The 57,671-nt window shown below is 38.7% G+C and carries 55 protein-coding genes (1 of these 55 running past the window's edge); 52 read left to right on the plus strand and 3 right to left on the minus strand.

Going from position 1 to position 57,671, the window contains the following annotated elements; genetic code table 11:
* Nucleotides 1–277: 277 nt before the first annotated feature.
* The 18 genes from DW963_RS07905 to DW963_RS07985 all read left to right on the plus strand — a co-directional run bounded on the left by DW963_RS07905 (nt 278) and on the right by DW963_RS07985 (nt 16,157).
* On the plus strand, nt 278–1,765 hold the full coding sequence (locus tag DW963_RS07905) for a hypothetical protein (protein ID WP_117914882.1): 1,488 nt from the start codon (nt 278–280) through the stop codon (nt 1,763–1,765).
* 22 nt (nt 1,766–1,787) lie between these two features.
* Nucleotides 1,788–1,910 (plus strand): hypothetical protein, encoded by a 123-nt coding sequence (locus DW963_RS13660; RefSeq protein WP_286169193.1) that lies wholly within the window; start codon nt 1,788–1,790, stop codon nt 1,908–1,910.
* 72 nt (nt 1,911–1,982) lie between these two features.
* Entirely contained in the window at nt 1,983–2,846 is an 864-nt protein-coding gene (locus tag DW963_RS07910; RefSeq protein ID WP_117914884.1) for a leucine-rich repeat domain-containing protein, read from the plus strand.
* Nucleotides 2,847–2,848: 2 nt separating this feature from the next.
* Entirely contained in the window at nt 2,849–3,574 is a 726-nt protein-coding gene (locus DW963_RS07915) for a hypothetical protein (RefSeq protein ID WP_117914886.1), read from the plus strand.
* Nucleotides 3,575–3,576: 2 nt separating this feature from the next.
* Entirely contained in the window at nt 3,577–3,843 is a 267-nt protein-coding gene (locus tag DW963_RS07920) for a PqqD family protein (RefSeq protein ID WP_117914888.1), read from the plus strand.
* Entirely contained in the window at nt 3,833–4,300 is a 468-nt protein-coding gene (locus DW963_RS07925) for a hypothetical protein (protein WP_158568664.1), read from the plus strand. Before DW963_RS07920 ends, DW963_RS07925 begins: the two co-directional genes overlap by 11 nt.
* Complete coding sequence (locus DW963_RS07930) at nt 4,273–5,973, plus strand: ABC transporter ATP-binding protein (protein WP_117914892.1); 1,701 nt, start codon at nt 4,273–4,275, stop codon at nt 5,971–5,973. Before DW963_RS07925 ends, DW963_RS07930 begins: the two co-directional genes overlap by 28 nt.
* Nucleotides 5,966–7,072: a nucleotidyltransferase domain-containing protein gene (locus DW963_RS07935; protein ID WP_158568666.1), complete on the plus strand. Its 1,107-nt coding sequence runs from the start codon at nt 5,966–5,968 to the stop codon at nt 7,070–7,072. Before DW963_RS07930 ends, DW963_RS07935 begins: the two co-directional genes overlap by 8 nt.
* 15 nt (nt 7,073–7,087) lie before the next feature.
* Nucleotides 7,088–8,047: a 3-hydroxyacyl-CoA dehydrogenase gene (locus tag DW963_RS07940; RefSeq protein WP_117914896.1), complete on the plus strand. Its 960-nt coding sequence runs from the start codon at nt 7,088–7,090 to the stop codon at nt 8,045–8,047.
* 38 nt (nt 8,048–8,085) lie between these two features.
* Entirely contained in the window at nt 8,086–8,712 is a 627-nt protein-coding gene (locus DW963_RS07945) for a methylated-DNA--[protein]-cysteine S-methyltransferase (protein ID WP_117914898.1), read from the plus strand.
* Nucleotides 8,713–9,277: 565 nt separating this feature from the next.
* Nucleotides 9,278–9,469, plus strand: coding sequence for a hypothetical protein (locus DW963_RS07950; RefSeq protein ID WP_117914900.1), 192 nt, complete (start codon nt 9,278–9,280; stop codon nt 9,467–9,469).
* Complete coding sequence (locus DW963_RS07955) at nt 9,462–10,550, plus strand: N-acetylmuramoyl-L-alanine amidase family protein (RefSeq protein WP_117914902.1); 1,089 nt, start codon at nt 9,462–9,464, stop codon at nt 10,548–10,550. The genes DW963_RS07950 and DW963_RS07955 overlap by 8 nt, the downstream gene beginning before the upstream one ends.
* A gap of 330 nt (nt 10,551–10,880) precedes the next feature.
* A complete protein-coding gene (locus tag DW963_RS07960; RefSeq protein ID WP_117914904.1) occupies nt 10,881–11,645 on the plus strand; it encodes an ATP-binding protein in 765 nt (254 codons plus the stop codon).
* Between the two features lie 12 nt (nt 11,646–11,657).
* Entirely contained in the window at nt 11,658–12,851 is a 1,194-nt protein-coding gene (locus DW963_RS07965; protein WP_117914906.1) for a 2-hydroxyacyl-CoA dehydratase family protein, read from the plus strand.
* A gap of 2 nt (nt 12,852–12,853) precedes the next feature.
* Nucleotides 12,854–14,392 (plus strand): 2-hydroxyacyl-CoA dehydratase family protein, encoded by a 1,539-nt coding sequence (locus DW963_RS07970; protein ID WP_117914908.1) that lies wholly within the window; start codon nt 12,854–12,856, stop codon nt 14,390–14,392.
* Between the two features lie 41 nt (nt 14,393–14,433).
* Nucleotides 14,434–15,228 carry an acyl-CoA dehydratase activase gene (locus DW963_RS07975; RefSeq protein WP_117915043.1) on the plus strand — a complete coding sequence of 265 codons (795 nt, stop codon included), beginning with the start codon at nt 14,434–14,436 and terminating at the stop codon, nt 15,226–15,228.
* A complete protein-coding gene (locus DW963_RS07980) occupies nt 15,225–15,422 on the plus strand; it encodes a hypothetical protein (protein ID WP_117914910.1) in 198 nt (65 codons plus the stop codon). Before DW963_RS07975 ends, DW963_RS07980 begins: the two co-directional genes overlap by 4 nt.
* Nucleotides 15,423–15,443: 21 nt before the next feature.
* Nucleotides 15,444–16,157: a carbon monoxide dehydrogenase gene (locus DW963_RS07985; RefSeq protein ID WP_117914912.1), complete on the plus strand. Its 714-nt coding sequence runs from the start codon at nt 15,444–15,446 to the stop codon at nt 16,155–16,157.
* Between the two features lie 69 nt (nt 16,158–16,226).
* Here DW963_RS07985 and DW963_RS07990 read toward each other — a convergent pair whose 3' ends face one another.
* Complete coding sequence (locus DW963_RS07990) at nt 16,227–17,708, minus strand: AAA family ATPase (protein WP_117914914.1); 1,482 nt, start codon at nt 17,706–17,708, stop codon at nt 16,227–16,229.
* An 89-nt stretch (nt 17,709–17,797) separates the two neighbouring features.
* Nucleotides 17,798–18,793: a choloylglycine hydrolase gene (gene bsh / locus DW963_RS07995; RefSeq protein WP_117914916.1), complete on the minus strand. Its 996-nt coding sequence runs from the start codon at nt 18,791–18,793 to the stop codon at nt 17,798–17,800.
* A 223-nt stretch (nt 18,794–19,016) separates the two neighbouring features.
* Here bsh and DW963_RS08000 point away from each other — a divergent pair, with 223 nt between their 5' ends.
* From DW963_RS08000 to DW963_RS08090, 19 genes are all read left to right on the plus strand, one after another.
* The gene (locus DW963_RS08000) at nt 19,017–20,465 is read left to right on the plus strand and encodes an APC family permease (RefSeq protein WP_117914918.1); all 1,449 of its coding nucleotides are present in this window, start codon (nt 19,017–19,019) and stop codon (nt 20,463–20,465) included.
* On the plus strand, nt 20,466–20,864 hold the full coding sequence (locus DW963_RS08005; protein WP_055287732.1) for a Rid family hydrolase: 399 nt from the start codon (nt 20,466–20,468) through the stop codon (nt 20,862–20,864). It abuts the gene before it with no gap.
* A gap of 13 nt (nt 20,865–20,877) precedes the next feature.
* Nucleotides 20,878–22,011, plus strand: a complete 1,134-nt coding sequence (locus DW963_RS08010) for a tyramine oxidase subunit B (protein WP_117914920.1) — start codon at nt 20,878–20,880, stop codon at nt 22,009–22,011.
* Nucleotides 22,012–22,183: 172 nt separating this feature from the next.
* Nucleotides 22,184–24,100, plus strand: a complete 1,917-nt coding sequence (locus DW963_RS08015) for an ABC transporter substrate-binding protein (protein WP_158568668.1) — start codon at nt 22,184–22,186, stop codon at nt 24,098–24,100.
* 26 nt (nt 24,101–24,126) lie between these two features.
* Nucleotides 24,127–24,375, plus strand: coding sequence for a hypothetical protein (locus tag DW963_RS08020; RefSeq protein ID WP_147344580.1), 249 nt, complete (start codon nt 24,127–24,129; stop codon nt 24,373–24,375).
* A gap of 83 nt (nt 24,376–24,458) precedes the next feature.
* Nucleotides 24,459–26,657, plus strand: a complete 2,199-nt coding sequence (locus tag DW963_RS08025) for an ATP-binding protein (RefSeq protein ID WP_117914926.1) — start codon at nt 24,459–24,461, stop codon at nt 26,655–26,657.
* Between the two features lie 91 nt (nt 26,658–26,748).
* Entirely contained in the window at nt 26,749–28,539 is a 1,791-nt protein-coding gene (locus tag DW963_RS08030; protein WP_117914928.1) for a Na/Pi cotransporter family protein, read from the plus strand.
* A 16-nt stretch (nt 28,540–28,555) separates the two neighbouring features.
* Nucleotides 28,556–29,224 (plus strand): response regulator transcription factor, encoded by a 669-nt coding sequence (locus DW963_RS08035; protein ID WP_117914930.1) that lies wholly within the window; start codon nt 28,556–28,558, stop codon nt 29,222–29,224.
* Between the two features lie 35 nt (nt 29,225–29,259).
* Complete coding sequence (locus DW963_RS08040; RefSeq protein ID WP_117914932.1) at nt 29,260–30,576, plus strand: sensor histidine kinase; 1,317 nt, start codon at nt 29,260–29,262, stop codon at nt 30,574–30,576.
* A gap of 219 nt (nt 30,577–30,795) precedes the next feature.
* Complete coding sequence (locus DW963_RS08045) at nt 30,796–31,215, plus strand: hypothetical protein (protein ID WP_286169199.1); 420 nt, start codon at nt 30,796–30,798, stop codon at nt 31,213–31,215.
* A 16-nt stretch (nt 31,216–31,231) separates the two neighbouring features.
* Nucleotides 31,232–32,275: a hypothetical protein gene (locus DW963_RS08050; protein WP_117914934.1), complete on the plus strand. Its 1,044-nt coding sequence runs from the start codon at nt 31,232–31,234 to the stop codon at nt 32,273–32,275.
* A gap of 64 nt (nt 32,276–32,339) precedes the next feature.
* On the plus strand, nt 32,340–33,209 hold the full coding sequence (gene cdaA, locus DW963_RS08055; protein WP_243004296.1) for a diadenylate cyclase CdaA: 870 nt from the start codon (nt 32,340–32,342) through the stop codon (nt 33,207–33,209).
* On the plus strand, nt 33,190–34,479 hold the full coding sequence (locus DW963_RS08060) for a CdaR family protein (protein WP_117914936.1): 1,290 nt from the start codon (nt 33,190–33,192) through the stop codon (nt 34,477–34,479). Before cdaA ends, DW963_RS08060 begins: the two co-directional genes overlap by 20 nt.
* Nucleotides 34,480–34,491: 12 nt before the next feature.
* Complete coding sequence (locus tag DW963_RS08065; protein ID WP_117914937.1) at nt 34,492–34,755, plus strand: HPr family phosphocarrier protein; 264 nt, start codon at nt 34,492–34,494, stop codon at nt 34,753–34,755.
* A 26-nt stretch (nt 34,756–34,781) separates the two neighbouring features.
* Nucleotides 34,782–36,509 (plus strand): phospho-sugar mutase, encoded by a 1,728-nt coding sequence (locus tag DW963_RS08070; protein WP_117914939.1) that lies wholly within the window; start codon nt 34,782–34,784, stop codon nt 36,507–36,509.
* A gap of 142 nt (nt 36,510–36,651) precedes the next feature.
* Nucleotides 36,652–38,022 carry a S1C family serine protease gene (locus tag DW963_RS08075; RefSeq protein WP_286169202.1) on the plus strand — a complete coding sequence of 457 codons (1,371 nt, stop codon included), beginning with the start codon at nt 36,652–36,654 and terminating at the stop codon, nt 38,020–38,022.
* Nucleotides 38,023–38,066: 44 nt separating this feature from the next.
* On the plus strand, nt 38,067–39,452 hold the full coding sequence (gene clpX / locus DW963_RS08080; RefSeq protein WP_334294280.1) for an ATP-dependent Clp protease ATP-binding subunit ClpX: 1,386 nt from the start codon (nt 38,067–38,069) through the stop codon (nt 39,450–39,452).
* Nucleotides 39,453–39,530: 78 nt separating this feature from the next.
* Entirely contained in the window at nt 39,531–41,246 is a 1,716-nt protein-coding gene (locus DW963_RS08085; protein ID WP_117914945.1) for a S8 family peptidase, read from the plus strand.
* Between the two features lie 64 nt (nt 41,247–41,310).
* Complete coding sequence (locus DW963_RS08090) at nt 41,311–42,117, plus strand: Cof-type HAD-IIB family hydrolase (protein ID WP_117914948.1); 807 nt, start codon at nt 41,311–41,313, stop codon at nt 42,115–42,117.
* 61 nt (nt 42,118–42,178) lie between these two features.
* Here DW963_RS08090 and DW963_RS08095 read toward each other — a convergent pair whose 3' ends face one another.
* Nucleotides 42,179–43,789 carry an LCP family protein gene (locus DW963_RS08095; RefSeq protein ID WP_117914950.1) on the minus strand — a complete coding sequence of 537 codons (1,611 nt, stop codon included), beginning with the start codon at nt 43,787–43,789 and terminating at the stop codon, nt 42,179–42,181.
* A gap of 277 nt (nt 43,790–44,066) precedes the next feature.
* Here DW963_RS08095 and gdhA point away from each other — a divergent pair, with 277 nt between their 5' ends.
* The 15 genes from gdhA to DW963_RS08165 form a co-directional block, all read left to right on the plus strand.
* Nucleotides 44,067–45,425: an NADP-specific glutamate dehydrogenase gene (gdhA, locus tag DW963_RS08100; RefSeq protein WP_012739843.1), complete on the plus strand. Its 1,359-nt coding sequence runs from the start codon at nt 44,067–44,069 to the stop codon at nt 45,423–45,425.
* Nucleotides 45,426–45,574: 149 nt separating this feature from the next.
* On the plus strand, nt 45,575–46,150 hold the full coding sequence (locus DW963_RS08105) for a hypothetical protein (RefSeq protein WP_117914952.1): 576 nt from the start codon (nt 45,575–45,577) through the stop codon (nt 46,148–46,150).
* Nucleotides 46,151–46,198: 48 nt separating this feature from the next.
* Complete coding sequence (locus DW963_RS08110; RefSeq protein WP_117914954.1) at nt 46,199–48,916, plus strand: YfhO family protein; 2,718 nt, start codon at nt 46,199–46,201, stop codon at nt 48,914–48,916.
* 8 nt (nt 48,917–48,924) lie between these two features.
* The gene (locus DW963_RS08115) at nt 48,925–50,079 is read left to right on the plus strand and encodes a putative hexosyltransferase (RefSeq protein ID WP_117914956.1); all 1,155 of its coding nucleotides are present in this window, start codon (nt 48,925–48,927) and stop codon (nt 50,077–50,079) included.
* A gap of 93 nt (nt 50,080–50,172) precedes the next feature.
* Nucleotides 50,173–51,459: a bifunctional folylpolyglutamate synthase/dihydrofolate synthase gene (locus tag DW963_RS08120; RefSeq protein WP_117914958.1), complete on the plus strand. Its 1,287-nt coding sequence runs from the start codon at nt 50,173–50,175 to the stop codon at nt 51,457–51,459.
* The gene (locus DW963_RS13410) at nt 51,452–51,595 is read left to right on the plus strand and encodes a hypothetical protein (protein ID WP_195366706.1); all 144 of its coding nucleotides are present in this window, start codon (nt 51,452–51,454) and stop codon (nt 51,593–51,595) included. Before DW963_RS08120 ends, DW963_RS13410 begins: the two co-directional genes overlap by 8 nt.
* A 14-nt stretch (nt 51,596–51,609) precedes the next feature.
* Nucleotides 51,610–53,001, plus strand: coding sequence for a tetratricopeptide repeat protein (locus DW963_RS08125; RefSeq protein ID WP_117914960.1), 1,392 nt, complete (start codon nt 51,610–51,612; stop codon nt 52,999–53,001).
* Between the two features lie 102 nt (nt 53,002–53,103).
* Entirely contained in the window at nt 53,104–53,475 is a 372-nt protein-coding gene (locus DW963_RS08130) for an STAS domain-containing protein (protein ID WP_243004238.1), read from the plus strand.
* A 2-nt stretch (nt 53,476–53,477) separates the two neighbouring features.
* A complete protein-coding gene (gene spoIIAB, locus DW963_RS08135; protein WP_117914962.1) occupies nt 53,478–53,903 on the plus strand; it encodes an anti-sigma F factor in 426 nt (141 codons plus the stop codon).
* 18 nt (nt 53,904–53,921) lie between these two features.
* Nucleotides 53,922–54,653 carry a SigB/SigF/SigG family RNA polymerase sigma factor gene (locus DW963_RS08140; protein ID WP_117915051.1) on the plus strand — a complete coding sequence of 244 codons (732 nt, stop codon included), beginning with the start codon at nt 53,922–53,924 and terminating at the stop codon, nt 54,651–54,653.
* Between the two features lie 383 nt (nt 54,654–55,036).
* Nucleotides 55,037–55,639: a stage V sporulation protein AA gene (locus DW963_RS08145; protein WP_158568670.1), complete on the plus strand. Its 603-nt coding sequence runs from the start codon at nt 55,037–55,039 to the stop codon at nt 55,637–55,639.
* Entirely contained in the window at nt 55,636–56,043 is a 408-nt protein-coding gene (locus tag DW963_RS08150; RefSeq protein WP_012739831.1) for a stage V sporulation protein AB, read from the plus strand. Before DW963_RS08145 ends, DW963_RS08150 begins: the two co-directional genes overlap by 4 nt.
* Nucleotides 56,044–56,069: 26 nt before the next feature.
* Nucleotides 56,070–56,561: a SpoVA/SpoVAEb family sporulation membrane protein gene (locus tag DW963_RS08155; RefSeq protein WP_117914965.1), complete on the plus strand. Its 492-nt coding sequence runs from the start codon at nt 56,070–56,072 to the stop codon at nt 56,559–56,561.
* A gap of 75 nt (nt 56,562–56,636) precedes the next feature.
* On the plus strand, nt 56,637–57,425 hold the full coding sequence (locus tag DW963_RS08160; protein ID WP_117914967.1) for a class I SAM-dependent methyltransferase: 789 nt from the start codon (nt 56,637–56,639) through the stop codon (nt 57,423–57,425).
* A gap of 75 nt (nt 57,426–57,500) precedes the next feature.
* Nucleotides 57,501–57,671, plus strand: partial view of a stage V sporulation protein AD gene (locus DW963_RS08165; RefSeq protein WP_117914969.1) — the beginning only. Its footprint extends 843 nt past the window's final position; 171 of the gene's 1,014 nt are visible here — the first part of the coding sequence; it begins with the start codon at nt 57,501–57,503; the stop codon falls past the right edge of the window.

Raw genomic sequence — 57,671 nt, forward strand, 5'->3', positions numbered from 1 at the left:
ATGTATGTCATATAGCTTAAGACAATGCATGCTTAAGACCAATGCACCTGATAAAAGAACAGTTATGCAAAATAACGACAGGCAAAACACAGAAATGTACAATATGTGAAAACTGCACAAAAAAAAAAAAAACTTGTTCACTTGTTGCAAATTGCACAATAACCAATTGACTGTAAATGTTTAAAATAGTAATATATCCATGAGTGTTGAGGCACCGCAAAATGTAATGAAACTTCAACATTCTACTCAATGATAAAATAATTTTAGGAGGGAAATTATGAAAAAAAGAATATTCGCAGGAGCGCTTGCTCTTCTGATGATAATAGGTCTCCTGCCAGTAAGTAGTATGGTTAAGAAACCGATGGAGGTAAAGGCGGAACAGAAAGAATATAGCTTTAATCCAGAAAATGGAAAATCATATGTTTCAGAAAATAAAGTGGGAACAGATGGATTCTTTAAAATAGTTGGTTCGCCAGACCCAGTTAAAGTAGATAAAAGTAATTCTGGTTCTACCGATCCTGTTTATAAAATTGGTTCTAATAGTGTTGGAATTAAATTTACTATACCCAAAGAAGCTACAGCAGAGGTTAGCATAACATGGACGTCATCTAACGCAAAAGGTACAATAAGAATAATCAATAGCGAAACTAGCGAAGAAATCGCTGCCCAAACAGTTACTACTATCAAAACAATGCAAACGAATACGTTTAATGTTAATACAGCCGGTACATATGAGATATTAAGGAAGTCAAATACATTATATGTTTCCGAAATTAAAGTAAAAGTGACAACAGCAGCCACAACTCCTTCATATAAAGTATCTGTAGTTGATTCTGAAAGTACAGAGACTATATCTCCAAAAGATGTTAACGAAGGTGAAACGTTTGAATATACTGCAGTTGGAACAGGAGATGTATATTGGATAAATTCTAATGGAATTCTCGTTTCAACAACAGCTAAATTAAGTATTCCAGTATATTATTCAGATACATATACTGCTGTATATGGCAAAACAGGTAATAAAGTAACATATTACACACCATATGGTGGAGAATTAGCAACATATTATGCTGATGATAACTTTACAGTACCAGAAGTACCAACTCGTTATGGCTATAAGGCTACAGGTTGGGACAAAGATATTGATTCTGTAAAGGAAGCACTTAAAAGTGGAAATGTAGAAGTAAGACCTGTATATGACAATGATACAAGTCTTACATATAGCATAACAGTTGACACATCAGCTATTGATGGTGCAACTCCTAAGGCTGAAAATGTAGAAGTAAATAAAGAAGTTAAAGCATCCGTTACATCAGATGATTTTGCATATTGGTCAGATGAAAATGGTAATGTATTAAGCTATAATTCAACATATTATTTCCTTGCTAATAGAAATGTAACTGTTAAGGCTGTAAAGAAGAGTGACTCAGGTGTAGAGAAAACAGGAGTTGTAACATATATTGGTTATGAGTCTAAGACAATTATCTTCGAGTATACTGTACCAGATACATATACAATGAAATTTGCAGGTGTATTAGCATCTACTAATAAGGCTAATGTTGAGAGTGCAACTGTTGATAATCGTCCAGCCGGTGTATATAAACTTGGAGCAGATGAAGCAAAATGCAGTAGTTATAAGACTTTCAGATATACATTAAAGAATAATGGCACTGATACATGGTATGCTAGACCAGTGCTTACATATAGTGATGACAGTGGTGTAGAACATACAATAGTTGGAACAACAGTGTATGAAATGAATTAAAAAGTAGAGGAGTATTATTGAGATGAAAGAGAAATACGAAGATATGTTATGTGATATAGTTGTATTGGAAACAGCGGATGTTATTGTTACATCAGGTCGTGTTGGAACATACGATGATGTATTACCAAATGGTCCATCAGCATAATAATTAAGGGCGGGATTTTTTCCCGCCTTTCTTTTTACACACTACAATATTAAGAAAAGTGAGCAACGAACAATGAAGAAGATATTAAGAAGTATATTAGTATGTGCGGCTATGATTATTACATTTGGCTGGAATACTAATTGTGTTAAGGCGGAAGATAATATAGAGATATACAATGGTGTTAAGTACAGGGTTAATAATGAACAGAAATGGGCTTCTGTGTGTGGTTATTCAGGTGATGCAGAGGATTTGGAGATTCCATTCATGGTAGGAAGAGGAATTATTGTTTCACAGATAGATGATCATGCATTTGACGGATGCTCAAGTGTTAAGATTCTTACAATTCCGGATACTATTGTTAAAGTTGGAGATATGTCATTTATCGGTATGGATAATCTGCAGGCTGTTATATCTACAGCACGAGGAATTAATATTGTTGTAAGAGACAATGTAAAGATTGTGAAAGACAGAAACCAGCTTGATAATAGCGATAATAATAATGGCGATAGTAATAATGGCGGAAGCAGTGATAACAACAATAATTCATCTAATAATACATCATCTGATAGTGGACAGGGTAATTCAGGGGTGAATAATACACCAGATGGAACAGGTAATAACGGCAATGGTTCAATAGGAACAGGCGGTGCCATAATTAATTCAGATGAGAATGTTATAATAGATTCTTCTAATGGTACTGTAATCGAAGAAAATATTGATAAGAATGTAGCAGATGGAAGCACAGTTGTAGGAAGTAATGATAATTCCAAGTCTGATAATAAGGTGACTAAGTCAGAGGATAATGTAAAGAATAAGACTACTAAGTCAGCCAAGCGTTCACAGGCTCCTAAGATTATCGCATACATAGTATGCATAATAGCCATAATAGCGATTGCGGCAGGTGCATTTATATTAATTAAGAAGAGAAGAAGATAATTATGTTTACGATTCGGATAGCTGATACTTGTATTCAGATTAATGAAAGATACCAATATATAAAGCAATATTGCAGGAATTACATAGTTGATGATGTTACACCTGAGATGGTTATTGAAGTGAGTGATGAAGAGATTAATGCTGAACAGAGTGACGAGTATGTGTGCTCTCCGGATTATCTAGAGACGCTTGCTGTATATAGAAAGATATGTGAACGTCTTGTTGATAAAGGAATTATTCTTGTACATTCATCTGTGCTTATGATTAATGGTGAGGCTGTTATGTTCCTTGCTCCGAGTGGAACGGGAAAGTCAACTCACACAAGATTGTGGCGTCAGGTGTATGGAGACAGGGTGACAATGATTAATGATGACAAGCCGCTTGTCAGTGTAAGAACGGATGACAGTGGAGTGCATGTTAATGTATACGGAACACCATGGTGTGGCAAGCATGGAATTGAGAATAATATATCTGCGCCGGTTAAGGCATTATTCCTGCTTAAGAGAAATGAGACTAATGTAGCGAGAAAACTTACTATACATGAAGCATTTCCATATGTGTTCAATCAGACGTATCGTCCGGATAATGCGGAGCTTATGAGAAAGACACTTATATTATCAAGAACAATGGCTGAGAATGTCGGCTTGTTTGAACTTGGATGTAACATGCAGGAAGAAGCTGCACATGTAGCTTACAGGGTAGCATATGGAGAAGAAGGAGAGAATTGACCATGAAACTGAAATCAGGAATTGTTATGGAAAAGACTGGTGATGAGTATATTGTAGTTGCCACAGGAGAGGCAGCCAAGTCTTTTAATGGAATTATAAGAAATAATAAGACAGCTAATTTCGTATTTGAACAGTTGAAGGAAGATAAGACAGAGGAAGAACTGGTTGATGCACTTCTTGAGCGATATGATGTGAGCAGGGAAAAGGCACAGGCAGATGTTAAGGCTTTAGTTGCTAAAATAAGAGAGGCTGGACTTATTGATGGATAGGGAAAAGCTCAAACCACTGTTCAAAGACGGACATTATTATAGTGTTCCAAGAGGCGTGAGCATGTGGCCGTTGATTAAGACACCGGATTGCGTGGTTCACATTGTTCCAGTTGACAGGAAACTGAAAAGATATGATGTTGCGTTATATCACAGAGAAAGCACAGATCAGTATGTTCTTCACCGTATTCTTAAAGTAGAGGATGATTACTACATTTTTTATGGAGATAACTGCTGGCGTAAGGAGATTATTCCTAAGGATACGGTTGTCGGCATAGCTACTAAGTATTACCGCAAAGGTCGATGGATTGATGCTGATGATATACGTCTTAAGATATATGCACATATATGGTGCGATGCGCTACCGGTGCGTCGTGCAATTCTGAGATTGAGAGATGAAGCTAAGAAAGTATTAAGAAGAGTTAGAAAATTATGGACAAAGAACAGAAGCTCCAATTAAAGAAGATAGTTAAGAATCCAGCCATGAGCTGGATTTTTGGCGTGTCAGGGAAGTTAAAGCTGGGAGTGCTGCTTCTTGTGCTGCTTAATTCAGCAATATCAATAAGTGCGGTGGCATTTGCACTTGTGCTGAGGGAAGCAATCGACGGGGCAGTTTCTGGCAATAAGATGGTATTCCTCAAGTTCGTTATCATACTTGGACTTATTATGGTTGGGCAGATTGCCGCGAGAGGGGTAATAAGATTCTTAGATGAGTATGTACGTTCAGGCATGGAAAATGTTATTAAAACACGACTCTATGAAACTATTCTGTCAAGAAAATACAGTGCTATTACAGCGTATCACACAGGAGAACTGCTGAACAGAATTACTAATGATGCGGTTGTTGTGGCAGATGGGTTCGTGCAGATTATTCCAGGAATTATTGCAATGCTTGTTAAGCTGGCCGGCGCGGCGGCGGTGCTTTTCGTGCTGGATTACAGATTTTCTGTGATATTCTTTGCCGGAGGTGGACTTGTGCTTATATTCACAACACTGTTTCGCCGTGTTATGAAAAAGCTTCACAAGGATGTGCAGGCGGCTGATGGTGTGCTTCGTTCTTATCTGTCTGAGAATCTTGGAAGCCTTATGGTTCTTAAGACATTTGGCGCAGAAAGAAAAAGCATAGATACTTCTAAACAGTACATGGATAAGCACAGATTCATGCGTATGAAGAGAAATAAATTCTCTAATATATGTAATGTCGGTTTCGGACTTGTTATGAATGGCGGCTATATATTCGGTCTGTGCTGGTGCAGCTTCGGAATTCTGCATGGAAGTATTACTTACGGAACGCTGTCGGCAGTACTTCAGCTTGTTGACCAGTTGTGGGCGCCGCTTGCTAATATGACCGGTTATCTGCCAAAGTTCTATGGTATGCTCTCAAGTGCGGAGCGCTGCATGGAGCTTGAGACTCTTGAGGAAGAGCACGTTGAGAGCCAGTTTAGCAGGGATTATTGCAGAGAGCTTTATAAAGACATGACAGCGATTGAATGTAAGAATATTACTTTCAGATATGAGGACGACATTATTCTTGAAAATGCTGATATATCTATTGGCAAGGGTGAGCTCATAACGATTATGGGTAACTCGGGTGCTGGCAAGAGTACGCTTCTTAAGCTCCTTCTTGCTATATATGAGCCTGAAAAGGGGACACTTGAGATTAAGACTGAAAAGGAAAGTTATGCACTGACCGAAAAATACCGCAAGATGTTCGCATATGTGCCGCAGGGCAATTTCCTTATGTCCGGCAATGTTACGAGTGCTATAGCTTCTCTTGATGATACCAGTGCTGATGTTGATATGGACAAGGTGAAGGCAGTTGCGCATATTGCATGTGCAGACACATTTGTAGAAAAATTAGAGCATGGATATGACACGCTTATCGGTGAGCGTGGAATGGGTATCTCGGAGGGACAGGCACAGCGTCTTGCTATTGCGAGGGCTTTGTATACGGACGCTCCTGTGTTGCTGCTTGACGAGGCAACTTCGGCTCTTGATGAGCAGATTGAGAAGAAGGTGCTTAAGAATATAAGGGAACTTACGGATAAGACGGTTATTATTGTATCACACAGAAAAGCTGTGCTTGAGGTATGTGACCGCTGCGTGGTATTGGAGGATAAACATTTTGAATAATGGAGAGTATCTTATCGGGCTTCTTGCAAATGTTGTGGCTGGCAAGCCGGTGCCTGAGCCTGACGATAATATTGACCTGTTAAAGGTGTATGAGATTGCTGAAAAACACAGTGTGCAGACAACAGCTTATTATGGTATTAAGAAGCTGCAATGCGCGATTCCTTCTGAGATTTTAAGTAAATGGGAAGAAGCGCACCTGCGCGGGTTGTCTGTAAGCATACGTTTTAAGGCAGAGCTGAATAATGTGTGTGATGTATTCACTAAGGAGAAGCTTGTGCATATGCCGCTTAAGGGCAGCATAATTAAGAATATGTATCCATCGACTGATATGAGAAGCATGTCGGATATGGATATTCTTATTAAGCGTGAGGACGCGAAGAAGGTGCATGATATTCTTATCGGGATGGGATATACATGCGATATGTATGATATAAGCCATCAGGATGTGTATTTCAAAGACCCTATATATAATATTGAGATTCATACAAGTCTGTTTGATGATGGTGACGGGGTGACTTTCTACCGCGAATATGATAATATTCTGGATAGGACGGTTACTGTGGATAATGAGTACGCACGCCTGATGACGGATGAAGATTTCTATGTGTATAATGTTGCACATTTTGCAAAGCATTTTCAGCTCGGCGGCTCAGGAATCCGCTCGGTTATGGATATGTATATTATGAAGAAGTCGCTGACTGGTATGGATATGGGTTACGTTAATGCGGAATTTTCAAAGCTTGGACTTACTGAGTTCTATACTAAGGCATCGAAGCTGGTTGACTACTGGTTCGGAGATGGAGAACTTACCGCTGATGTTAAGGATATGGCGGATTATATTCTTTCAAGTGGAACTTATGGCAATCTGTATAATGCATATACGAATCAGCTTGAGAAAAAGGGCAGATTCAGAATGTTCATGTACAACGCATTTCCACCGCTTAATAAGATGCTGTATACATTTCCATTTCTGAAGAAAGTACCGTGGCTGCTGCCATTCTGCTGGATTGCAAGGTGGTTTTATGCGATATTTACTAAGCCGAAGAATGTTGTTACTAAGGTGAAGATGTTCGCGAGGGTTAGTAAGGATGTTGAATAAGAGAAAGGGGAACTTATGAAGTATTCTAATGTTGTTGTTGCCGGAGGCGGAGTGCTGGGGAGTCAGATTGCTTTTCAGGCAGCATATTGTGGGTTTAATGTAACTATATGGTTAAGAAGCGAGGGTTCTATCGGAAGAACCCAGCCTAAGATTGACCATCTAAAGCAGACTTATATTGATGCTATTGAGAAGATGGCAGAGGATAAGAATGCATGGTGCGCAGGACTTGCAGATGAAGATACATTTGACAAGGAAGAGTGCCTTAAGAAGGTTGAGAATGCATATGCTAATCTCAAGCTTGAACTTGATATGGCTAAGGCTGTTGCTGATGCAGACCTTGTGATTGAGTCTATGGCTGAGAATGAAAAGGATAAGATTGCTTTCTATGAAAAGCTTTCACCACTTCTTCCAGAAAAGACTGTGATTGTAACTAATTCATCGACACTTCTTCCATCAATGTTTGCAAAATATACTGGAAGACCAGACAAATATCTGTCATTACATTTTGCTAATTCTATATGGAAGAATAACACTGCTGAGGTTATGACACAGGCTCAGACTGATGAGAAGTATTTTAACGAAGTTATGCAGTTTGCTAACGATATACGAATGATTGGACTTCCTGTAAGAAAGGAAAAGAGCGGATATCTGCTTAATTCTATGCTGGTTCCGTTCCTTCTTAGCGGACTTGACCTGTATGCTGCAGGTGTGTCTGATCCTGAAAGCATTGACATTGCATGGACAAGAGGAACAGGAGCTCCTAAGGGACCTTTCCAGATATTTGATACAGTAGGACTTAATACTGCATACAATATTGTTCACCAGTATCAGAGTGTTCCGGGAATATTCTCACCGCTTCTTAAGAAGATGATGATGCCATATAATTTCAAGAAGATGGAGGCTATTCTCAAGAAGTATATTGATGAGGGAAAGCTTGGAATGTCTACAGGAGAAGGTTTCTACAAATATAATTAAGCTTATATTAACAAATGTTATGAAGGACTGGTAATAACATGACGACTAGGGAAGAAGCACTTGCATATGGACTTTCTTTTCCAGATACTTATCAGGAAGCACCTTTTCATGATGAGAACTGGCAGCTTGTAAGAGTTAAAGGATGTAAGAAAGTATTTTTATGGACATACGAGCGTAATGGATATATTAATCTTAATGTGAAGGTTTCACCTGAGTGGCGCGACCTATGGCGGAGTACATATTCATCGGTGATTGCGGGCTGGCATCAGAATAAAGAACACTGGAATACTATTATTCTTGATGGAACTATTCCTGATGAAGATATCAGACGCATGATTGCAGAAAGTTATGACCTTGTATCTGACAGTCCGACAAAGAGGATATACGAAGCTGTCAGGAAGATTCCGAGAGGACAGGTTGCAACTTATGGACAGATTGCGCAGCTTGCAGGTGATAAGAAGATGGCGCGCGCAGTTGGCAATGCTCTTCACAAGAATCCAGACCCGTCAGGAATTCCATGTTACAGGGTAGTCAATTCCAAAGGGGAACTTGCCGGTGAATTCGCATTTGGCGGAGCCGGAAAGCAGGCAGAGCTGCTTATGGCGGATGGAATAGAGGTTGTTAATGGCAGGGTTAATCTGGATAAGTATGGGATGAAGATATGATTAAAATAGTTTGGTATCTGTCATATATTGAAGATACCAAACTATTTTTATGTAGATTATTTAATTATCAGAACCCTGTCTGTATCACCGGTAAATACAGCAACACGGTCGTGCTTCTCTTTCTGTCCTGATATAAGTGTGGCGGAATGGACTTGGAAGTGGTGTGAGACACGGAGAAAGTCCAAACGGAGCGCTAAAGTGTGGCGGATTGGACCTTGAAGCGGAGTAGAGGCAGGCGGAAGTCCAAACGAAGTGTAAAAGTGTGGCGGATTGGACTTTGAAGTGGTCAGACAGTGGGAAAAAGTCCAAACGGAGTGAGGGAAAGTGGTGGATTGGACCTTGAAGCTGCGGGAAGGCAAGTAGAAGTCCAAAAGTGGTAAGGGAGTGAAGAAAATTGGACGTCTGGGTGATGGAGAGGCTTATGAAAGTCTAAACAGAGCAATGCTGGTAGCAACATACCGGCATTGCTTTTTAGTTTGTAGATTTAGTTTGTAAACCATAACTGTATAGCATATTTTACCCAAATGTTTTATAATAAAAATAATTATCAGAAACGGAGATTATTATGTGGAAGATAAAACAGATATTTGATGGGGATTATGGGTGTGAAGAGCTGGCAGAAGGTCAGTCACCTAAGGTTTCTGTTACACTTGTTAATGAGAGTGGACAGAAGAAGTATGTATATGTAGAAGATAAGTGGCTTGTAGACAGCGGGCTTGATGAAGGTTCTGTATGGCCGGAGGATATAGATGAGTAAAGTGACAAGAATCATATCAGTAAACATGATGTTAACTGTATTATCAGCCATTATACTGGTGGGGTGTGGCAACAGACATTCTGATAAAACAGGATTGAATAAATCGGACATTACAGAGTCTTTAAGCCAGACATTGGAATCAGAGAAAGATTCACAGATGAATTCCCGAAGTGAAGATAATACTGATACAGAGATAAAGGATGCAGAGATAACTGATGCAGAAGCAGAAGATTCTGGACAAGCAGACAGTGAAGATGGCAGTCAGGAAGAAACGAGCAATCCATATATAGCAGCAAGAGAGCCATATACAGGAGTTCCGGTATATGAAGATATGGAACACATTTATATGAATACAACATGGGAATATGCGGATCATTCGGCGATAAGCGATGGTTATGCTGTTCTATATAAAGCGGCAGGTGAGAGAAAGAATATTATAGTTGGCGTTAATGCAGGCCATGGGACAGCAGGTGGTTCGTCCGTGAGAACATTGTGCCATCCGGACGGTTCACCTAAGAGTACCGGTGGAAGTACGGCGGCGGGAGCAACAACAGCAACGGCTGTATCAGGAGGCATGACATTCTATGATGGAACATCAGAAAGTGAAGTTACATTTAGAATGGCGCAGATTCTAAGAGACAGGCTTCTTTCACAGGGGTATGATGTGCTGATGGTAAGGGACGATGCAGATGTACAGCTTGATAATGTAGCGAGGACTGTGATATGCAACAATGTTGCGGACTGCCATATATCGCTGCATTGGGATGGAGACGGACTTAGTTATGACAAAGGCTGTTTCTATATCGCGGTTCCGGATGCGATTAAAGATATGGAGCCGGTTGCCACACACTGGCAGCAGCACAATGCACTTGGAGCATCGCTTGTTAATGGGCTTGGTGATGTGGGTATGAAGATACATGGTTCAGGAAGTATGGCAATAGATCTTACGCAGACATCATATAGCACAATTCCATCTGTAGATATGGAGCTTGGAAATGCAAGCTCAGATCATAGTGATGAGACACTCGAAAATATAGCGGATGGTCTGATGGCGGGCATCAATGCGTATTACGGGTATTGAGAAACCACTAAAGGGATGAGCTGACGTGGCGGAATGGACGTTGAAGCGGCGGAAAGACAGGCCAAAGTCCAAAAGGGATTCGTAAGAACGGCAGATTGGACGTTAAAGCGGTGGGAAGGCAAGCCAAAGTCCAAAAGGGGTGAGCACAGAGCCGAGATTGGACGTTGAAGCGGCGGGAAGGCACGAGGAAGTCCAAAAAGAGCGAGCCAGAGCCGCGGATTGGACGTTAAAGCGGCGGGAAGACACGAAGAAGTCCAAAAAGAGCAAGTCAGGAAAAGTTAATATAACAAAACCACATAAAGAGAACAATAATGGATAAGGAGAACAATAATGGATAAGAAAACACAGATTATAGCAGTAGCAGGAAAAGGAGGGGTCGGTAAGACTTCTTTAGCGGGAGTTATTGTAAAGCTTCTTGTTGAGGCACACCCAGATAAGAAGATACTTGCGATTGACGCTGACCCGGCTGTAGGACTTTCTACAGTGCTTAATGTTGAAGTGGAAAAGACTATAGATGATATAAGAAAAGAAGTAATCAAGAATGTTGAAGACGGAGATACCAAGACTGCTGTGGAGTTACTTGGAGAAGCCAAGTATGAGATAATGGATGCAGTTGTTGAACAGGATGGATATGCATTTATTGCAATAGGAAGACCTGAGACAGCGGGCTGTTACTGCAAGATTAATTCATATCTTAAAGAAGTTATCACAATGCTTTCAGATAAGTTTGATTATGTTGTAATTGATGGAGAAGCAGGAATAGAGCAGATTAACAGAAGAGTTATGGAGAAGGTTACGCATCTGCTGCTTGTTACTGACGCAAGCAAGAAGGGATGCCAGGTTGTGCAGACAATCAAGAAAGTTGCAGATGAGCTTGTGATGTATGACAGAATCGGAGTTATCGCTAACAGAATACCGGATATGGAGGTTGCGAAGCTTATGGATATCGGCGACCTTGAACTGCTTTCAGTAATACAGAGCGATTCCAAGCTTGCGCAGGCAGATGTGCTTGGTGAAAACGTATTCAATCTTCCTGATGATGCAATTATTGTTGAGGGTGCAAAGAAAGCCCTTGTTAATATGGGAATATTGTAAGAGGAGGCAAATGTGAAGGATTTAGCTAATCTGTATTATTTTGAGAAGCTTTTGGAGGACGTGAATAACGACCTTGTAAGGCAGGCACAGGCTAAAGGTGATATTGCAATCGGTGCAGTCTGTTTTCAGATACCGGAGCCGCTTATTAATCTGCCGGGTAGCTTTTCGGTAAGGCTGCGTGCACCCCGTACAGGTTCTATTGAGATGGGTACATATTACATGAGCAGTATGCTATGCGAGGGATGTCGTGCGATATTAGAGAGAGCAATTGAGGGCGGATTTAACTTTCTTGACTGTATAATTGCGCCGGATGCATGTGCGCAGATGAACAGGTGCGTAGAGAATATTGAGAGACAGCACCTTATAGAGAAGGAAAAATTCTTTGTGGAATATTCAGATGTTCCGATGAAGAATGATGAGACCGCGTTAAGACATTTTGTTAAGCAGATGAAGCTGCATGTGCTTGAACCGCTTAATAATACATATGGAATAGACATATCAGATGATGCACTTAGAAAGTCAGTAGAATTGCAGAATAAGATAAGCCGGCTTATAAGAAGCATCGGTGATTACAGAAAAGAAGATAATCCAAGAATTACTGGGTATGAATTCGCTGTTCTGTGTCTTGCAACCTACTGCTGCCCGAAAGAGGCACTTATAGAAAAGCTCGAAGAAACACTTGAGGAGCTTAAGACACGTGAACCTGATAAAAAATGTAATTACAGGGCAAGGGTCGTAATGGTTGGTTCAGAGATTGATAACCCTGAGCTTATAAAGCTTGCTGAGGAGGCAGGTGCACTGGTTGTGGCTGACAGATTCTGTTTTGGTTCACTTCCGGGAAGAGATGAGATTATTCTTAACGATACAGAGGATGTTCTTACACAGATATGCAGACAGTATATGAAGTGGGGACAGTGTCCAAGATTCATGAATACAGAAAAGATTATTGAGAGACAGGAGTATGTTGACGCAATAGCTAAGGAGTATAAGGCGGATGGTCTTATATATCAGCAGATTAAATTCTGTGATTACTGGGGCTATGAGAGGGCTTCGGCATTCCATGTCATGAAAGAAAAATACGGCTATCCGGTTCTTTCAATTGACAGACCTTATGCTGTCGGAACTTCAGGACAGTTAAGAACGAGAATACAGGCATTTGTTGAGAGTCTTGAGATTAAGCGTATCAATGCAGGAAGGAAATTATAAATATGTCTAAGAATATAGGAAGCGAGCCGCTCGGCAGATTCTATACAGGAAAAAAGCCGAAGAGAAGAAGAGAATGGCGCGGATTGAAGGATACATGGTATGACTATGTAAGGTGGCTAGGATACTGGAAGACTTTAATCACATTTATAATAAAACCTAATAACATGAAGGGATTCTTCAGATACCGCTGGATGATTAATTATCTTGCACTGCCTGATTTTATGGACAGGCATACAGAGGGCATGAGAGGAACTCAGCTTAGAATGGCGCATCAGGCACTGGGACTTATCGTTACTGATATATGCGGGATGCTTGGACAGATATTTAAGGCAGACCCGGCTATCGGCAATGATAAGAAGCTAAACAGCAAGATTGTCCTTTTTGATGAAAATATGATGAGTACCCTGATGGGAGGTTTTCCTAACCTTACATGGCTATCAGTGGAAGTCCCTGCCGTGTATACAAGCTCAATGATGTCACAGGATGGAGTGAGCTATTATGTTGATGTTACACATCAGTATGGTGTTCCGTCAGATGTCTGTCCTATGCCGGCGGCTGAGCTTGGCGTTGCACTGGCTGATGATTTCCCACTTATAGGCTGTTGTGCGGTGCAGTGTAATACGACATGTGACGGAAGCCTTATGGGTAACGGGATTGAAGCAAGGTCATTTAAGATTCCTACATTTCAGCTTGCTGTGCCAATAAGACACAGACAGGAAAGTGTACAGGAGTATGCGGCAGAAGAGGTTGTCAATGCAATTCATTTCATAGAGGGACAGACTGGAGAGAAGTTCGACTGGGATGCATTCTTTAAGAGTATGAAGCGGTTTAATGCAGAGACAGAGGAATTCTTAGAGTGGATGGAGATTTCCAAGACAGATTATCCGCAGGTTATGGGCGTAACGCTTGCACTCTACAGATATGGTGTATATCAGGCTGCAGGTGGAAGAAATCAGGCATTCCTTGATATGGATAAAAAGCTTACAAAGATGGCACTTGATGCATATAAGAATAAAGAGATGGCGGCGAAGGAGTACCGCCACAGAGCCATGACATGGGGCGTTCAGGCTGCATATTATACGGCACTCCCAATCTGGCTTCTTAACTGCTGGGGTGTTGTAACTATTGCAGATATGTTAAGTATGGTGTCTACAGAGATGGTCAACACAGAGGATAAGCACCAGGCAATGTTAGACCTTGCATATCTGTATGAGAACATGATTATGAGAAACCGCTCTAACGGCGGTTATGAGACAGGCGTAGAGGCACTCTGGCGTTTCTGCGAAATGTTTAATATTGATATAGTAATCATGTATGTTCATATGGGCTGCAAATCAATGTCAGGATATCATGGTCTATTTGAAGAAGAAGCGAGAAAACATGGAATACATTTAATATGGGTAACGCACAATCTTATGTGTCCTGAGGATGGAACAAGAAGAGACATGAGAACGGAGATTAACAGATACATGAGAACTGTTTTCAGGGAAGAGCCGCTTGACCCGTCACTTGAGGATTTTGACGATTCTAAGAGCTGGTAAGAAGTGTGTATGCTGCATACGTGGCAGGAAAGGATAGCAGAATGAAATATTTCGGTGGTTGTGACGCAGGAAGTACATATACCAAATGCGTAATTATAGATGAGAATGGAAAAATCGCATCTGCGGTTACTAAGAGAAGCAGGATTAATCCTGTGCTTAGTGCGAAGGATGCGCTTGACGAGGCTGTAAGCCAGGTTGACGGTTTAAACAGCGCAGAGGAGCTTACATATCTGATTGGTACGGGTTACGGAAGAAATAAAGTACCGTTTGCAGATGAGAATATATCAGAGATAAGCTGTCATGCTATGGGAGTTCATGTGACTGACCCATCGGTTAAGGCGATTATTGATATCGGCGGTCAGGATGTTAAGGGAATTGCGATTGACACTGATGGAACTGTGCTTAATTTTGCGATGAATGACAAATGTGCAGCAGGAACGGGAAGATTTTTTGAATCAATGGCAAGAGCATTTGAGATGTCTTTAGATGAATTTTCTAATCTGTCTCTTACAGCGAAGAACGTGATTCCAATAACAGCACAGTGCGCGGTATTTGCAGAGAGTGAGGTTATTTCGTTAGTAGGTGAGGGTAAGCCTATGGAGGAGATAGCGGCAGGAATACAGTTATCGGTTGCTAAGAGATGCTTTGTCATGGCTAAGAAAGCAGGTGCGGCTGACAGCGTTACACTTACAGGTGGATGTGCCAAGAATGAAGGCTTGAAGAAAGCAATAGAAAAGGTGCTTAAGATTAATGTAGTTGACCTTCCGACAGACCCACAGCTTATGGGAGCATTAGGTGCTGCAGAATATGCAAGACAGAAGGGAAGTAACGTATGATAGTATTAAAAGTGCTGGCTATTATTGCAATCGTGCTCGTTGCATTGTTTCTTCTGACTCTTGTTATATATTTCTTTAATCTGGATATGAAATTTGCAGCAGCATTAATCAAGCCGCTTACTGCGTATTATAACTGGTCAAAGAACAGGCGTGAGACAAAGAAAAAGAAAGAACAGGATACACATAAAGAATAACAGGAAGGGCAGAAACAGCCGATGGATATATATGATGGTGACATAAGAAAGCTTATATCAATGCTTGAAAGCCATGGAGTAAAGAGACTTCCATCACAGAAAGAATGGGAGATGACTGAGAAGGAGAATCTTATCCTTAAAAGCGAGACGGCTTATGAGCTTGGCGGTGGAAGCAGTCAGGCAGTAAGTGCCATTGCATTTACACAGGATAAAGAGCTTGTGCCGGAGGATGCAGTGTATCTCGTTGGAGATGACCTGTGTAATATCAGGAATGATATCTCATATGCAAGAATTACTGTAATCAGGCTGGACAGTGAATATATTAAGAATCATGATGACAATGCGCTGTATGCTTCAATGAGAGCGACTGATTATGTAAGATACCATGCATTTCCTAAAGGATATATGATGAGAATATCAGCTGTCAGGGAAAGAGAACCAGTGAGAGTGAGTAAAGAAGCGGTTTCACATGGGATTAACTTTGCAGCAGTAGGGCTGGGACTTATCAATGCCTACAGGAAGCGCCCGGAGGTTGAGGCTGTAAGCATATATTTTGTTACTGGGCAGGATATTGATTACACATTTTTAAAAAGTGAAGCACACAGATGTGAACAGATAACAGATTCGCTGAATCACATATTTAACGGTCTTACAATGGATTGTTCAACTTGCTCAAGCAGGGAATTGTGCGATGAAATAGATGGACTCAGGGAGCTGCATAAGAAGCAGTTGTAGCTGGCTCTGTCGAAATATGACAAAAAGAAAAGCGGAGAGATTAAGAAGTCTCTCCGCTTTTATGATGTTTTATCTGAAAAGTGATTTAACCATATCAGCATTATAAGAAATGCTTGTTGCATGTTCTACTTCAATCAAGTATAAAGCGTGTGCAGCGAGGTGTTCGGCGGCCTGTTCAAGATCTCTGATACCTGTGGTATCTTTGCAGTAATCAAGAACGGCTTCAAGTCCGTCATCAAGCACTAAGCACTCATCCTCGTGAAGTCCGATTCTTTTAAGAACCTTAGGGAGTGAATATTTAAGGAATATTGTCTTCTTTTCTTCTCTTGTGTAATCAGGAATATCAATTACTGCAAATCTTGAAAGAAGCGGTGCACTTATCTTATCCTTATCATTAGCTGTGGCGATAGGATATACGCCTGAGGTTGGGATAAGACACTCCATATAATTGTCTGTGAATCCAAGGTTATCAAGGAGTGTAAGGAGTACGTCAGCAGGGTTGGCGTTACCATTGCTTGAAGTAGCCTTATCAAGCTCGTTGATGATGAATACAAGATTAGATTCACCAGCCATGTTAAATGATTCCATAATAATACCAGGTTTGGCATTAGAGTATATTCTTGAGCTTCCTGTAAGCTGTTCAGCATCATTAATTGAACTCATATCAAGAGTTGTCCAAGGCATCTTAAGAATCTTGGCAACAAGGTAGGCAATCTGCGATTTACCTGTTCCGGCAGGACCTACAAGAAGGATACCATATGCAGGAAGAGTGTGAGTTCTGTTAATCTGAATAACAGTCTCGATAATTCTCTGCTTAACACTCTCCATACCGAAAAGCTCTTCATCAAGAATTCTTCTTGCTTCCACAGGGTCAATTGATTCGAAGTAATTGCTCTTCCATTTAATATTAAGCATGATAGAAAGTGCTCTCTGTGCATGTCTTTTCTCTTCAGGAGTTACCTCGCTTGAACGGGCAACAACAAGATTGCGTCTTGCCCATAAGCGGATATTCTCAGGGAGCGTGCTTCCTGCACAGTTAAGAAAATCTGATATGCTTGTAAGGCTTGTAAGCTTCATATCATCAGCAGATTCATCAGGTTCTTCACTATTGTCTTCTGCAATGGCGCTGCTCTCTAATAATCTCTCAATCATAAACTGAAGGAAACCGTCTTCAGCGGATAACTTGTTACCATTGCCAAATGCAACCTCCTGAATCCTGAATACATTATATCCTTCAGATGAGTTAGCACCTGTAAGCTTTACTTTAACTCTGTTTTCGCCAAGCCATTTGATAAGGCTTGTAAATCTTGAATCAATCTTTAAGATGTTACTTGTGAAAGATTCACCATCAATCTGGAAATCAAATGCAGTCTTTTTATAAGGGTTAGTGAATAAACCATAAGAAGTCTCATCCCACTGCTTTTCTGCATTATCAAGAACAAGAATAGGATTCTCAGGGCAAGCTACAGGGTTGTCAGATTTAAAAGTTGTATAGGTACACTCAAAACCGGCAGAGCTGCCAGAATTGGCATTAGCGTCATAAACTAACATATATTCCTCTTTCTGTGCTTTAAACACTTGTAATAATCTATCATATAATAACATATTCTGGGAAGTTGGCAAGGAGAGGATTGAATATATTAATTAACAGCCCTTATCGCGCCATCAGTAATAAGTGGATATCGAACCAGCTTATCACCGTCAAGGTTCTCCTTATGCATATCAACAGCACATATCTGATGGTTGTCATATGATGTGTAATAATATATGCCTTTAGTTGTATTGCAGCAGCAGGTATATATTGTTATCTCGTATTTGTCATCGTCTAGCTGGCAGCAGCCACGCTGCTGGTCTACGCTGCCTAATATATGAAAGAACTGGCTTACGCTTGATTTCTCATCGTCACCTGAAACAGAATTCATCTTAGTAAAAGCAACTTTTACGAATCTTGACTGAGATGACAGATCCCCAGGAAGTCCGAGTGCACCCATACCACGGCTGTATCTGTTGAATTCAAGTCTGTCTGAGAAATTGCTCTCAGGCTGTTTTGCAGACAGACCCATGTAATTGTTAAGATTAAACATCTGTATGTTAAATGGCGGATTATTAGTAAGCACCCCTACAGGATTATCATATATATGAAGTCCGTCTGACATGGATTCAACAGTTATGCAGTTTTCCTTATCAGCAATAATCCAGTGAAGATTAGCACATGGAAACATATCATTAAACTGAGTGTTGGTAAGATTAATAAACTGGAGTCTTTCTTTGGCTTCGTCAACTGTTGCACACTGCGATAATATCCACGGAATGAATTCGAAAACGGCAACATTTTCAATATTACTCTCTCCGTTAAGGCCTCTTAGGTCCGGTTCGTTGTAAGTTGCATTGCCAACAAAATTAAGTCCTGCCATGCCAAGACCTTTTTCGTTAAATGCTTCATAATATAAAGGATAATCGTCAGCGACATGTGCCATTCCAATCATCGCATAGTGGTTATTCCTGACGCCCATAAATCTGAAATTAATAGGATAATTTCTAGGTGTGACAGTCAACTCATCACCATAAGAAAATTCATAATCCAGTGTTCTTCCCATATAGAAATCTTTAGTTTTATAAGTAGCTGCTGTACACATAAGCCCTCCTTTACGTCTTGTATTATAGTAATATTCTGATTATTTATTAAGAAATAATACATTACAGTTCTTTTTTTTACAATACAATTTCATGAAAACCCTGTAGTATCCATATCATAAACTTAATAAATCAAAGACAAAGGCGTCGTACATCTGGTGTGCGGCGCCTTTATTGTTTATTTTGTTAATAATTAATCATGCAAAAAGGAAGGGAGCTGGTTTTATGAAGAAAAAGTTAGGATTAGGAAGTGGCGTGGCAATATGCGTAGGACTTATTGTTGCCACAAGCTGTCTTGTTTCTTTAGGAACAGGAATGGGTTCGATAGGGCGATGGTTTATCATTCCGCTATTTGCAGTAATGGTGCTGAACTGGTTTATTGGAATATCATTTGCAGAACTGAATGGACTTATGCCAAGAGTTCAGGGAGGTACAGGACAGTATCTTCTGGCTGGTATGGGACCACTTCCATCATTAATTGGTAATCTGTCAGCCTATGTAATTACAGAAATATTAAGCATGACAGCAGAGATTACACTTTGCGGACTTGTTTTAAAAGGTCTGTTTCTGCCACATGTAGATAACAGGATAATATCAATTATAATAATGGCATTATTTCTCGTGATTAATCTTTTTGGTGTAGATATATTTTCAAAAGTACAGAACATAGTAGTATTCCTTCTTATCGGTTCAATGGTGCTTATCGGATTAATAGGTGTATGTAAATTAGGAATAAGCTCAAATGTTGTTGATTATGCAACAAATGCACCAACATTTGAACAGATAGGCGGATTTAAGGGACTTTGCTCATATGCCGCACTTGCATTCTGGCTGTTTATAGGTGTTGAGTTTATTATTCCGGTAGCAAAGGATTTGAAGAATCCAAGAAGAGATGTACTTCTTTCTATGACAATAGGTCTGGTTTTACTGTTTTTTGTACAGAGCATTCTTGGTATAGGAATGACTAACTATGTAAGCCTTGATATTCTTGCCAATGACCCTGCAGGTACTCCTCATATGACATACGCTACTAACCTTTTAGGCAATGCAGGACGTATATGGATGGGAATTATAACCATACTTGCAGCAGCTTCGACAATTAATACGGTATATGCTTCTGTTTCAAGAATTGTACAGGGTATGGGCGAGGAAGGCATGATGCCATCAGTATTTGCTAAGACAAACAAGAGAGGTGCAGCATGGGTCGGACTTGTAGTGCTATTTGTATTCGTTGCAGGAATAATCGCTTCAGGACTTGGGGCAACAGAGGGTGTAAGTTTCCTGTTATTGTCAGGTTCATGCTTCTGGTTATTAACATACTGCCTTGTACATGTAACAGTGCTTATACTCAGGAAGAGAAATCCTGAATATCCAAGAAAAAAGTGGCTTGCATTAGGTGGAATACCTCAGATAATAGGTATTCTTGGAAATGTATACATGATATGGAATATATCAACAGGAGATACCAGAATTAAGATATTTGAGTTGTGTGGAGTTTTATTTGCCGGACTTGTAGTCTATTCAATAATCTGGGTATGTGGAGTTATGAAAGCAAGCCCATTCCAGCCGGTACCGGTTGAAGTGATAAATGATGCTTCTGTCAAGTTCAATGAACTTGTAAAGAAGGAAAATGAAGAAAAGGCACTTGCAGGTGCAGAAGGAGAGGTAAACTAAATGGCAGAGAAGAGAGTAAATTATTCATCAGGAGCTCCATTAGAAGAGAAAGTAGGATATAGCAGAATGGTAAAGGTTGGTGACCATATATATGTTGGTGGAACAACATCGGTACAGCCGGATGGTACAGTGTATGGGGAAAATGCCTATGAGCAGACCAGATATGTACTTGAGAAGCAGGTAAAGCTTATTGAACAGGCTGGTGCAGGTGTTGGAGATGTTATTAAAGTAGATGTGTTTGCTGTAGATATGAAAATGTGTGCAGATATATCAAGGGCATATTCAGAGATATTTCATGATATCAGACCATTATGCACAGTTGTTGGAACACCTGCACTTAACAGACCGACACAGTTTGTGGAGATAATGATGGAAGCAGTCATAGGCTGCGGATTATAGAGGAGGAATTATTATGTATCCAGAAGTTGATTTTTTATATCTTAATGAACAGGAAATGATAAAGGCTGGCGTAAAGAACATGCCTAAATGCATAGATACAATGGAAGATGTTCTTAAATGTCTTACAAAGGGTGATTTCGTAATGGGAGGTGAAAACCATAATTCTCATGGCTGTATGGTAACATTCCCGAATGAATCTCCTTTTCCGAATATGCCAAAGAATGTAGGAGAAGATAGAAGATTTATGGCAATGCCGGCATATATAGGAGGACCATTTGATATGGCTGGTATGAAATGGTATGGTTCTAATACAACTAATAAGGAAATAGGTCTGCCAAGGTCAATACTTATGGTTATGCTTAATGACAAGACAACCGGTGCACCGGTGTGTCTGATGAGCGGTAATCTTCTGAGCGCTTACAGGACTGGTGCAATTCCTGGTGTAGGGTTAAGACATCTTGCACCAAAGGGTGCTAAGACGGGTGCAATATATGGTCCTGGTGTAATGGGAAAAACAAGCCTTGATGCATTTATGGCAACATGCCCAGAGCTTGATACACTTAAGGTAAAAGGCAGAGGAAAGAAATCATTAGACAGTTTCCTTGAATATGTCAAAGCTACATATCCACAGCTTACAACTGTAACAGTGGTAGATGATATAGAAACTCTGGTAAGAGACAGTGATGTTATATCATTTGCAGCCACAGCAGGAACAGATCCGTCAAAATATGCATATGTCAAAGGTGAATGGATAAAGCCGGGAGCGCTTATTGTTGCTCCAAGTGCATTTGATATGGAGACAGATTTTCTCAAAGAAAAATGTAAGATGGTAGTTGATAATATAAAGCTTTACGAGGCATGGGCAGAGGAATATCCATATCCGACATTTGGTTCAATTAACATAATAGGTGCAAAGTTTACAGATATGTGCCATGATGGAATTATAAGTAAAAGTGATATTACTGATATGGGAGATATATTGCTTGGCAATGCATCAGGAAGAGACAGTGATGATCAGATAATTGTATATTCTGTTGGAGGAATGCCTGTAGAAGATGTTGCCTGGGGTAAGGTGTGTTATGAAAATGCTGTGAAAATGGGACTCGGAACGAAGCTTAACCTATGGAACAAGCCTGATATGTGTTAAAAGAATATAAAATACATGTATATACTGTAAATATAAAAAGACCTGTATGGCTGCAAATAGCACATTCCATGCAGGTTTTTTATTGATTTCTCCTCCTATTCGACATAATTCGACATGCACACGTTGTATTATCTGTATAAAGCACAAGGGTAAAGTCTTTTTGGAGGATAGAATGAAACGGATAATATGTGTTCTACTGGTAATGGTATTGCTTGTAAGTATGCTGTTGTCATGTAGTATGCCATTAAGAAACAGTGGAGAAGAAAAACAGAGAATAGTTGTACAGCTTGACCAGGATTACTGGCTTGCAAGTGTGGGAAGAATGTTGAAAGAACACTTCCCGGATGTCGAATTTGATTTTGTAATAAGCAGGGGAGGAGCACAGTATCTTAATGATGCAGCGCTTAATGATGACCTTGCAGATATAATAATAGATGCATCATCGTGGACACAGACGTCTTCGTCTGACGATGATTATGATATTAATCCTAAGGATTATCTTTATGATTTTTCATGTACAGATATTACAAACATGTTTTATAAGGTTTATCTTGATGGATTTACCAATGAAGATGGTTCAGTGAACTGGCTTCCGGGTGCAGCAAGCGTGGAGGGGATACTTGCCAATACAGCACTTTTTGAGGAATATGGAATAGAACTGCCTCATGATTATGTAACATTTGTTGAAGCATGTGATAAGTTCAGTGAATATGGGATAAGAGGGTTTGCAACAGATTATAAATATGATTATACAGATTCATATATGTTACAGGCGTGGTCAATTCCTTTGTTACAAAGTACAGAAGGGCGTACCTGGCGTTATGAAGCAATGGATGGAAATATAGATTATATACCGGATGAGCTGGGTGAGAAGTTGTTCTCGAGACTTGGACAGGTTTTGAAAGATACTGATGCACAGGCAGATGACACAAAAAGAGGATATTCAAGTATATTCCAGGATTTTGTGTCCGGGAAGATTGCAATGATACGCCAGAGCACTAATATTGCAGAGTATCAGGATGAAGGAATGAATAATCTCATTCTTTTGCCATATTTTGGGGAGACAGATAACGATAACTGGTATTTTAGTACACCCGGATATTCAATAGCTATGAATGGAAAATTAAAAGGAGCAGGAAAAAAAGAAGAGCTGGCACTGGATATAGTAAGATATATGTTTGGCAGTGATGTAATGAATGCAATGGCAGACAGGATACAGTCCGTTGTTGTGTATAATAAAGATGTAAATGTAGATGTGCAGGACATATTTGCGAACCTGATTCCTTATATTGAAAGTAATCATATGTATACATATATAAGGAATGACAGTGTATGCCGGGCAAGCTGCGCAGCAGTACAGAAAATGCTGGCAGGAGATGTGGATGCCTTGCAGGCGGTGGAAGTGTTTAACAATAACTACAATGCGGTAAAAGAAAAATCACCGGTTATTACCACATTTGACAGGGAATATCAGTGGCGGGTATCAGATACAGGAAGTGAGGCGTTTTCAGTGAGAGTTAATACACTCCGGGAAATATGTAATGTGGATATGCTGATTGCACCTGCTGCCATGAATGCCGGAGACATCTATAAGGGAAGTTATACATCAGCACAATTACAGGCACTTCTAATGGGCGGAGGCGTGAAGTTTTATACAAAGGATGCAACAGGTGCTGAGATTAAAGACGTTGTGCGGTGCCTTGTGGAAGGCTGTGGACGGGATGACGACCCGATATCATGGGATACGCTGCCGGCATCAAGCGGATTTACAATGAAGATATCAAGAGACGATAATGGCAATATGCATCTTGAGGATATTATGACAGATGGAAAGTCAGTAGAAGACGAAAAAATATACTCTTTCTGTTATGTTGACGTTTCTGGTCATACTTTGTTGGAACGTGCATATAATTATGATATGTCAGAGCATGACGGAGTGCATATGTATAAGGCTGAGGCAGACATCAAAGAAGGCGAAAAATATGACGGATATATAGCTCATACAACAAATGTAGCACAACAATGGATAAAGTATTTTTCTGATGGTGGCAGACTGGATGCACCAGAAGTTTATATACAGAAGAGCTGATTATCTTGGGAAAGGAAACAGGTCAATTGAAGAAGAATGAGTATAGCAAATATTTCTTTGCTGCAGTAGGTGTGGCAATAGTTGTATTTGTGTGTGTGGGCGTAATAATGCTTAATTATTCCATTACGGTCAAAAGAGAACTGTATGAGACAAGCTCGAAGAATCTTAATGAAGTGTATACGCAGGTCAGTGAAAAATTCATGCAGATAACTGGGCAGCAGTGGAACCTGCTTGGAATGACAGGCGATTATATAGATGAGGCTGGTGAAATATAGACAGTATCAGTAAATTTCTTGCTGAATGGAAGAATGAATGGCATTACACAGAATTTTATTTTATAGATGATGCCTGTAATTATTTGTCATCGTCAGGTAAAAAGGGGTATCTTGAACTTGGAAATACATGGAAAAGTCTTGTGATAGACAGAAAAAATGTTGTAGTGGACGGATCGCTTCCGGGAAGTGATGAGGTAATGTTTTTTGCAATACCCGTTCAGCCTGCAGATGTTAATGGTTTTAAATATAGTTCAATTGCAGTTTCATACAATACAGAAGCTATTAATAAAGAACTGGGTGTCAAAGCATTTTCAAAGGACACAAGCAGTTATGTAATATATGATAATGGTGATATTGTATTAAAGTCTGAAGGCAGCATGGATATAGGTGGTAATATATTTTATCATCTGAAAAATGCAGATATATCTGGTAAGTCACTGGATGGTTTTATAAAAAGTGTAAAGAATTCAGATGCAGAAGAAATGGTGTTCCAGCTTGATGAAACCCAGTATTGTCTTGTTTATGTTCCTATTGGATTTGATAACTGGGGGCTGATATCAATGGTTCCTATAAGCGTCGCCAATTCAAGCTCTCTGGCGGTTCAGCATAGAACTGTTATAATGGCAGTACAGATAGGCATACTGCTTCTTATGGTTGCATGTGCAGTACTATATACATATTACAAAAGATATGTAAGTGAGAAGAATCATGAAATTGCAAGACGGGATATATTATTTTCAATTATGGCTAAGAATCTGGATGATGTGTATATTATGCTTTCATGGGGAGACTGGAGAAAATTGTATGTAAGCAGAAATATTGAGAGGGTTCTTGGGATAAGGAGCAGCGAATATGATGGTCTCCTTAAAAGTTTTGGAGAACTGGAAAAGAGAGGAGGAGTTCCTGAATGGAATGATATTGTGAAACTGGAAAAAGGAGAATCTGCGGTTAATGAATACTGGATAAAACCAGCAGATTCAAGTGAATACAGACTTTTTAACCAGGCATGTTATCACATGGATAAAGACGGAGATGATGTTCTTGTAATAATTCTGTCAGACAGAACTTACGAGCAGCAGATAAGAAATCATATGGAAGATGCACTTCACACAGCAGAGGCAGCAAATCGTGCAAAAAGCCAGTTTCTGTCTAATATGAGTCATGATATAAGAACTCCCATGAATGCAATTGTAGGATTTTCACAGCTTATATTAAGACATTATAATAATCCGGATAAAGTCAGAAACTATGCAGAAAAGATAGTCGTTTCAAGCCAGCATCTGCTGAGTCTTATTAATGATGTCCTTGATATGAGTAAAATTGAGTCGGGGAAAACTACTCTTAATCTTTGTGATGTGAATCTTGCTGACATCGTAAAGGAGACAGACAATATAATCAGACCACAGGCAAAGAAGAAGAACCAGACATTTGCCGTTAAATCAGATGATATTGAGTATTGCTGTATTACTGCAGATAAATTAAGACTAAGCCAGATACTTATTAATATATTGTCTAATGCGGTTAAATATACAGGAGAAGGCGGTAACATAACATTTGAAATAAAAGAAATAAAAGTTACCAATCCACAGATTGCAAAATACAAATTTATTATATCTGATAATGGAATAGGAATGAGTGAAGAATATTTAAAAGAAGTATTCAAACCGTTTACTAGAGAAGAGACAAGTCTTACGGGTGCAGTCCAGGGAACAGGACTTGGTATGGCAATAACCAAGAATCTGATTGACCTCATGGGTGGAACTATAAAGGTATTCAGCACACAGGGGGTGGGAACAACTTACGAGGTAACTATGGAATTCAGAATAGCAGATATTAATACTAACAAAGATCTCTGGAACAGATATAACCTACCAGTACATGAGATTGAACAAGATCATGTATTGGTAGGTAAGAATTTTCTGATAGCAGAAGATAATGGTATTAACTCAGATATGCTTAAAGAGCTTCTTAAGGAACAAGGTGCAACATGCGACTGTGCAAGAGATGGAATGGCAGCAGTAAACATATTTAAACATTCCAAGAAAGGTCAGTATGACATGATATTCATGGATGTGCAGATGCCTAATATGGATGGCTACGAGGCAACAAGAACAATAAGAAAGACAAAGCATCCTGATGCAAAGGATATACCGATTGTTGCCATGACTGCCAATGCATTTGCCAGTGATGTGCGAGCAGCTTTCGAGAGTGGAATGGATGCACATCTTGCAAAACCTATAGATTTAGACCGCATAAAGAACATAGTTGAAAATTTTACATAGATTTTACATAATGTACATAATACATTTTACAATGCTCATTTAGAATACACATGATATGTGAAAAAGTCGTTCAAAAAGGAGCTTATGTAAAATGAATATTTTTGGTGTACTTACGATGGCAGGCGGATTGGCTTTGTTCTTATATGGAATGAATGTCATGGGAGATTCCTTAGCAAAGCTGTCCGGAGGTAAATTAGAACAGATACTTGAAAAACTTACTTCTAAAAGAATTATGGCAGTATTGCTTGGCATGGCTGTGACAGCAGTTATACAGTCATCATCTGCAACTACGGTAATGGTTGTAGGCTTTGTTAATTCGGGTATTATGCAGCTTTCACAGGCTGTAGGTATTATTATGGGTGCCAATATTGGTACGACAGTGACTTCATGGATGTTATCACTTACAGGTATAAGTGGAGCAGGATGGATTAATCTTTTAAAGCCATCATCCTTCTCGCCAGTGCTTGCTGTTATTGGTATAATTATGACAATGACCTGCAAGGATAATTCTAAGAAAAAGGATATAGGTAATATTCTTCTTGGATTTGCAATTCTTATGTTCGGTATGGAAACTATGAGTGGCGCAGTTGCACCGCTGGCTGACAATGAGAAGTTTACGGGTATGCTTACACTGTTTTCTAATCCGTTATTCGGACTTCTTGCAGGTACAGTGCTTACGGCAGTTATCCAGTCATCATCAGCGTCGGTTGGTATACTGCAGGCATTATGTGTAACAGGTGCGGTTAACTATGCGACAGCAATTCCTATTATTATGGGACAGAATATAGGTACATGTGTAACAGCACTTATATCTTCTGTAGGTGCAAAGAAGAATGCCAAGAGAGCATCAATGATACACCTTTATTTTAATATGATTGGTACAGTTATATTTATGGTTATATTTTATAGCCTGAACATGTTTGTTCATTTTGAATTCTTATCAACATCGGCAAATGCAGCAGGAATAGCAGTGATTCACAGTCTCTTTAATATCGGATGTGTAATTATACTTTTCCCATTTTCTAATCTGCTTGTGAAGCTTGCAACTCTTTCTATTCCAGATGGAAAACATGAGGAAGTTATTCAGACAGGTGTGGCAGCAGATCTTGCAGCACTTGATGAAAGATTCTTAGATACACCGGCAGTTGCGATGGAGTTATGCAGGAATACGGCTGTGAAGATGGCACATCTGTCACAGAAAGCGTTAGATAAGGCACTTGACATTATTAATAATTATTCAGATGCTGCATATGATGAGGTTGTGGCAATGGAAGAAGATGTCGATAAGTATGAGGATAAGCTGGGGTCATATCTTGTAAAGGTTGGTAACTGCGATTTATCAAGACATGATAATCATACATTTTCAATACTTCTTCACTGTATGAGTGATTTTGAAAGAATATCTGACCATGCAATTAATATTGCAAAATCTGCAAAAGAGATGAACAGCAGGGAATCCTCTTTTTCACAGAATGCAAGAAAAGAACTTGAAACATTTGCAAAAGCGGTACATGATATAGTTGGTAACACAGTACAGGTTTTTGAAAATCAGGATATTGAAGCGGCAAAGCATATTGAGCCGTTAGAACAGGTTATTGACGGTCTGAACTTAGAAATTAAGCAGCGTCATATCAACAGATTAAGAAAAGGCAGATGTACAATTGAGACAGGACTTATACTCGAAGATATTATGACGAATTTTGAGAGAGTATCAGACCATTGCTCTAATATTGCTGTATGTATGATTGAAGTAAGAGATAATGGTTTTGAAACACATGGATATCTGGAGCATCTTACAAATGAGGATAATCCTCAGTTTGCAAAAGAATGCAGACAGTATTATAAACAGTATCAGCTTCCGGAATTAAAGAAGGCTGACTAGAACAGGAGATGAGAAAATGGCTCTTATATATATAGTTGAGGATGATGAAAGCATAAGGGAAATAGAGACAATTGCACTTAAGAACAGTGGACATATGGTAGGTGCATTTGGAAGTTCCAAAGAGTTCTTTAAGAAGCTTGATGAGATTCTTCCGGACCTTGTGCTGCTTGATGTGATGCTTCCTGACGAAAGTGGTTATGACATCATTAAGAAGTTAAGATTGAATTCTGCAACTAAGAGACTGCCGGTTATTATGGTAACGGCAAAGTCTACAGAGCTTGATATGATAAAGGGACTTGAGGATGGTGCTGACGATTATATTAAGAAGCCGTTTTCTGTAATGGAGCTTATTACGAGAGTTAAAGCACTTCTTAGAAGAACAGAAACAGACGAGGCAGGCGTGCTGGATGTAGGAGAGATTGAACTTAATCATGAAAGGCATGCGGTTACGGTTTCAGGAAAGCAGGTTGAGCTTACATATAAAGAATATGAATTGTTAAGATATCTTATGGCTAACAAGAATATAGTGCTTTCAAGAGATTCTATTGTACTTAAGGTGTGGGGAACAGAATTTGAAGGTGAGTCAAGAACTGTGGATATGCATATTAAGACTTTAAGACAGAAGTTAGGTGATGCAGGCTCGCGTATAAGAACCGTGCGTAATGTAGGATATGTTATTGAGTAGCCTGGTATAATTAACAGACAGAACAGGTGGGATATATGAAGCAGAAGATTAATTTAAGGCTTATTGGAATAGCAGTTATAGCAGTTCTTGCTACAGCTATCGGAATAACTTTTATATATTATGGCTTGTTTAAGAAACAGGTCCAGACCGGATTGAGAACTAATGCAGAAGTGCTCATGGAAACCGGAGTTTTTGAAAAGTCATCGCAATATGCAGATGTAAAGCTTCCAATTAATAATCTCAGGGTTACATGGATAGATTCAGATGGTGTGGTGCTTTTTGATAATGATAATGATATTAATGTAATGCCTAATCACAAAGACAGACCTGAGGTACAGGATGCATTTCATACCGGACATGGCCAGTGCGTAAGAAATTCTGACACGATGGATATGAATACCTTTTATTATGCTTTAAAACAGAGGGATGGAACTGTTATAAGGGTATCCTGTGATGCAAGCAGTATGTTAAGTGTGTTTGGCAATGTGTTTCCGGCTGTAACAGGAATACTTGCAGTAATTATAGTAGTGTGTATCGTTCTTTCACAATTACTTACAAGGACACTTATTGAGCCTATTGAAAGAATGGCTAAGAATATAGATTCCGTACAGGAGAAGCCTGTATATAAAGAAATAGCACCTTTTGCAGAGAAAATCAGGACACAGCATGAGAATATTCTTGCTGCTGCAAGAAGCAGACAGGATTTTACTGCAAATGTATCACATGAACTAAAGACTCCTCTTACCGCAATTTCAGGCTATGCCGAGCTTATTGAGAATGAGATGGTAAACCATGAACAGGGGATACATTTTGCACATGAGATTAAGCGTAATTCAGAAAGATTATTATCATTAATTAATGATATTATAAGGCTTTCAGAATTAGACCACAGCGAAATGCCAAGGCAGTATGAGAATTTTGATTTGTATGAGTTTGTTAAGGATTGTGCAGAGTCTCTGCAGGTTAATGCGCAGAAACAGGGAATACGTTTTTCATATAGAGGTTCAGCATGCATGATTCGTGGCAATAAGGATATGATAAGGGAGCTTATTGATAATCTTGTACAGAATGCAATAAGATATAATAAAGAAGGCGGACATGTGGAAGTGTTTGCAGGAATGGTAGATGGCAAGCCAAGGTTAGAAGTGACTGATGATGGAATAGGAATTCCTAAGGATCAGCAGGACAGAGTATTTGAAAGATTTTACAGAGTTGATAAGAGCCGTTCAAAGGAAACTGGTGGAACAGGGCTTGGCCTTGCTATTGTAAAGCATATTGTAGAACTTCATGATGCAAGAATATATTTAGAAAGTGAAGTTGACAAGGGGACACAGATACGCATCGAATTCTAGAATGATTAAGAGTGGAAGTTTTTATGTCTTTCACTCTTTTTTCTTTTTATAACAGAGTGATCGTGTTATATTATATAAAAAGAGAAAAACAGATATAATCTGCAAAAACAAGGAATATAATATATATTGAGTATTAACTGTTACAGGTGGCGGACACTCTCAAATTATAATATACAATTAGGTAAAAATATGTTATATTTAAACATATGCAGGTTAAACTTGTTTAATGAGGTGAATGAATTGCTTAATGAGAATAAAATCAAAATGATGACCAAGATGGCAATATATGAAAAGAATGAAGGAAAAAGCATGTTGAAAACTGCCAAGTATTTTAAGGGTGATTACATCGCTTTTGGAGTATTAAAGACAGTGATTGCCACTACATTTGCAGGAGTAATTCTTCTGGCGATGTATTTCCTGTGTAACGCAGAAGGAATGATAAGAGATATCAATAATCTGGATTATATAGGACTTGCCAAGAAATTTGCATTGTATTATGTACTTATGCTTATTGTATTCTGTGCAATTGCCGGGTTCGTATACTATTTCAGGTATGAGAATACCAGAAAAGGTATCAAAAAGTATTTTTCAAGGCTTAATAAGCTGGAAAGATTCTATACAGGGCAGAAGAAGAAATAATTATTTGGAGGCATAGATGGCGTTTTTATTGGAATTAAAGGAAAGTTTTAAGAAATTTTACAACAGATATAATACATATATAGTACCAGCATCAAAGTTTATTATTGCATTGATATGTTTTATTATGATTAATACAAGTATTGGTTACATGGACAAGTTGAAGAATCCGGTGTTTGCACTGTTACTTTCTGTTATATGTGCATTTCTTCCAGGTGGGTTTACACTGATAGTTCTTTCAGCGTTTATTCTTATACAGTTGTATGTAATAGCTCCAGAATTTGCATTGCTGGTATTGTGTATAATGCTTCTGATGTATCTTCTGTATTTCAGATTTGCACCTAAAACAGCTTATATACTTATTATCACAGCCATGTTCTGCTGGGTGAAGATACCATTTGCACTTCCAGTAGCGGTTGGTCTGTGCTCGTCAGTGGCGGCAGTTATTCCGGTGAGCTTTGGCATAATTATGTACTATATAATCAGAACTGCAAGTGATTATGAGGCTGCTATTTCTGATGATTCTTTGTCGGAGAGTATGAAACAGATATCTTTTCTTATAGAAAGCCTTTTAAAGAACAGACAGATGCTGGTGCTTATTATAGCAGTTGCAGTTACTATTATTGTTGTATACATTATCAGAAGACAGAAAATCGATCATTCATGGAAAATAGCTATTATTGTGGGCAGTATAATACAGTTCCTTATTCTTGTTGTTGGACAGATAGCTTTGAAATCAGATTTTAATATTGCTCTTATAATTACTGGAGTTATACTTGGGGTTGCAGCTGCATATATCTGCAATATTGTTTTCTTTGCACTTGATTATAAGAGAACAGAGTATGTACAGTATGAGGATGATGAATATTATTATTATGTAAAGGCTGTACCAAAGATTAACGTTGCAAATGCTGATGTAAGAATTAAGCATATTAATGCTAAAAAGACGAAGAAGACATCTGATATAAGACAGATGAGAGCAGGAGATACAGTTAAAAATAATGGATATGCAGTATCTAACGAGGAAGAAGATGATATTTTATTCTATGATGATGATAAGTAATTATCAGAATACATTTTGTTAGTTTTATGTAGGAGATTATAAGAAGAACGGAGGCGATAATACAGTGAATAATTTCATAAGGGATTATCTTGTTAAATTATATATTCCGCGTATAACATGGACCGATATTATTGAGATTGTGATTATTGCTTTTGTTATATATAATGTCATGGTATGGATTAAGAATACCAAGGCATGGGTATTGCTTAAGGGAATTATTATTGTTGTTATATTTGCACTGATTGCATATATTCTTAATCTTAAGACTATTCTGTGGATTGCAGGTAAGACAATCAGTGTTGGTATTATTGCACTTGTTATCATATTCCAGCCGGAGCTAAGAAGAGCATTAGAGCAGCTTGGACGAAAGAAGATTCTGTTTGGACTTTTCAGGTTTAATGACGGAAGAGAAAAGGGTGAAAGATTTAGCAGTAAGACAGCTGAAGAGATAGTAAGGGCATGCTTTGATATGGGAGCTGCTTATACAGGAGCACTTATAGTTATTGAACAGGATATGGTTCTGGAAGAATATGAGAAAACAGGAATTGCTGTTGATGGCCTGGTTACAAGCCAGCTGCTTATCAATATATTTGAGCATAATACGCCACTTCACGATGGTGCTGTTATTATAAGGGGAGACAGGATTGTTGCTGCAACATGTTATCTTCCTCTTTCAGATAATAACAGTCTTAATAAGGCTCTTGGTACAAGGCACAGAGCAGGCGTTGGTATCAGTGAAGTGACAGATAGTATGACTATTATAGTATCTGAAGAAACCGGTAGGGTTTCAGTGGCTGTTGGTGGAGAACTTATTCATGATATTGATGCGGATTCTCTTAGAAACAAGCTGGAATATCTTCGCAGAAGAACTATTGATGTGAAGTCGTTCAAGATATGGAGAGGAAGGTTAAAGCATGAAGGAAAAGATGTTTAAGAACCTGAGCCTTAAGATTCTGTCGGCTATATTTGCAGTCGTTTTGTGGACGGTTATAGTTAATGTATATGACCCAACCACGAGTTATACATTCAGTAATGTGACAGTACAGCTTATTAATACCGAGAGTCTGACTGATAAGAATTACAGTTATGAGATTGTAGAGGGTGGCAAGATATCAGTATATGTAAGCGGTCCAAAGAGTATTGTTACTAATATCAAAGCAAGTGATATTGTTGCAACTGCGGATCTTAGTAAGATAAGCGCATTTGCTGATTATGTTGATATTCATGTATCAGTTGTTAAAGATGGACAGGTTCTTAATAATGTTGAAGCTACACCTAAAACATCTGCTGTAAGATTAAGCATAGAAAACAGAGATACTAAGACTGTAAATGTCGTTTCAGACATTACCGGTTCAGCGGCAGATGGCTATGCAGTGGTAAGAAGAGTGCTTAATCCAACATCTGTTAAGGTTACAGGACCTTCGTCTGTTATCGATAATATAGACCATGCAGGGATATCTTTTGATGTGACAGGAGCGACTGCAGATGTGACGGGAACAGCAGATATTCATTTGTATGATTCTGATAATAATGAAATTAATGATTCTTCTGTTGAACTTACACAGACAAGTGTGGGCTATACTGCACAGGTTGTAAGGACTAAGACTGTAAGTATAGAAGTTAAGACGTCAGGAAAGCCGGCAGATGGATACAGAGTTTCAGGAGTGACGCTTAATCGTGATAGTGTTGTTGTATATGGTGATACCAATATGCTTAACAGTCTTGATAAGATTGTTATTCCGGCAAGTAATATTAATGTAGATGGTTTGACTGAAAATAAAGTGTACAAGTTTGGCCTTACGGATTACATAGATAAATCGCTTACAATTCTTGATAATGCAAGAATTGAGGTTACAGTAAGAATTGAGAGTACAGGTAATAAGACAATAACACTTAATACATCAGATATTAAGGTTAGTGGACTTGAAACCGGAATGAGTTACAGCTTCGAGGATAGAACATTTTCAATAGATGTTGAGGGTTCAGAGGCTGCAATTGCTGCATTAGACGCATCTGCTATAACAATGACAGCAGATTTGTCGACATATACATCTTCAGGAACAAGAAGCATCACAGTGTCGGTAAAGCTTCCCGATGGTGTTACATTGAAGAGTACACCTTCAGTTAATGTATTGTTCAGGGATAATACGGAGGAAACTACTAGACCGACACAAGAGACAACATCAGCAACAATTAATAATTGAGAGGTGATTCATATGGTAAGTGAGAAGATACTAGTTGGAAGTGCATTGGGAATACATCTTCGACCAGCAGGAGCAATGTGTGACACTGCTGTCAAATTTGATTCACATATAACATTTACATTTGGGAATAAGACTGTTAATGCAAAGAGTGTTATATCAATTCTTGCATCAGGCGTCGGCTGTGGCGATGAGATTACGCTTATGGCTGAAGGACCAGATGAAGAAGAGGCATTGAAAGCAGTTTCTGAGAGCTTTAGAAAAGCTTTACAGGACTAATATAATAAAGAAAAGAGGTAAAGGGTATGGGTTATATGGATACTTACAAAGCGTGGTGTGAGAATGAATATTTTGATGAAGCCACACGCGCAGAACTCAAATCAATCGCAGGAGATGAGAAAGAGATTGAAGACAGATTCTACAAGGATCTTGAGTTTGGAACAGGAGGACTTAGAGGTGTTATCGGCAATGGTACTAACAGAATGAATGTGTACATTGTAAGAAAAGCAACACAGGGTCTTGCTAACTTTATTATCAAAGAGGGAACACAGGATAAGGGTGTTGCAATTTCTCATGATAACAGAAGAATGTCAAGAGAATTTGCACAGGAAGCGGCTCTTTGTCTTGCTGCTAATGGTATTAAGGTGTATATTTTCCCATCATTAAGACCAACTCCAGAACTTTCTTTTGCTGTAAGAGAACTTCACTGCACAGCAGGTATAATGGTTACAGCAAGCCATAATCCACCAGAATACAATGGATATAAGGTATACTGGGATGACGGATGCCAGATAACAGCACCTAAGGATACACAGATTATCAACGAAGTTAAGGCCGTTACAGATTTTAATGATGTTAAGACTATTGATGAAGAAGAGGCAAGAGTAAGAGGTCTTTATAATATTATCGGATATGATATGGATGATGCATTTATTGCAGCATTAAAGAAGCAGAGTCTTAATGGAGATATTATTAAGCAGGTTGCTGATGATATTAAGATTGTATACTCTCCATTCAATGGTACAGGTAATGTTCCTGTAAGAAGAATTTTAAGAGAGTTAGGTTTCAAGAATGTATATGTTGTTCCAGAACAGGAGAAACCAGATCCTGACTTTACAACACTTGAGTACCCTAATCCGGAAGATCCTAAGGCATTCACATATGCATTAAGACTTGCTAAGGAAGTTGATGCGGATATTATTCTTGCAACTGACCCTGATGCAGACAGACTTGGAGTATATTCTAAGGATACTAAGTCTGGCGAATATAAGTCATTCACAGGTAATATGTCTGGTATGCTTATTGCTGAATACCTTCTTTCACAGAGAAAGGAAAAGGGACTTCTTCATGAGAATGGAGCATTTGTAAAGACTATAGTATCTACTAATTTAGCAGATCTTATTGCTAAAGAATATAACTTAAAGCTTATTGAGGTTCTTACAGGATTTAAGTATATTGGTGAGCAGATTAAGTTCTTTGAGCAGAATAATACATATGAATATGAATTCGGTTTTGAAGAGAGTTATGGCTGCTTAGTTGGAACTCATGCAAGAGATAAGGATGCCATCGTAGCTGTTATGGCATTATGTGAAGCAGCAGCTTACTATAAGTCTAAGGGCATTACTTTATGGGATCAGATGATTAACATCTTTGATAAGTATGGTTACTTCAAGGAAGGACAGAAGGCTGTAACTATGAAGGGTGCGGAAGGTGCTGTTCAGATCGCTAAGATGATGGATGATTTAAGAAATAATCCACCTAAGAAGTTCGGAGCATGGGATGTTGTAGAGTTCAGGGATTATAAGAAAGATGAGTGTACAGTCATTGCTACAGGAGAGAAGAAACCAACAGGTCTTCCAGAGTCTAATGTACTTTACTTCGAGCTTAATGACCACGCATGGTGCTGTGCAAGACCTTCAGGAACAGAGCCTAAGATTAAGTTCTATATGGGTGTTAAGGGTACAGGTCTTGAAGATGCTGATAAGAAGTTAAAAGAACTTACTGATGCAGTATCAGAAATTGTTGGTTTATAATCAGTTCAAATTTAATTAACAACTAAAACACAATATGAACACATTTCGTTGTTATATTACATGTATTGACAGTGAGATGTGTTCATTTGTTATGTATGGAATCTTCACTGTGATAATACAATGGTAAAAGGAGAGAATGATTATGTATAATGACAATAATGAGAATGATTCACAGTACCGTTACAGTGGCAGTGATATACCATATAACAATACTAATAATAGCAGTACAGCCAATAATAACACAGCATTTTCAAGCGCACCTTATGAAGCTAAGAAGCACAGGAAAAACAAAGGCGGATTTGCAAGGAAAGCAGCATGCTTTGTTCTTTCAGCAGTACTTTTTGGCGCAATAGCAGGTTCGGTTATGTTTGGTGTTAATTATGCAGGCGGAAAGATTGCTGGCAGTAATAAGTCTGATGCTACAGGTGTTAATATACCAACAGTAAGTAATAATATTTCTAATGTTGCTAAGACAGATTCTTCGCTTACAGAAGATACTAATCTTTCAGCATCAGATAAGATGGATGTAGAGGCAGTTGCTACAGCAGCCCTTCCTGCAATGGTTCAGCTTAATGGTACAACAACAGTTAATAGTTCAAGTTATTTTGGATATGGACAGAGTTATGAGGCAACATCAAGTGGTACAGGTATTATTGTAGGAAAGAGTGATACTGAATTACTTATTGTAACTAATGCACACGTTGTTGATAATATTGATAATCTTAAATGTGTATTCTCTGATGGCACAAGTGCAAGCTGTTCTGTTAAGGGTTCTAAGTCAGATCAGGATATTGCAGTAGCCGCAGTATCATTAAGTGATATTTCATCTGATACAGCGTCTAATATTGCAATTGCAGAACTTGAAGATTCATCAGATATTAAAGTTGGACAGCAGGTTGTTGCCATTGGTAATGCATTAGGTGAAGGCCAGTCAGTTACAACTGGTATAATTAGCGCAAAGGACCGTTCAATTACAGTCAACAATGTAACATTTACAGGACTTCTTATGACAGATGCAGCGATTAACTCTGGTAACAGTGGAGGAGCTCTTCTTAATTCTGAAGGAAAGGTTATTGCTATTAACTTTGCAAAGACCAGCAGTGATGGTGTAGAAGGTATGGCTTATTCAATCCCTGTTTCTAATGTTAAGGATATTATTGATTCATTAATGACTAAGCAGACAAGAAACAAGGTTTCGTCAGATAAGGCAGCATACCTTGGAATTGCAGCAGTAGATATTACAAGTAATTATGCATCATATTATGGATATCCTGTAGGTATTCTTATAAGAACTGTAGCCGATGATTCAGCAGCAGACAAGGCAGGATTAGAGACATATGACATAATTGTCGGATTTGATGACCAGACAGTTACTACTATGTCAGGACTTACTAACATGCTTCAGTATTATGAGGCAGGTGAAAAAGTAACTATAGATTATTATCATATGGAAGGAAGCGAGTATGTTCTTAAGAGCACGGAGGTAACGCTTGGCTCTAAGAAGGCATCTTAAGGATATATTCCAAGTAGATATTTATGGATAATACCAATGAGAATATGACAGAAGATAAGGATATTAATAAGAATAACAATGGGAATTCCGATGATTATGAGAAGATATGTTTTGTGTGCAGAAGACCAGAATCAAGAGCTGGTAAGATGATTGTTATGCCTAACAATATATACATCTGTCAGGATTGTATGCAAAGAACATTCGATTCAATTAACAGCAGCGGAATTAATTATGAAGATATGATGAAGATGTCAAACATGCCTGGAATGGGCATGTTTGGCAATTTTGGCGTTATGGATTCAGACCCGGTTCCAGAAAAGCAGAAGCTTAAGAAAAAGAAAGAGGATAAGAAGGAGTTACCAGCGCTTGACGTTTCCAAGCTGCCTGCACCACATGAGATTAAGAAAAAGTTAGATGAGTATGTTATAGGTCAGGACTATGCTAAGAAGGTAATGTCGGTGGCTGTATATAATCATTATAAAAGAGTTTCAGCAGATGCTAAGATTCTGGGTGACGTTGAGATTGAGAAGTCTAATATGCTTATGATTGGACCTACAGGAAGCGGTAAGACATATCTTGTTAAGACGCTTGCAAGAATATTACAGGTGCCACTTGCTATTACAGATGCAACAACACTTACAGAGGCAGGATATATCGGAGATGATATAGAGTCAGTTGTTTCTAAGCTTTTACTGGCAGCAGACAATGATGTAGAAAAAGCTGAACATGGAATTATATTTATTGATGAGATAGACAAGATTGCCAAGAAGAAAGAGACCAGAAGCAGAGATGTAAGTGGTGAGTCTGTACAGCAGGGAATGTTAAAGCTGTTAGAAGGCAGTGAGATAGAAGTTCCTGTTGGTGCGACAAGTAAGAATGCAATGGTTCCACAGGTGACTGTTAACACGAAGGATATTCTGTTTATATGTGGTGGTGCATTTCCGGATCTTGAGGATATTATCAAGACAAGGCTTAATAAGTCATCCTCAATGGGATTTAATGCTGACCTTAAAGATAAATATGATGATGAGAAGAACATCATGTCTTATGTGACGGTTGATGATCTTAGAGAATACGGAATGATTCCTGAGTTTTTAGGAAGACTGCCTATCATATATTCACTTGACAGACTGGATGAGGATATGCTTGTCAATATTCTGAAAGAGCCTAAGAATGCAATTCTCAAGCAGTATCAGAAGCTGTTAGAGCTTGATGAGGTGAAGCTTGAGTTTACAGATGATGCATTAAGAAGCATAGCAAGAAAGGCAATGGAAAAAGATACAGGTGCAAGAGCACTCCGTTCTATTATTGAGGATTTTATGCTTGATATAATGTATGAGATACCGAAAGATAGCAATATAGGTTCAGTTACAATAACAGAAGATGTTGTTGAAAAGAAAGGTGCTCCGGTAATAACTATGAGAGCATAATAGTTATAGCAGAATAATACAATACATTTCTGAATACATATAGCATGTACAGTGATTGCTTTATGTTAAGGAGATGTTATGGCATGTGATTTTGATATAACCAAAGAGAATATATATGATTACATAATAGAAGATACCCCAGGGGCTGATGAAGCTATTAAGGCATTGTCAGGGATATGTTCGCAGAGAGCTGATTCGCAATGGATTATAGCTCATGGAGAACTGCCTGATAACCGCCAGCTTAATATAAGCTCTCTGGGGTATTTTACTATTCCAAAGTTATATGGACTCATGGAAGGCGATGCAGATATAAGTGCACTTGATGAAATAGGTGCTTTACGGGTACTTGGACAGGATAATCTGCAGGCAGACGGGAGTAATGTTCTCATAGGGTATGTGGATACCGGAATAGATTATCTTAATGATGTTTTCAAGGACAGACTTGGAAATACAAGAATTCAGGCTATATGGGATCAGACAGATAGAACAGAGACTGATGTTGCAAATACATATGCACATTTTGGCAGAGTATATGAAAAGGATGAAATAGACAGGGCAATAGAGGCTGACAATAACGGAGAAAATCCATATTCTTATGTTGCACAAAGAGACACGTCAGGACATGGAACGCTGCTTGCTTCAATATCAGCAGGTTCATATACAGACGGATATGTTGGCGTTGCACCAGGAGCAGAACTTTTAGTGGTTAAATTAAAACAAAGTAAACAGTATCTGAGAGATTTTTTTCTGATAAAGGATGACGTTCCAGCTTTTGAGGAAAGTGATATTATGCTGGCTTTAAGATTTCTTGAAGATTACGCTATACGTCTTGGAAAACCATTGATAATAATATTTGGTCTGGGAAGTGCTAATGGTTCAAGAACAGGCGCATCTCCTCTGGCAGAAATGATGGAGAATCTTACTAAAAAACCCAATATATCAGTTATAACATGTATGGGCAATGAAGCTAATAATAAATGTCATTATAAAGGGGCAGTAATGTCAGCCCTGGTACCTGATGTTATGGAAATTAATGTTGATGGAACAGGAAAGGGTTTTACGATGGAAATATGGGCGGATAGTCTTGATATATTATCCGTGTCGATTGAATCACCGTCAGGGGAATATGTTCCAAGAATACCTGCAAGAATGGGTGCAAGTATGGAGTATACATTTCTTTATGAGGGAAGTACGGTTACGGTAGATTATCAGATAACTGAAAATGTGGCTGGAATGGAGGTTATATTCGTAAGACTTAAGACACCAGTTGAGGGTACATGGAAATTCTATATATATAGTCTCACTAATATAAAAGGAAGTTATAATGCATGGCTTCCATTAAAGCAGTTTTCCGGACAGGATATATATTTTTTAAAATCCGACCCGGATACAACACTTACAGTTCCAGCGGCAGCTGATGGTGTTATAAGTGTAGGAGCATATAATCATTATACAGGGGCTGCTTATTATGAAAGTGGGCGTGGATATAGCGCTGACGGAAGGATTAAACCTGATTTTGTTGCACCGGGTGCGGGGGTATATGGAATTGCTCCATCTGGAGGCGTTAAGGTTACTGGAACAAGCTATGCGGCGGCTTATGCCGGGGGCTGTGTTGCACTTTTATATTCATATCAGGTAAATGTAAAGAATAGTCAGATGATTAATCATAACGATATTAAAGCACAGCTTATAAGAGGTGCAGTACGCTCAGAATATATGGTATATCCTAACCCTGTAGCTGGTTATGGAAAACTGAATATATATACAACATTTAACATGATGAGAATATCTTAGGTTGAAATCACTGGTGTTATATGCTAAATTGTTCATACATGACGAAAAGAGGAGATAGAGAAGTATGAAATATAAGGCATTGGCACTGGATTTGGACGGAACATTAACTAATAGAGAGAAGAAAGTGCCAGCAGGTAATAAAGAAGCGATTGAGAAAGCGATAGATGCAGGTGTTAAGGTTATTCTTGCATCAGGAAGACCGCTTTTTGGAATAACACCAATAGCCAGAGAGCTTGAGCTTGACAAAAAAGGTGGTTATATACTGGCATATAATGGCGGCTGTATAGTTGACTGCAAGATAGGGAAGCAGATGTCTGCGACAATAATGCCACAGGATTGTATAGCAGATATATGCAGTCTTGCAAGAGCCAACGGTGTGTATGCTCTGACATATGCTGATACGCAGATAGCTGCTGAGAGTGATTCTGATGAATATGTAAAGAAAGAAGCAATATGCAACAGCACTACAATCAAGAAAGTAGATGATTTGTGCAAATTTGTGGATTATCCTGTAGAGAAATTTCTGGTTGTAGGAGAGCATGAAAAGCTTATTCCGGTACAGAAAGCCCTGTTAGATAAGCATGAGGGAGTAATCAATGCATTTTTTTCAGAGAGCTATTTCTTAGAGGTAGTACCTGCAGGAGTTGCAAAGGATGCATCTTTGGATAAGCTGCTCACAATGCTTGATATAACAAGTGAGGAACTCGTTGCATGCGGCGATGGAATGAATGATATTCCAATGTTAAAGTATGCAGGTCTTGCAGCGGTTATGGAGAATGCATATCCTGAAGTTAAGAAATATGCAGATGTCAACGTACCATCTAATGATAACTGTGGTGTGGCATATGTTATAGATAATTATATATTGTAATGATGGATTATAAAAATATAACCCCGGCGGTCTTATGGACTGCGGGGTTATGTTTTATTGATTAATTAGAATTGTTGTTAAGGCTGTCAACATATTCATCTACATCGAATATATCGCCGTTCTGAATCTTACTCATAAGCTGGATAGCAGTATTGATACTATCCGCATAAGGATATACAACAGAAGCACCTCTAAGGCCGGTTATCTCGAGATAAGCAGGACCCTGTCCAGCAGGTGGCTGGGTTGATCCTTCGATACTATATGTCTGGATATTCCATGCTGTGCTGTCACTTAACTGAAGCTTAACCAGATCAGATATTGTATTTGTTGGTATATTAGTAAGGAACATATCACTGACAGCATCAAGTACGGCTGAGTACTTGGTAAGTATTGCAGGAGAAGTAGCTTTCTGTAAGATACCCTTTATAGCTGCTGTCTGGTTACGTCCACGCTGGAAGTCTCCGGCGGCAAATGCACGTCTTTCTCTTGAGAATGCAACTGCCATCTCGCCATCACATTCATTAGGTCCTTTGACAAAATGATATGGAATAGGAGAAGCATCTTCGCCACAGGTAAATTCTACTTCTGAGTCAATTGTGATTCCACCAAGTGCATCTACAACAGAGACACAGCCTGTGAAATTAATCTTTACATAATAATCAATGTCAATGCCATACAGATTCTGGAGAGTGTCCATAGAAGCTTCTACACCATAGTTTCCAGCATGTGTAAGTTTATCATAACCTTTTCTTCCATCAGGCCCGGTAATCTTGATGTAAGAATCTCTTGGGGTTGTAACAAGAAGAATCTGCTTGGTTTCAGGATTAATAACGGCAACTATATTGACATCACTAAGTGCATTATTAGAGAGTGCTGAATCGGCACCATCTTCACTTGAAATACCGGAAACATATATTATAAATGGTTCTTTCTTTACATTAACATTGGATTTTTGGACAGTAACAAGCTTCTTATATTCGTATTGCTTAATAATCTTAACCTTGGTATCAAAGTCTTCATACTGTGAGGCAACAACCTTAAGCATGGAATCATTCATAACAATTGCCTGAACCTCTGTATTATCATAAAAGGCAGTTACAAGGTCATCCCATGATTTGTATTCTGCAAGTTCCAGACTGCTCTTGTTAAGCTCTGATTTAACAGAATCAAATGCTGTCTTGACATTAGCGTTGCTTGCAGTTGAATTATAAGCAAACTTGTAATTGGCAAGATCATTTAAAGAGGAAGCCTTATCATCTGCAAGTACAACTACATCAACGATGTCGGTGTTAATCTCAGGAAGGTTAAGCTTATTAAGGACAGAATCAAGTTTAGATGATACAAGGTATATGAAAACAATCACTCCTGACATAAGTACTGCCAGAATCTTACCTATAATATGTGCCTTCGTAAACTGTGATGTGAAATCATACAGGAATATCAGCAGTAAAAATGCGTTGACCGCAATTAAATACTTCAATGGAAGAATATCTAACTTAAATATATTAAATAAAAGTAATCCCGATACAATAAGCTGTATCAGAACTAATATAAGACCAATAAGTGTACCCCAGCCACGCCTTTTTCTTTTTCGTTCTTTCTTAGAAAGCTCTTCTTTATTCTTAAATAAATATTTCATATCGTCTTTACTTCTTGTAAAAAAATTAGACATAATTCACTCCTTAATTACACTAGGATAATAAAAAAATAACGAATACATTCTACCATGATTTTATCAAAAAGTAAAAACTTAATTATCTTAAGCAAGAAAAACAACATACATTAGATGTAGGCTTATTTTAATTAATATTATTACAAATAACTTAAAGTTAATAGGTAAACGCTATAAAAAACTTGCGGAAATTAACCAGAACAGATATAATAACGCTAGAATTGATGTGCAGTAATGTACAATCTTAAATAATAATTTAAAGGAGTGTTTTAAGGTTATGGGGTATGTTGATGAAGTATTAGACATCGTGTCTAAGAAGAATGCAGATCAGCCTGAATTTTTACAGGCAGTAACAGAGGTTCTTGAGTCTTTAAGACCAGTTGTTGAGGCTAACGAGGAAGTTTACAGAAAGAACGCTATTCTTGAAAGAATTACAGAGCCAGATCGTCAGATCATGTTCAGAGTTCCTTGGGTAGATGACAAGGGACAGGTACAGGTAAACAGAGGTTTCCGTGTACAGTTCAATAACGCTATTGGACCATACAAGGGTGGTTTAAGATTACATCCTTCAGTAAACTTAGGCATCATCAAGTTCTTAGGTTTCGAACAGGTATTCAAGAACTCACTTACAACTCTTCCAATCGGTGGTGGTAAGGGTGGTTCTGATTTTGATCCTAAGGGTAAGTCAGACAGAGAAATCATGGCATTCTGCCAGAGCTTTATGACAGAACTTTGCAAATATATCGGTGCTGATGTCGATGTTCCAGCTGGTGATATCGGAACAGGCGCAAGAGAAATCGGATTCATGTTCGGTCAGTATAAGAGAATCCGTGGAATGTTCGAAGGTGTACTTACAGGTAAGGGACTTACATACGGTGGATCACTTGCAAGAACAGAAGCTACAGGTTATGGTTTATTATACCTTACTAATGCTTTATGGAAAGATAATGGAATGTCACTTGAGGGCAAGACAGCAGCTGTATCTGGTTCAGGTAATGTTGCTATCTACGCTATCCAGAAGGCACAGCAGTTAGGTGTTAAAGTTGTTACATGCTCAGACTCAACAGGTTGGATTTATGATCCAGAAGGAATTGATGTTGCACTTCTTAAGGAAGTTAAGGAAGTTAAGAGAGCACGTCTTACAGAATATGCTGCTGCTAAGCCATCAGCTCAGTACTTTGCTAAGCAGAATGGTGAACATGGAGTATGGCAGTACAAGGTAGATCTTGCTCTTCCATGTGCTACACAGAATGAGTTAGACATCGAGGATGCTAAGATGCTTGTTGCTAACGGTGTTGTATCTGTAACAGAAGGTGCTAACATGCCTACAACATTAGAAGCTACTAAGTATCTCCAGGAGAATGGTGTTCTCTTCGTAGGTGGTAAGGCTGCTAACGCTGGTGGAGTTGCTACATCTGCTCTTGAGATGAGCCAGAACTCAGAGAGACTTTCATGGACATTCGAAGAAGTTGATGGAAAGCTTAAGGGAATCATGGAAACAATCTACGCTAACATTTCAGATGCTGCTAAGAGATATGATATGACAGTTGGTGGAAAGACAGACTATGTTGCTGGTGCTAATATCGCTGGTTTCGAGAAGGTTGTTGACGCTATGCTTGCTCAGGGAGTTTGCTAATTATAGGCTTTAATGTAATAATTGTCTTATAATATGATTTAATTGTAAGGTTCTGCAGACAATATGTCTGTAGAACCTTTTTTACTTGGCAGATTGCGAAAAATGATTTATATTATATGATTGTAGAAGTATAAAAAATGGAGGTCTGTATGAGAAAGAATATAGCAAGAGTATTGCTGTACGCAGCATGTGCAGTACTTGTTGTTTTTTACATATTAGTATTATGGTGGGGAAAGAATCCTAAGGTTGGAACAGAATATCGAATGTACTATCTGACACATGAGCTTACAGACTGGCCAGGTTATGGTAATCTGAAATATACATTTGGAACGAAAGAGATATGTACAGAACATAAAGACCGTAATGGTAAAGAACAAAGCAATGTCTGCAGTCGTAAAGGTCAGGGCTGGCAGAAATCTAAGAGATACGAAGGAACGAAGAATACAGACAAAGATTCATATATATACTATATTCCGGCGGAATCAGCTGATAATATATATCTTGTATGTGATATTACAGAATATGATACAACAGCCTTTGGTGATAAAGGAATTGAAGTATATGTGAATGATAAGCTGATTGGAAATATAGACAGCAAGGGAACAACGAAGCTAAAGATAGGATATGTCAGCGGTGATGAGCTTCTTACAGTGAAGTTTCATGCTGACAATGCAGAATATACTCTTTACAGTATAAGCCTTGATAAAGGTCAGGCTGAAACTTAAATCCAAAGATGACAGAATATGTGTAAATGTATAGAAAGGTAGAATTATATGAAGAAATCGGGATTTAAATCATTATTAAAAAAGATCAGGCCATACGCAGTACCTGGTATAATAACAGGTCTGGTTATGATTGTAATACTTATACTTAAAGGTATATGGCCTTTTGGAAGCAGCAGAATAGATTATTTTGACAATATGCAGCAGGTAGCACCGCTTTATGCACATCTGTGGGATTTCATGCATGGTAAGGCATCAATATGGTTTGACTGGTATACAGGTCTTGGAACAAATGTGTCAATGAGTATATCAGCATTTTCAATGATTACACCGTTTAATCTTTTATTATATTTTGTTCCAAGAAGTTACATATTAGAGAGCATATCAATAATTACACTTGTTAAGATGATATTCATGTCAGTTGCAATGTATGCGCTTATTAATAAGAAATATAACAAGCTTGTATACGGATTAAAGGTTACATTTTCATGCATGTATGCCTTTTGCGGTTATGTAATTCTCTATGGCTCGTGCTTTACACCGTGGATGGATATAGTTGCATTTTTCCCTCTTCTTATAATGGCATATGACAGAATGCTTGAGACAGGAAAGAAAATGTTCTATATATGCATGATTGCGTTGTGTTTCATAATTAATTATTACTTAAGTGCAATGTCACTTATATACATATTCCTTATCTGCGGAATAAGAATGGTAGTTATGCAGGAGAGAAAGCAGTGGAAAGAAACTGCATGGAATGTCGGTATAGGTACGATTGCAGGTATCGGACTTTCAGCATTCGTGCTTGTTCCTGTATTTGCACAGCTTTCTTCATCACAGAGAGGTGGTGCGTCTAAGGGACTTTTATCACAGTATGCAGGCTGGATAACAAGTTCAATAGTTACAGATGGTGCAATGGCAGCACTGCAGCGCTGGATGATGCTTTATGGACTTGCATTCGTTATAGCAGTAATTATCATGGGAATAAAAATATATAAGTCAGACAGAAGACAGCTTATATATACTATAGCCATGCTTGTTGTTGCATTAGGTCCGGTGCTTATGGAGGCTACTAACCTTATGTGGCATTTTGGTTCATACAACGGATATACATTAAGAAACGGATATCTGATATCGTTCACACTTATCTGCGTTGCTGCAGGAATGGCTGAGAAGATGTTTGCAGATATACCATTAAAGGGTGCGTTTTATCGCAGGCAGACAGCGGTAGTAGCGGTAATTGGTGCAGTATATGTTATGGTTTATAACATATTACCAATAAACAACGAAATGCTTGCAATGGCATTTTTTATAATGATATTTGCAGTAATGTTTGCAGTGTATATGTTTATGCTTATAAGAAAGAAAGAATTTAACTGCAAATCAGTTATTCTTGTTATTGCACTTGAATTGTTTATCGGTGCATATGCTCTTATAGGACCTCCTAAGTTTTATACATATGAGGATTACCAGATTGGTGATTATGTACAATATGCCAATGATGCGGCAGACAGCCTTGATATAGAAGAGTCTGCTACAGACAGAATAGTAAATCCTGATATCAGTCTTAATGCCAATTATCCTCTTATATTGAGAAGAGGAGCATTATCAAGCTTTACAGCAGCTTTAGAGGACGATACACAAAGTTATGCCAAGAGATGGGGATATTCTAAGTATTTCCTGTGGCTGTTAGATTCAGGTGGAACAGTATTCAGTAATGCAGTGCTGCATGTTACACAGGCAGTTAATATCAATGAACTTGACAGTGCTTTATATACATTAGAGAAGAAGGAAGGCGATTACAGCCTTTACAACACTAATTATAACCTGCCATTTGGATTCTGTGTTGACAGCAGCTTCAGCAAGCTTGATATGACTAATGTTGACTGGATTACATACCATAACAGAATGTATAAAGCAATGACTGGAGATAAAGAAACATTTGTAACGAGAATATATCCACAGGCAGAGACTGCTGGCAATATTAAGTCCATGACTATTAATGTCGGAAGCAAAAGTGCTATATATATGAATATTGCAGATGTGAAGAAGCCTAATGCGGATGCTAATGCATCTAAGCTTGAGAGCAGCATACATGTATATGTGAATGGTGAGGCAGTTGTTGTACCTACACTTGGAGATGTTAATAATACAGCATATTTTACGGATTATAATAATAATCTTCTTTATCTTGGCATATTTGAAGATGAAGATGTTCAGATTAAGATTGAATATGATAAGCCTAAATATATGAACCAGAGTAAGATGACTATCGGACTTCTTAATATGGAGAAGATGGATAAGCTCTGTGAGGATTTCGCAGATAAGCAGACAGATGTTTCATATACTAATAATACTCTTACAGTTAAGATAAACAGTGATGGAACTAAGGATTATGCCCTGATACCGGTTATTAAGAGCGCTAACTGGACCGTGACACTTGATGGAAAGACAGTTAAGACTAAAGAGATAGCAGGGCTGTTTACAGGTGTACAGGTTCACGAAGGCGAGAATACATTAGTGTTTACATTTGTGCCAAAGGGCAGAGATGCGGGACTGCTTATTACATTTGTGACATTGTTAATAACTGTGTTATGCCTTGTGATTAATTATAAGAGAACTATAAATGTTCCTGTATGGGCTAAGTATTGTGCACAGTATATATATATTGGATTGTTTGCAATAGTTGTGGCTGCAATGTTTGTAGTACCTGTAATAAGTACAATCCCGGCAGCTATATATCATATAATCCGTATATTATTGAAATGAGGCATTAGATGAACAGATTAAAAAATAATGAGAATTGTAGGCTGCTGTTAAAGATATTGATTATATTTGCGATATCAAGACTGATTATGCTTATCATGGTTCCTGTGTATAATGGAATTATGGGGACACACAGATCATTTCTGTTTCTTATGAACGAGTGGGATGCAAAGAAATATGCCTATATAATCAATCATGGCTATACACACCCTACGGATATTGATCCTCAGGCTAACTGGGCGTTCTTCCCATTATATGTTATAGTGTGTGCAGCATTAAAGGCAGTGACAGGCGGGCTTATTAACACTTATGTTATTGGAATGATAGTATCTAATATATGCATAATTATTGCAGCATTCTTTGCTGTTAAAGGTCTTAAGAAGCAGACTTCTATTAAAGAAGAATATACTATGATTATGCCAGTGCTTTTATTTATGGCACCTTACACCTTCTATTGCAGTTCTGTATATACGGAAGCGATGTTTATAATGTTCATTGTACTTTTTTTCTATTTCCTTTTTGAGAAGAAATACATGGCAGCAGGAATTATGGCAGCATGCTCAAGTGGAACAAGAATTGTAGGCTGTATACTTGTATTTGCACTGGTTGTACAGCTATATATTGACATGGAAGGAACTAAGATAAGCTTTGGCAGGGTTAAGACATTTGTAATGGATATGCTTAAAGCACCTAAGAAGATACTGTCAGTGCTTGTGTGCCCGCTCGGTGCATTTGCATATATGGCATTTCTTAATTTCTTCTGTGGTGATGCATGGGCATATAAGAATGTCCAGATTGCATGGAGAGAGGATGAGTATTTCCCAATTATAGGCGTGTTGTGGAAGGCATGTACAGGACAGATTGAGCCAAGATACACATATATGGGGTGGTTCTGTATTGCAATACTGATTCTTTATGGATATATGTTCTACAGAAAATATTATTCGATGGCAGTGTTCGGAATTATATCACTTCTTGTGCCATTGACATCACATGTTATGAGTACATGTAGATTTACGGCAGGAACATATGTTGCATTTGTCGGTCTGTATGATATACTTTCAAGGTGGAATAAGGTTGCAAGATGGATTCTTATGGCAGTTCTGATTGCCTTAGAAATATATCTTTTGTTCTTATGGTACAATTCAGACTGCTGGCTTATGTAGTATAATGAATGCAATATAAGCATAAAAATATATAAACGGGCATAAGATATAACAATGCATTTTAATGCAGTATAAGGAAGGAAGAGACGAGGAATGTACGACGAGATTGTAGACAGGCTTAACAGGATAAGCCAGTTTGCACCATCTACCGGAGTAGAAAGGGGCAGACGGGTATTACGAAATTGTGGCAATCCAGAGAAAGATTTGAAGATAATACATGTTGCCGGAACGAATGGCAAAGGCTCTACGTGTGCATATATTGCACAGATTCTGCAGAGTAATGGTTACAAAACAGGACTTTTTACGTCGCCTCATCTTGTGGATATCAGAGAGCGTATTAAAATTAATGGACAGATGATATCCAAGAGTGATTTTGAAGAGGCATATAATGCTGTTGAGAACTGCAGAACGCATGAACTTGCGTATTTTGATTACATGCTTGTTATGGCAATGTACTATTTTAAGAAACAGAACGTTGATTATGTAGTTATGGAAACTGGTCTTGGTGGAAGGCTTGATGCAACTAATGCCATTGAGAATCCGGTAATATCAGTAATAACAACGATTTCTCTTGAACATGCTGCAATTCTTGGTGATACTGTAGAGAAGATTGCAGCTGAGAAGGCTGGAATTATAAAGCTGGGAATTCCGGTTGTATGCAGTGGTGTTGTCAAAGAGGCAGCAAGGGTGATAAAGTCACGTGCAGAAGAGATGGAAAGTGACTGTTGTGTAGTTGATGAGAATACATTTGAACTGGTACAAAATACATATGGTTATATTGATTTTTTAATTCATAATGAGTATTATAAGAATGATTGTTTCAGACTGGCTACGAATGCATTGTACCAGATGGAGAATGCAAGTATTGCATTGACAGCATGTGCCGTTCTTGCCAGTAAGGGAGAACTTATACTTAACGAGGAACTTGTTAGAAAAGCAGTTCTTGAAACACACTGGTCAGGAAGAATGGAATTGGTAAGGAATAATCTGTATGTTGATGGAGCACATAATCCACAGGGAATACAGAGCTTTATTGAATCAGTGAACAGTCTTTATGAAAACAATCCGGCAGAGGATGCAACATTGTTGTTCTCTGTTGTGAGTGATAAGAATTATGACCAGATGATTAAGATACTATGCGGCTGTAAGCATTTCAGAAAAGTCTATGTTACTATGGCAGGCGGACTGAGGAAGCTTTCAGCCAATATAATAAAGCAGGCATTTGAAGCATATACGACAGGAATTGATATTGTTGTATTCAAGAGTGTGGATGATGCTCTGAACAGATGGGATAACAGACTGATGTTTGCAACGGGCTCTTTATATTTAGTTGGTGATGTAGTCCGTGCATTGGAAAGAAAGGAAAATAATCATGATTAATTTTGATGAAGAAATACAGAAGTTCCAGCCAAGTCTTGAGGTTGAGGATGCAGAGGATGCTATATACAACAATGATGTTCCAGATATAACAGATTTGATAACACAGATACTTAATGGTAAGAATTCGGATAAGTAGTGAGGGGTGGACATATGAGATGTTTTAAATGTGGAAGCTTCCTTACAGATGGTGATACATGTCCACAATGTGGTGAATACGTAGGAATCTATAAGAAAACAGCAAGAGTATCAGATGCATATTATAATGCCGGTCTGTATAAGGCAAGAGTAAGAGATTTAACAGGTGCAGTTGAAAGTCTTAAGATAAGCCTTATGATTAACAAGTACAATATTAATGCAAGAAATCTTCTGGGTCTTGTGTATTGTGAGATGGGGGATGTTGTTGAGGCATTAAGCCAGTGGGTTGTAAGTAAGAATTTTACACCGGAGGGCAATATAGCAGGAACTTATATCAAGAAAATCCAGACTAACCAGAACAGATTTGAGATGGTTACAGGTACAATCAGAAAATATAACCTTTCACTCAATTATGCCAAGGAAGGTAATACTGATATGGCAATCATCCAGTTAAAGAAGGTAGTTGCCAACAATCCTCAGCTTATCAAAGCACATCTGCTGCTTGCACTTATATATATTAAGCAGGACGAGCTTTCTAGAGCCAGGAAGCTGCTCAATGCAGTGCTTGCAATAGATAAGAACAACACTCTTGCTCATATGTATATGGAAGAGATAGAGAAGAAAATTGCAGCAAAGAAGGCAGAGACATCAGGATCATTCCTCCCTAAAAGAAAAGAAAAGGAGATAGACAAGAAGCCGCTTAGTGGTAATGATGTTATTCTTCCTAAATCTTCATATAAAGAGCCAAGCAATGGTGCAATAACAATAATTAATGTTCTTGTTGGTGTTGTGATAGGTGCAGCACTTATATGGTTCCTGATTATTCCGGCAAAGAATAAAGGCCTTACTCAGGATTATAAGAAGAATCTTCAGGAATACAGCGAGCAGTTATCTTCAAGTAATGTAGAACTTAATTCTATGCAGAAAGAACTTGAGGATGTGAAAGCACAGAAAGATGCACTTGAGCAGCAGCTCGGTGTTGTTAGTGGAACAGGTGGAAACAACAAGCTGTTAGTATCAGTAATAGAGGCGGCAAATGATTATATTGCCAATAAGCCTGATGAAGCTGCCAATAAGCTTGTTGATATAGATGTCAGTGCACTTCCGAGTGAGTCAGCCAAGACATTGTATAATACAATAGCTACAGCTACACTTCCGGCAGCAGCACAGAATTTCTATGACACAGGAATGACAGAGTATTATAAGTCCAACTATGAAGTTGCGGCAGAGAATCTTGTCAAAGCATACAAATGTAATAACAGCGTGGATTCAGCTTACTATGCGGCTAAGTCATATGTAGCCCTTACAAAGACTGATGAAGCTAAGAAATACTATCAGTATATTGTGGATGATTATTCGACAAGCGGATATTACAAAGAAGCCAGCGATTATGTTAATTCACATTGATGAGGTACTAAAAGATAAGCCCCCGGCAAAGATAATTCTTTGCCGGGGGCTTTGTTGCAGAATTAGTGAAGTGTAAAAGTAGAGAGGAAAGAGGAGATTATTATGTCAGAACAGGTTAATACAGCTGATGGGCAGGATGAAATCCAGCATATGGATTATATATACATGGTTAATGATAACAAGCTTATAATACGTATGAATGCAGAACTTGACCATCATCTGGCAGAAGAAATGCGTCAGGTTATAGATGATGTAATAGATAAGAGAGGCGTAACTCATATAGTATTTGATTTTACTAAAGTGGATTTCATGGACAGTGCAGGAATAGGACTTATTATGGGGCGTTACAAGAAGGTTATGGATAAAGGTGACATAACAATCGTGGGAGTCCGTGAAAGTGTTAAGAGAATACTTCTTATATCAGGACTTCATAAGATAGTTAACATATATGAGCTTAAAGGACAGGAGGCATAAGTATGATAGAGAATAACAATGTCGAATTATTATTTGAAGCCAGGTCGGAAAATGAAGCATTTGCAAGGGTTGTTGCAGCAGCCTTTGTTACATATTTAGATCCAACAATCGAAGAATTACAGGACATAAAGACAGCGGTTTCCGAGGCAGTAACTAACGCAATAGTCCACGGTTATGACAATGGTCCGGGAAAGGTGAGAATGAGACTTAAAGGCATACAGAATCAGGTAATAATAGAAGTACATGATGATGGTCTTGGCATAGAGAATGTGGCAAAAGCAATGGAACCATTGTATACAACCAAACCGGAACAGGAACGCTCAGGAATGGGATTTTCGTTCATGGAGGCATTCATGGACGATTTAAGGGTGGCGTCAGCACCAGGCAAAGGAACAACAGTGCTTATGAGAAAGAAAATAGGGGAGTAATTGATAGGATGTGATGCTATGGATCAGACTAAGGATTGTACCAGGGAATTGATCGCTAAAGCACACAATAATGACAAAGAAGCCAGAGAGAAGTTGGTAACAGATAATCTGGGGCTTATATGGAACATAATTAAAAGATTTAAGGGGAGAGGAACAGAACAGGAGGATCTGTTTCAGATAGGCTGTATAGGGCTTATAAAGGCAATTGATAATTTCAATCTGGATATGGATGTTGCATTTTCAACATATGCAGTTCCCATGATAACAGGTGAGATAAGAAGATTCCTGCGTGATGACGGAATGGTAAAGGTCAGCCGTTCCATAAAAGAAAATGCGGTAAAAAGCATGAGAATGGCGGGACAGCTCCGTGATACATTGGGCTGTGAACCGACAGTAGAACAGATAGCAGCTGCCTGTGAGCTGTCAGTTGAAGATATAACACTGTCAATGTCAGCTTCCATGGAGGTTGAATCAATATATAAGACAATCTATCAGGGGGATGGAAGCGAAGTAATGCTTATGGACAAGTTAGAAGATAAGGCAGACATTGGAGAAACCGCATCAAGCAAAGTTGCGCTTGCACAGCTTATGGAAACACTTTCACAGCGTGAAAAAGAACTTATCAGGATGCGTTATTATGATGATTACACACAGATGCAGGTTGCTAAGGAGTTTGGAATATCGCAGGTGCAGGTGTCGCGGATGGAGAAGAAGATTTTAAGTGGCATGCGCAAGCGGCTGTTTGCGTGATAGGGTTCATTCGGTATATGGCAGCCCCGCCGCTATGTCTGTCTATGGCATATGCCTCAGGATTTCTTCATCTAGTGGGAGTAAATGCCGCCATCTGTATAGTTTATTACGGTGCGGATAAACAAACGCGCTTCGCTTGAACGAGTTTATCCACACCGCCCTTTTACATCTGGCGGCATTAACTCCCACACGATTCGAAATATTCGGGCGTATACCATAGACAGACACAGCGGCGTAGTGTTTATGCTGAATGAACACAGTGCTGGGACAGTTTTGTGCATGTCTGGAGTGCGATGGGCGAGGGCAGGCTGTTAAATAAATGAAGCCTTATGAATAAATTTTTGGGCATGTACAATACTAATACTAGCAACGGAGGGTTTGTTATGTCAGAGAAGATTTATTTGAAGATTGACCAGCAGAGGTGTGTTAAGAAGCCTAGGGTCACTATTGGGGATGTGATGACTGTTTATTGCAGTGATAAGGATATGATTGAAAAAATCGGACATATAACACTTGTGGAGTTTACGCTGGGCAAGTATGACAGGAAGGTGCTTGATGCACTTGATGTTGTGGGCATTATTCAGAAGGAGTATCCGGATGCAGATATTGAATGTCTTGGGGAATGTGATTTCGTTGTTGAGTACAAGAAGCCGGAGAAGGAAGGCACAGTGCATTGGATTAAGGTTGCTGTTATATGTTTTATAACAATGGTTGGAAGCGGATATGGAATTATTGCTTACAACAATGACGTAAGTACGACGGATATATTTGACCGGGTGTACGAACTTCTTGGAGCTTCTGCATATAAGGCAACGAATGCAATGGAGATTGCCTATGCTGTGGGATTGTTTATTGGAATTGTTATATTTTATGACCATTTTGCGGGACAAAAGCTGTCAAAAGCGCCAACACCGCTTGAGGTGGAAATGGATAAATATGACAAAGATGTATTAGAATCTGTTATTGACAGGGAAGGTGGAAAATGATAGCGGTTATTATTCTTATAGGGGCTATGTCGGGAGTGTTTACTGCTGCAGGACTTTTTGCACTTATAACCAGTGTTGGTGTTATTAACAGATATGCTGATGTCAGCGGGACGAGCAGACATGTGTCTCTGTATGAGGAATGTATAATAATCGGTGCAACGGCAGCTAATGCTGTATATGTTCTTGGAATCACGGTTAGAATAGGAATGACGGGCTGTATTATATTCGGGTTGATATCCGGGATATTTATAGGCACATTTTTAATAAGCCTTGCAGAGACAGTTAAAGCATTGCCTATATTTGTTCACAGGGCAAAGGCGGGCACCGGTCTTGGTTTTATTGTGGCGGCGACAGCGGCAGGAAAAGCACTAGGACAGCTTGTATATTACTTATATATGTATTGATTTTGCATTGCAAAAAGGGAGGATTTATGCACGATATTAATTCTGAAAGCGGTACCAAAGCTGATGTTGAAAAAAGAAATGAAAGCTATAATGCTTATGTAAAAAATGTTACGCCTAAAGGAAGCTGTGTGGCAAAATGCTTTAAGGCATTCATTGTTGGTGGCTGTATATGTGTTGCAGGACAGATTATTTTAAATGTATGCAAGTGGATGAAAGTGCCTGACACGGATGCAGCATCTTACACAACACTGATACTGGTATTTTTAAGTGTAATTCTTACTGGACTTAATATTTATCCGTCTATAACCACATTTGGCGGAGCAGGAAGTCTTGTTCCAATTACAGGATTTGCAAACAGCGTTGCTGCACCTGCGATTGAGTATAAGAAGGAGGGACGGGTGTTCGGTATTGGCTGTAAGATATTCACGATTGCCGGTCCTGTTATTCTATATGGAATATTTTTTAGCTGGTGTGCAGGACTTATATATCTGGCTTTAAAGCTTATACATGTACTGTGATTCTTGATTAAGAAACATCTGTATGGTAGAATCATAGGAACTGTTTTAAAGAAATGCGCAGGATACGAGGATAATATGGGAACTTTTTTAGAAGATTATTATAATAAATTTAATGAAGAAAAAAGACTGACTTCAAGACACGGACAGATTGAATTCCGTACATCGATTCATTATATACACGAGTGTATTGAAGAATTAAAGAGAGAAGGGAGAGAAAATATAAAGATTATGGATATAGGTGCCGGGACAGGCAGATACAGCGTTGCACTGGCTGAGGAAGGCTTTGATGTAACTGCAGTTGAACTGGTAAAGCACAATCTTGGAATATTGAAATCTAAGAATTCATCAGTTAAGGCTTATCAGGGCAATGCACTTAAGTTAAAGCGTTTCGAGGATGAAACATTTGACATAACCCTGCTGTTCGGGCCGATGTATCATCTGTTCGGACAGGAGGATAAGGTTAAGGCATTAAAGGAGGCGGCCCGTATTACAAGGAAAGGTGGCTTTATTCTTGTCGCTTATGTTATGAACGAGTATGGTGTTATTACATATGCATTTAAGGAAAGACATATTAAGGAGTGTATGGAACAGGGCAGGCTGACAGAGGATTTCCACACGATATCTTCAGAGCAGGATTTGTATGATTATGTGCGTCTTGAAGATATTACAAAAGTTAATGAAGCAGCAGAATGTGAACGTGTGAAGATTGTGACACCGGATGGACCAGCTAATTACATAAGACAGTTTGTGAATCAGCTTGACGAGGAGGAATACGAGATGTTTTACAGGTATCATCTTGCAACCTGTGAAAGAGCTGATCTGCTTGGTGCTGCTGCACATACGCTTGACATAATACGAAAATAATACATAATTAATACATTTTTGGACAGACTACTTATAAAGACTAATGGCACATGAGTATGTGCGGAAACGAGGATTATGACTGGAAAACAGAGTCTGTTATTTGACAAAGATGTATATGTTAGATGTGCTGCAACAGTGGTTGGAAAGAAAGAGGCTGATGGTCCGCTTGGTGAAATGTTTGATGTGGCAGTAGAAGATGATATGTTTGGCAAGAAAAGCTGGGAAGAGGCTGAGAGCCACATTCAG

The sequence above is a fragment of the Eubacterium sp. AM46-8 genome (genome assembly GCF_003466705.1).
In the GTDB taxonomy this organism is placed as follows: Bacteria; Bacillota; Clostridia; order Lachnospirales; family Lachnospiraceae; genus Lachnospira.

Coding starts and splice junctions, on each gene's coding strand:
- DW963_RS07905 (WP_117914882.1), top strand. CDS start 278: ATGAAAAAAAGAATATTCGCAGGAGCGCTTGCTCTTCTGATGATAATA.
- DW963_RS13660 (WP_286169193.1), top strand. CDS start 1,788: ATGAAAGAGAAATACGAAGATATGTTATGTGATATAGTTGTATTGGAA.
- DW963_RS07910 (WP_117914884.1), top strand. CDS start 1,983: ATGAAGAAGATATTAAGAAGTATATTAGTATGTGCGGCTATGATTATT.
- DW963_RS07915 (WP_117914886.1), top strand. CDS start 2,849: ATGTTTACGATTCGGATAGCTGATACTTGTATTCAGATTAATGAAAGA.
- DW963_RS07920 (WP_117914888.1), top strand. CDS start 3,577: ATGAAACTGAAATCAGGAATTGTTATGGAAAAGACTGGTGATGAGTAT.
- DW963_RS07930 (WP_117914892.1), top strand. CDS start 4,273: ATGGACAAAGAACAGAAGCTCCAATTAAAGAAGATAGTTAAGAATCCA.
- DW963_RS07940 (WP_117914896.1), top strand. CDS start 7,088: ATGAAGTATTCTAATGTTGTTGTTGCCGGAGGCGGAGTGCTGGGGAGT.
- DW963_RS07945 (WP_117914898.1), top strand. CDS start 8,086: ATGACGACTAGGGAAGAAGCACTTGCATATGGACTTTCTTTTCCAGAT.
- DW963_RS07950 (WP_117914900.1), top strand. CDS start 9,278: ATGTGGAAGATAAAACAGATATTTGATGGGGATTATGGGTGTGAAGAG.
- DW963_RS07955 (WP_117914902.1), top strand. CDS start 9,462: ATGAGTAAAGTGACAAGAATCATATCAGTAAACATGATGTTAACTGTA.
- DW963_RS07960 (WP_117914904.1), top strand. CDS start 10,881: ATGGATAAGAAAACACAGATTATAGCAGTAGCAGGAAAAGGAGGGGTC.
- DW963_RS07970 (WP_117914908.1), top strand. CDS start 12,854: ATGTCTAAGAATATAGGAAGCGAGCCGCTCGGCAGATTCTATACAGGA.
- DW963_RS07975 (WP_117915043.1), top strand. CDS start 14,434: ATGAAATATTTCGGTGGTTGTGACGCAGGAAGTACATATACCAAATGC.
- DW963_RS07980 (WP_117914910.1), top strand. CDS start 15,225: ATGATAGTATTAAAAGTGCTGGCTATTATTGCAATCGTGCTCGTTGCA.
- DW963_RS07985 (WP_117914912.1), top strand. CDS start 15,444: ATGGATATATATGATGGTGACATAAGAAAGCTTATATCAATGCTTGAA.
- DW963_RS07990 (WP_117914914.1), bottom strand. CDS start 17,708: ATGTTAGTTTATGACGCTAATGCCAATTCTGGCAGCTCTGCCGGTTTT.
- bsh (WP_117914916.1), bottom strand. CDS start 18,793: ATGTGTACAGCAGCTACTTATAAAACTAAAGATTTCTATATGGGAAGA.
- DW963_RS08000 (WP_117914918.1), top strand. CDS start 19,017: ATGAAGAAAAAGTTAGGATTAGGAAGTGGCGTGGCAATATGCGTAGGA.
- DW963_RS08005 (WP_055287732.1), top strand. CDS start 20,466: ATGGCAGAGAAGAGAGTAAATTATTCATCAGGAGCTCCATTAGAAGAG.
- DW963_RS08010 (WP_117914920.1), top strand. CDS start 20,878: ATGTATCCAGAAGTTGATTTTTTATATCTTAATGAACAGGAAATGATA.
- DW963_RS08015 (WP_158568668.1), top strand. CDS start 22,184: ATGAAACGGATAATATGTGTTCTACTGGTAATGGTATTGCTTGTAAGT.
- DW963_RS08030 (WP_117914928.1), top strand. CDS start 26,749: ATGAATATTTTTGGTGTACTTACGATGGCAGGCGGATTGGCTTTGTTC.
- DW963_RS08035 (WP_117914930.1), top strand. CDS start 28,556: ATGGCTCTTATATATATAGTTGAGGATGATGAAAGCATAAGGGAAATA.
- DW963_RS08040 (WP_117914932.1), top strand. CDS start 29,260: ATGAAGCAGAAGATTAATTTAAGGCTTATTGGAATAGCAGTTATAGCA.
- DW963_RS08050 (WP_117914934.1), top strand. CDS start 31,232: ATGGCGTTTTTATTGGAATTAAAGGAAAGTTTTAAGAAATTTTACAAC.
- DW963_RS08060 (WP_117914936.1), top strand. CDS start 33,190: ATGAAGGAAAAGATGTTTAAGAACCTGAGCCTTAAGATTCTGTCGGCT.
- DW963_RS08065 (WP_117914937.1), top strand. CDS start 34,492: ATGGTAAGTGAGAAGATACTAGTTGGAAGTGCATTGGGAATACATCTT.
- DW963_RS08070 (WP_117914939.1), top strand. CDS start 34,782: ATGGGTTATATGGATACTTACAAAGCGTGGTGTGAGAATGAATATTTT.
- DW963_RS08075 (WP_286169202.1), top strand. CDS start 36,652: ATGTATAATGACAATAATGAGAATGATTCACAGTACCGTTACAGTGGC.
- clpX (WP_334294280.1), top strand. CDS start 38,067: ATGACAGAAGATAAGGATATTAATAAGAATAACAATGGGAATTCCGAT.
- DW963_RS08085 (WP_117914945.1), top strand. CDS start 39,531: ATGGCATGTGATTTTGATATAACCAAAGAGAATATATATGATTACATA.
- DW963_RS08090 (WP_117914948.1), top strand. CDS start 41,311: ATGAAATATAAGGCATTGGCACTGGATTTGGACGGAACATTAACTAAT.
- DW963_RS08095 (WP_117914950.1), bottom strand. CDS start 43,789: ATGTCTAATTTTTTTACAAGAAGTAAAGACGATATGAAATATTTATTT.
- gdhA (WP_012739843.1), top strand. CDS start 44,067: ATGGGGTATGTTGATGAAGTATTAGACATCGTGTCTAAGAAGAATGCA.
- DW963_RS08105 (WP_117914952.1), top strand. CDS start 45,575: ATGAGAAAGAATATAGCAAGAGTATTGCTGTACGCAGCATGTGCAGTA.
- DW963_RS08110 (WP_117914954.1), top strand. CDS start 46,199: ATGAAGAAATCGGGATTTAAATCATTATTAAAAAAGATCAGGCCATAC.
- DW963_RS08115 (WP_117914956.1), top strand. CDS start 48,925: ATGAACAGATTAAAAAATAATGAGAATTGTAGGCTGCTGTTAAAGATA.
- DW963_RS08120 (WP_117914958.1), top strand. CDS start 50,173: ATGTACGACGAGATTGTAGACAGGCTTAACAGGATAAGCCAGTTTGCA.
- DW963_RS13410 (WP_195366706.1), top strand. CDS start 51,452: ATGATTAATTTTGATGAAGAAATACAGAAGTTCCAGCCAAGTCTTGAG.
- DW963_RS08125 (WP_117914960.1), top strand. CDS start 51,610: ATGAGATGTTTTAAATGTGGAAGCTTCCTTACAGATGGTGATACATGT.
- DW963_RS08130 (WP_243004238.1), top strand. CDS start 53,104: ATGTCAGAACAGGTTAATACAGCTGATGGGCAGGATGAAATCCAGCAT.
- spoIIAB (WP_117914962.1), top strand. CDS start 53,478: ATGATAGAGAATAACAATGTCGAATTATTATTTGAAGCCAGGTCGGAA.
- DW963_RS08140 (WP_117915051.1), top strand. CDS start 53,922: ATGGATCAGACTAAGGATTGTACCAGGGAATTGATCGCTAAAGCACAC.
- DW963_RS08145 (WP_158568670.1), top strand. CDS start 55,037: ATGTCAGAGAAGATTTATTTGAAGATTGACCAGCAGAGGTGTGTTAAG.
- DW963_RS08150 (WP_012739831.1), top strand. CDS start 55,636: ATGATAGCGGTTATTATTCTTATAGGGGCTATGTCGGGAGTGTTTACT.
- DW963_RS08155 (WP_117914965.1), top strand. CDS start 56,070: ATGCACGATATTAATTCTGAAAGCGGTACCAAAGCTGATGTTGAAAAA.
- DW963_RS08160 (WP_117914967.1), top strand. CDS start 56,637: ATGGGAACTTTTTTAGAAGATTATTATAATAAATTTAATGAAGAAAAA.